Origin of the sequence: Pseudoduganella ginsengisoli, from assembly GCF_009720865.1 — a bacterium.
Classification (GTDB): domain Bacteria; phylum Pseudomonadota; class Gammaproteobacteria; order Burkholderiales; family Burkholderiaceae_D; genus Rugamonas; species Rugamonas ginsengisoli.
Genome location: NZ_WNLA01000005.1, coordinates 56,243 through 112,860 on the forward strand (window position 1 = coordinate 56,243; position 56,618 = coordinate 112,860).

General features: G+C 60.8%; 55 protein-coding genes (2 of these 55 running past the window's edge). 27 read left to right on the forward strand and 28 right to left on the reverse strand.

Going from position 1 to position 56,618, the window contains the following annotated elements; translation table 11 throughout:
• The 3 genes in view from GM668_RS10375 to GM668_RS10385 are tightly spaced (at most 23 nt apart) and all read right to left on the reverse strand, a layout consistent with a single transcriptional unit that may run on beyond the window.
• On the reverse strand, window positions 1-259 hold the 5' end (the start) of the coding sequence (locus GM668_RS10375; RefSeq protein WP_211923374.1) for a branched-chain amino acid ABC transporter permease. It extends 638 nt beyond the left edge of the window; only the first 259 of its 897 coding nucleotides appear in the window; it begins with the start codon at window positions 257-259; its stop codon lies off the left edge, out of view.
• A gap of 23 nt (window positions 260-282) precedes the next feature.
• Entirely contained in the window at window positions 283-1,095 is an 813-nt protein-coding gene (locus GM668_RS10380; protein ID WP_155438884.1) for an ABC transporter ATP-binding protein, read from the reverse strand.
• 13 nt (window positions 1,096-1,108) lie between these two features.
• Window positions 1,109-3,067, reverse strand: a complete 1,959-nt coding sequence (locus GM668_RS10385) for an AMP-dependent synthetase/ligase (protein WP_211923372.1) — start codon at window positions 3,065-3,067, stop codon at window positions 1,109-1,111.
• Between the two features lie 179 nt (window positions 3,068-3,246).
• Between GM668_RS10385 and GM668_RS10390 the strand changes: the two genes are divergently transcribed.
• From GM668_RS10390 to GM668_RS10425, 8 genes are all read left to right on the forward strand, one after another.
• On the forward strand, window positions 3,247-3,951 hold the full coding sequence (locus GM668_RS10390; protein WP_155438886.1) for a Crp/Fnr family transcriptional regulator: 705 nt from the start codon (window positions 3,247-3,249) through the stop codon (window positions 3,949-3,951).
• A gap of 105 nt (window positions 3,952-4,056) precedes the next feature.
• The gene (locus GM668_RS10395; RefSeq protein ID WP_155438887.1) at window positions 4,057-4,329 is read left to right on the forward strand and encodes a hypothetical protein; all 273 of its coding nucleotides are present in this window, start codon (window positions 4,057-4,059) and stop codon (window positions 4,327-4,329) included.
• A 72-nt stretch (window positions 4,330-4,401) separates the two neighbouring features.
• Window positions 4,402-6,216 (forward strand): aminopeptidase P family protein, encoded by a 1,815-nt coding sequence (locus GM668_RS10400; protein ID WP_155438888.1) that lies wholly within the window; start codon window positions 4,402-4,404, stop codon window positions 6,214-6,216.
• Window positions 6,213-6,482 (forward strand): hypothetical protein, encoded by a 270-nt coding sequence (locus tag GM668_RS10405; protein WP_155438889.1) that lies wholly within the window; start codon window positions 6,213-6,215, stop codon window positions 6,480-6,482. Before GM668_RS10400 ends, GM668_RS10405 begins: the two co-directional genes overlap by 4 nt.
• A 51-nt stretch (window positions 6,483-6,533) precedes the next feature.
• Window positions 6,534-7,277 carry an MgtC/SapB family protein gene (locus GM668_RS10410; RefSeq protein ID WP_155438890.1) on the forward strand — a complete coding sequence of 248 codons (744 nt, stop codon included), beginning with the start codon at window positions 6,534-6,536 and terminating at the stop codon, window positions 7,275-7,277.
• A gap of 57 nt (window positions 7,278-7,334) precedes the next feature.
• Window positions 7,335-7,922 carry a DUF924 family protein gene (locus GM668_RS10415; RefSeq protein WP_155438891.1) on the forward strand — a complete coding sequence of 196 codons (588 nt, stop codon included), beginning with the start codon at window positions 7,335-7,337 and terminating at the stop codon, window positions 7,920-7,922.
• The gene (locus tag GM668_RS10420) at window positions 7,922-8,743 is read left to right on the forward strand and encodes a Rossmann-like and DUF2520 domain-containing protein (RefSeq protein ID WP_155438892.1); all 822 of its coding nucleotides are present in this window, start codon (window positions 7,922-7,924) and stop codon (window positions 8,741-8,743) included. Before GM668_RS10415 ends, GM668_RS10420 begins: the two co-directional genes overlap by 1 nt.
• 159 nt (window positions 8,744-8,902) lie before the next feature.
• Entirely contained in the window at window positions 8,903-9,265 is a 363-nt protein-coding gene (locus GM668_RS10425; RefSeq protein ID WP_155438893.1) for a hypothetical protein, read from the forward strand.
• 55 nt (window positions 9,266-9,320) lie between these two features.
• Here the strand turns inward: GM668_RS10425 and GM668_RS10430 are convergent, their stop codons facing one another.
• Window positions 9,321-9,917 (reverse strand): putative pterin-binding protein, encoded by a 597-nt coding sequence (locus GM668_RS10430; protein WP_155438894.1) that lies wholly within the window; start codon window positions 9,915-9,917, stop codon window positions 9,321-9,323.
• A 20-nt stretch (window positions 9,918-9,937) separates the two neighbouring features.
• Here GM668_RS10430 and GM668_RS10435 point away from each other — a divergent pair, with 20 nt between their 5' ends.
• Window positions 9,938-10,546, forward strand: coding sequence for an alpha-ketoglutarate-dependent dioxygenase AlkB family protein (locus GM668_RS10435; protein ID WP_155438895.1), 609 nt, complete (start codon window positions 9,938-9,940; stop codon window positions 10,544-10,546).
• 196 nt (window positions 10,547-10,742) lie between these two features.
• Window positions 10,743-11,336, forward strand: coding sequence for an outer membrane beta-barrel protein (locus GM668_RS10440; RefSeq protein ID WP_155438896.1), 594 nt, complete (start codon window positions 10,743-10,745; stop codon window positions 11,334-11,336).
• 122 nt (window positions 11,337-11,458) lie between these two features.
• Here GM668_RS10440 and GM668_RS10445 read toward each other — a convergent pair whose 3' ends face one another.
• From GM668_RS10445 to rarD, 3 genes are all read right to left on the reverse strand, one after another.
• Window positions 11,459-11,923, reverse strand: coding sequence for a DUF6265 family protein (locus tag GM668_RS10445; protein WP_155438897.1), 465 nt, complete (start codon window positions 11,921-11,923; stop codon window positions 11,459-11,461).
• 51 nt (window positions 11,924-11,974) lie between these two features.
• Window positions 11,975-13,642 carry an energy-dependent translational throttle protein EttA gene (gene ettA / locus GM668_RS10450; RefSeq protein WP_155438898.1) on the reverse strand — a complete coding sequence of 556 codons (1,668 nt, stop codon included), beginning with the start codon at window positions 13,640-13,642 and terminating at the stop codon, window positions 11,975-11,977.
• 90 nt (window positions 13,643-13,732) lie between these two features.
• A complete protein-coding gene (gene rarD / locus GM668_RS10455; RefSeq protein ID WP_155438899.1) occupies window positions 13,733-14,602 on the reverse strand; it encodes an EamA family transporter RarD in 870 nt (289 codons plus the stop codon).
• A 183-nt stretch (window positions 14,603-14,785) separates the two neighbouring features.
• On the opposite strand from rarD, the gene GM668_RS10460 reads away from it, so the two are divergent.
• Window positions 14,786-16,663 (forward strand): potassium transporter Kup, encoded by a 1,878-nt coding sequence (locus GM668_RS10460; protein WP_155438900.1) that lies wholly within the window; start codon window positions 14,786-14,788, stop codon window positions 16,661-16,663.
• 107 nt (window positions 16,664-16,770) lie between these two features.
• Complete coding sequence (locus tag GM668_RS31155) at window positions 16,771-17,646, forward strand: FKBP-type peptidyl-prolyl cis-trans isomerase (RefSeq protein WP_170305584.1); 876 nt, start codon at window positions 16,771-16,773, stop codon at window positions 17,644-17,646.
• 60 nt (window positions 17,647-17,706) lie between these two features.
• On the opposite strand, the gene GM668_RS10470 is transcribed toward GM668_RS31155, so the two are convergent.
• From GM668_RS10470 to GM668_RS10485, 4 genes are read right to left on the reverse strand one after another with little or no spacing between them, the layout of a single operon-like run.
• Complete coding sequence (locus GM668_RS10470; RefSeq protein WP_155438902.1) at window positions 17,707-20,088, reverse strand: FtsX-like permease family protein; 2,382 nt, start codon at window positions 20,086-20,088, stop codon at window positions 17,707-17,709.
• Between the two features lie 47 nt (window positions 20,089-20,135).
• On the reverse strand, window positions 20,136-22,532 hold the full coding sequence (locus GM668_RS10475) for an ABC transporter permease (RefSeq protein WP_155438903.1): 2,397 nt from the start codon (window positions 22,530-22,532) through the stop codon (window positions 20,136-20,138).
• Complete coding sequence (locus GM668_RS10480) at window positions 22,529-23,209, reverse strand: ABC transporter ATP-binding protein (RefSeq protein ID WP_155438904.1); 681 nt, start codon at window positions 23,207-23,209, stop codon at window positions 22,529-22,531. Before GM668_RS10480 ends, GM668_RS10475 begins: the two co-directional genes overlap by 4 nt.
• A 28-nt stretch (window positions 23,210-23,237) precedes the next feature.
• The gene (locus GM668_RS10485) at window positions 23,238-24,521 is read right to left on the reverse strand and encodes an efflux RND transporter periplasmic adaptor subunit (RefSeq protein ID WP_229499156.1); all 1,284 of its coding nucleotides are present in this window, start codon (window positions 24,519-24,521) and stop codon (window positions 23,238-23,240) included.
• Between the two features lie 148 nt (window positions 24,522-24,669).
• Here GM668_RS10485 and GM668_RS10490 point away from each other — a divergent pair, with 148 nt between their 5' ends.
• Complete coding sequence (locus tag GM668_RS10490; protein ID WP_155438905.1) at window positions 24,670-26,118, forward strand: sigma-54-dependent transcriptional regulator; 1,449 nt, start codon at window positions 24,670-24,672, stop codon at window positions 26,116-26,118.
• A complete protein-coding gene (locus tag GM668_RS10495) occupies window positions 26,108-27,334 on the forward strand; it encodes a sensor histidine kinase (protein ID WP_155438906.1) in 1,227 nt (408 codons plus the stop codon). Before GM668_RS10490 ends, GM668_RS10495 begins: the two co-directional genes overlap by 11 nt.
• Here GM668_RS10495 and GM668_RS10500 read toward each other — a convergent pair.
• The 12 genes from GM668_RS10500 to GM668_RS10555 all read right to left on the reverse strand — a co-directional run bounded on the left by GM668_RS10500 (window position 27,331) and on the right by GM668_RS10555 (window position 40,037).
• On the reverse strand, window positions 27,331-27,783 hold the full coding sequence (locus tag GM668_RS10500; RefSeq protein ID WP_155438907.1) for a GNAT family N-acetyltransferase: 453 nt from the start codon (window positions 27,781-27,783) through the stop codon (window positions 27,331-27,333). The two genes, GM668_RS10495 and GM668_RS10500, sit on opposite strands and share 4 nt — an antisense overlap.
• Window positions 27,784-27,870: 87 nt before the next feature.
• On the reverse strand, window positions 27,871-28,296 hold the full coding sequence (locus GM668_RS10505) for an organic hydroperoxide resistance protein (protein ID WP_155438908.1): 426 nt from the start codon (window positions 28,294-28,296) through the stop codon (window positions 27,871-27,873).
• 463 nt (window positions 28,297-28,759) lie between these two features.
• Complete coding sequence (locus GM668_RS10510; RefSeq protein ID WP_155438909.1) at window positions 28,760-30,397, reverse strand: TonB family protein; 1,638 nt, start codon at window positions 30,395-30,397, stop codon at window positions 28,760-28,762.
• A gap of 21 nt (window positions 30,398-30,418) precedes the next feature.
• A complete protein-coding gene (locus tag GM668_RS10515; protein ID WP_155438910.1) occupies window positions 30,419-31,789 on the reverse strand; it encodes a serine hydrolase in 1,371 nt (456 codons plus the stop codon).
• 51 nt (window positions 31,790-31,840) lie between these two features.
• Complete coding sequence (locus GM668_RS10520; RefSeq protein ID WP_155438911.1) at window positions 31,841-32,320, reverse strand: RidA family protein; 480 nt, start codon at window positions 32,318-32,320, stop codon at window positions 31,841-31,843.
• 50 nt (window positions 32,321-32,370) lie between these two features.
• Entirely contained in the window at window positions 32,371-33,414 is a 1,044-nt protein-coding gene (locus GM668_RS10525) for a histone deacetylase family protein (RefSeq protein WP_155438912.1), read from the reverse strand.
• A gap of 9 nt (window positions 33,415-33,423) precedes the next feature.
• Entirely contained in the window at window positions 33,424-35,028 is a 1,605-nt protein-coding gene (gene gshA, locus GM668_RS10530; RefSeq protein ID WP_155438913.1) for a glutamate--cysteine ligase, read from the reverse strand.
• A gap of 123 nt (window positions 35,029-35,151) precedes the next feature.
• Window positions 35,152-35,970 (reverse strand): peptide chain release factor N(5)-glutamine methyltransferase, encoded by an 819-nt coding sequence (prmC, locus tag GM668_RS10535; protein ID WP_155438914.1) that lies wholly within the window; start codon window positions 35,968-35,970, stop codon window positions 35,152-35,154.
• A 2-nt stretch (window positions 35,971-35,972) separates the two neighbouring features.
• The gene (locus GM668_RS10540) at window positions 35,973-36,440 is read right to left on the reverse strand and encodes a disulfide bond formation protein B (protein WP_155438915.1); all 468 of its coding nucleotides are present in this window, start codon (window positions 36,438-36,440) and stop codon (window positions 35,973-35,975) included.
• A 326-nt stretch (window positions 36,441-36,766) separates the two neighbouring features.
• Entirely contained in the window at window positions 36,767-37,843 is a 1,077-nt protein-coding gene (gene prfA / locus GM668_RS10545; protein ID WP_155438916.1) for a peptide chain release factor 1, read from the reverse strand.
• Window positions 37,844-37,925: 82 nt separating this feature from the next.
• Window positions 37,926-39,200 (reverse strand): glutamyl-tRNA reductase, encoded by a 1,275-nt coding sequence (hemA, locus tag GM668_RS10550; protein ID WP_155438917.1) that lies wholly within the window; start codon window positions 39,198-39,200, stop codon window positions 37,926-37,928.
• Between the two features lie 147 nt (window positions 39,201-39,347).
• Window positions 39,348-40,037, reverse strand: coding sequence for a response regulator transcription factor (locus GM668_RS10555; protein ID WP_155438918.1), 690 nt, complete (start codon window positions 40,035-40,037; stop codon window positions 39,348-39,350).
• 228 nt (window positions 40,038-40,265) lie between these two features.
• Between GM668_RS10555 and GM668_RS10560 the strand changes: the two genes are divergently transcribed.
• A complete protein-coding gene (locus GM668_RS10560) occupies window positions 40,266-40,769 on the forward strand; it encodes a hypothetical protein (protein WP_155438919.1) in 504 nt (167 codons plus the stop codon).
• A gap of 132 nt (window positions 40,770-40,901) precedes the next feature.
• On the opposite strand, the gene minE is transcribed toward GM668_RS10560, so the two are convergent.
• Genes minE through minC form a run of 3 tightly spaced genes read right to left on the reverse strand, consistent with a single transcriptional unit; the run spans window position 40,902 to window position 42,768 of the window.
• Window positions 40,902-41,153: a cell division topological specificity factor MinE gene (gene minE, locus GM668_RS10565; protein WP_154371159.1), complete on the reverse strand. Its 252-nt coding sequence runs from the start codon at window positions 41,151-41,153 to the stop codon at window positions 40,902-40,904.
• Between the two features lies 1 nt (window position 41,154).
• Window positions 41,155-41,970, reverse strand: a complete 816-nt coding sequence (gene minD, locus GM668_RS10570) for a septum site-determining protein MinD (RefSeq protein WP_170305585.1) — start codon at window positions 41,968-41,970, stop codon at window positions 41,155-41,157.
• Window positions 41,971-42,006: 36 nt separating this feature from the next.
• Window positions 42,007-42,768 carry a septum site-determining protein MinC gene (gene minC, locus GM668_RS10575; RefSeq protein WP_155438920.1) on the reverse strand — a complete coding sequence of 254 codons (762 nt, stop codon included), beginning with the start codon at window positions 42,766-42,768 and terminating at the stop codon, window positions 42,007-42,009.
• 294 nt (window positions 42,769-43,062) lie between these two features.
• On the opposite strand from minC, the gene GM668_RS10580 reads away from it, so the two are divergent.
• The 8 genes from GM668_RS10580 to GM668_RS10615 all read left to right on the forward strand — a co-directional run bounded on the left by GM668_RS10580 (window position 43,063) and on the right by GM668_RS10615 (window position 49,895).
• A complete protein-coding gene (locus GM668_RS10580) occupies window positions 43,063-43,968 on the forward strand; it encodes a LysR family transcriptional regulator (RefSeq protein ID WP_155438921.1) in 906 nt (301 codons plus the stop codon).
• Between the two features lie 124 nt (window positions 43,969-44,092).
• Entirely contained in the window at window positions 44,093-44,449 is a 357-nt protein-coding gene (locus GM668_RS10585; protein WP_155438922.1) for a phasin family protein, read from the forward strand.
• 57 nt (window positions 44,450-44,506) lie between these two features.
• Window positions 44,507-45,685 carry an acetyl-CoA C-acetyltransferase gene (locus GM668_RS10590; protein ID WP_155438923.1) on the forward strand — a complete coding sequence of 393 codons (1,179 nt, stop codon included), beginning with the start codon at window positions 44,507-44,509 and terminating at the stop codon, window positions 45,683-45,685.
• A 60-nt stretch (window positions 45,686-45,745) separates the two neighbouring features.
• Window positions 45,746-46,486, forward strand: coding sequence for a beta-ketoacyl-ACP reductase (locus GM668_RS10595; protein WP_155438924.1), 741 nt, complete (start codon window positions 45,746-45,748; stop codon window positions 46,484-46,486).
• Between the two features lie 74 nt (window positions 46,487-46,560).
• The gene (locus GM668_RS10600; protein WP_155438925.1) at window positions 46,561-47,898 is read left to right on the forward strand and encodes an amino acid deaminase; all 1,338 of its coding nucleotides are present in this window, start codon (window positions 46,561-46,563) and stop codon (window positions 47,896-47,898) included.
• 48 nt (window positions 47,899-47,946) lie between these two features.
• On the forward strand, window positions 47,947-48,903 hold the full coding sequence (gene pip / locus GM668_RS10605; protein ID WP_155438926.1) for a prolyl aminopeptidase: 957 nt from the start codon (window positions 47,947-47,949) through the stop codon (window positions 48,901-48,903).
• Between the two features lie 77 nt (window positions 48,904-48,980).
• Window positions 48,981-49,427 (forward strand): DUF2721 domain-containing protein, encoded by a 447-nt coding sequence (locus GM668_RS10610; RefSeq protein WP_155438927.1) that lies wholly within the window; start codon window positions 48,981-48,983, stop codon window positions 49,425-49,427.
• Window positions 49,428-49,442: 15 nt separating this feature from the next.
• The gene (locus GM668_RS10615; protein ID WP_155438928.1) at window positions 49,443-49,895 is read left to right on the forward strand and encodes a hypothetical protein; all 453 of its coding nucleotides are present in this window, start codon (window positions 49,443-49,445) and stop codon (window positions 49,893-49,895) included.
• A gap of 38 nt (window positions 49,896-49,933) precedes the next feature.
• Here GM668_RS10615 and GM668_RS10620 read toward each other — a convergent pair whose 3' ends face one another.
• Window positions 49,934-50,500, reverse strand: coding sequence for an SRPBCC family protein (locus GM668_RS10620; protein ID WP_155438929.1), 567 nt, complete (start codon window positions 50,498-50,500; stop codon window positions 49,934-49,936).
• A 301-nt stretch (window positions 50,501-50,801) separates the two neighbouring features.
• On the opposite strand from GM668_RS10620, the gene GM668_RS10625 reads away from it, so the two are divergent.
• Window positions 50,802-52,841: an NADPH-dependent 2,4-dienoyl-CoA reductase gene (locus tag GM668_RS10625; RefSeq protein ID WP_155438930.1), complete on the forward strand. Its 2,040-nt coding sequence runs from the start codon at window positions 50,802-50,804 to the stop codon at window positions 52,839-52,841.
• On the opposite strand, the gene cqsA is transcribed toward GM668_RS10625, so the two are convergent.
• Window positions 52,842-54,104, reverse strand: coding sequence for an alpha-hydroxyketone-type quorum-sensing autoinducer synthase (gene cqsA / locus GM668_RS10630; protein ID WP_155438931.1), 1,263 nt, complete (start codon window positions 54,102-54,104; stop codon window positions 52,842-52,844).
• Between the two features lie 136 nt (window positions 54,105-54,240).
• Between cqsA and GM668_RS10635 the strand changes: the two genes are divergently transcribed.
• The 3 genes in view from GM668_RS10635 to GM668_RS10645 are tightly spaced (each overlapping or abutting the next) and all read left to right on the forward strand, a layout consistent with a single transcriptional unit that may run on beyond the window.
• Window positions 54,241-55,518 (forward strand): sensor histidine kinase, encoded by a 1,278-nt coding sequence (locus tag GM668_RS10635; protein ID WP_229499158.1) that lies wholly within the window; start codon window positions 54,241-54,243, stop codon window positions 55,516-55,518.
• Window positions 55,518-56,516, forward strand: a complete 999-nt coding sequence (locus GM668_RS10640) for a response regulator (RefSeq protein WP_155438932.1) — start codon at window positions 55,518-55,520, stop codon at window positions 56,514-56,516. Before GM668_RS10635 ends, GM668_RS10640 begins: the two co-directional genes overlap by 1 nt.
• Window positions 56,510-56,618 carry the start of a helix-turn-helix transcriptional regulator gene (locus GM668_RS10645; RefSeq protein WP_155438933.1) on the forward strand. Its footprint extends 599 nt past the window's final position, so only the first 109 of its 708 coding nucleotides appear in the window; it begins with the start codon at window positions 56,510-56,512; its stop codon lies off the right edge, out of view. Before GM668_RS10640 ends, GM668_RS10645 begins: the two co-directional genes overlap by 7 nt.

Genomic DNA, 56,618 nt, shown 5'->3' on the forward strand with positions numbered 1-56,618 from the left:
GGGGCCGCAGCACGACCCGTTCGATGCACAGGCCCAGGATGACCATCGCAACAATGGTGCCGGGAATCGCCAGCCACAGCGACAGGCCGAATTTGTCCATGATGCCGACGCACGTGAGCGCGGCAAAGAACACCATCGCGCCCTGCGCAAAGTTAAAGACGCCGGACGCCTTATAGATCAGCACAAAGCCGATCGCCACCAGCGCATACATGACGCCGGACAGCAGGCCGCCAATCAGCACTTCAAAGAAAAAGCTCAGGTTCATGTTTATCCACATCCCCATTAATGGCCACCCAGGTACGCCTTGATGACGTCTTCGTTGCTGCGCACTTCGTCCGGCGTGCCGTCGCCGATTTTTTTGCCGTAATCGAGTACCACGACGCGGTCGGAAATATCCATGACGACGCCCATGTCGTGTTCGATCAGCACAATGGTGGTGCCGAACTGGTCGTTCACGTCGAGGATGAAGCGGCACATGTCCTGTTTTTCTTCCACGTTCATGCCGGCCATCGGTTCATCGAGCAGCAGGATTTCCGGTTCCGCCGCCAGTGCGCGGCCCAGTTCCACGCGTTTTTGCAAGCCGTAAGGCAGGCGGCCCACCGGGGTTTTACGGATTGCCTGGATTTCCAGGAAGTCGATGATTTCTTCGCACTTTTTGCGGTGCTCGATTTCTTCGCGGCGGGCAGGGCCCCAATACAGCGCCTGCATCAGGAAATTCGACTTCATCTTCAGGTTGCGGCCCGTCATGATGTTGTCGAGTACCGTCATGCCCTTGAACAGCGCGATGTTCTGGAACGTGCGGGCAATGCCGGATTTCGCGGCCTGGTAGCAATCCATGTTCTTGCGGTGCTCGCCCCGGTAAATGATTTCACCTTCCTGCGGGCGGTACACGCCATTGATCACGTTCAGCATCGAGCTTTTACCGGCGCCATTCGGGCCGATGATGGCGCGGATTTCATGCTGGCGCACGTTGAACGAAATATTGGTCAGCGCTTTCACGCCGCCAAACGACAGCGAGATATTGCGCAAGTCGAGGATTTCCGGGCCGATGCGGCGCGCTGCATTGAACAGCGCATCAGGTTCATTCATTTGCATGCTGTTCTCCTGGTCACGCAGCCGCCTGCACGGCAGGCAGTTTTTTGCAATCCCGGATCACGAGGTCGGCCGACACCTTGCCGGTGCGGCCATCCTCGAACTTGACCTGGGTTTCGATAAATTGCGATCCCTTGCCGGTATACAGCGCATCGATCAGCACCGCATATTTTTCAGCGACGAACTTGCGGCGCACTTTGCGGGTGCGGGTCAGCTCATCGTCATCCGGATCGAGTTCCTTGTGCAGCACGAGGAAGCGGGAAATCTGCGTGTTGCCCATCGAAGGCTCGGCCGCCAGGCCGGCATTGACCTGCTCGACGCATTCCTGCATCAATTCATACGTGGCCGGATGCGACGCCAGGTCCGTATAGCCGGAATACGCAATGCCGCGGCGTTCGGCCCAGTTGCCCACGGCGCCCATGTCGATATTGATGAAGGCGCACACCTGGTCGCGGCCATGGCCAAAGGCCACGGCTTCCTTAATGTATGGGAAGAACTTGAGTTTATTTTCAATGTAGTTGGGCGCGAACATCGTGCCGCAATTCATGCGCCCCACGTCGGCAGCGCGGTCGATGATTTTCAAGTGGCCTTCGCTGTCGAACATGCCGGCATCGCCCGTGTGGAAATAGCCATGCTGGTCGATGGCTTCCGCCGTCGCGTCCGGACGCTTGTAATAGCCATCCATCAACGTGGCGGATTTCACCAGCACTTCGCCATTGTCAGCCAGTTTGACTTCGACGCCCGGGGCAGGCAAGCCCACGCTGTCGAACTTGATTTTGCCGTCCGGCTGCAGGCATACATAGGCGCACGTTTCCGTGGAACCGTACAACTGCTTGAGGTTGACGCCGATCGAGCGGTAAAAGCGGAACAAGTCAGGACCGATGGCGGCGCCTGCCGTGTAGGCGACACGGATGCGCGACATGCCCAGCACATTTTTCAGCGGGCCGTAAATCAGCACGTTGCCCAGTGCATACTTGAACCGGTCGCCGAAGGCCACGGGTTTGCCGTCCAGGATATCGGCGCCCACGCGCCTGGCCACGTCCATGAAATAGTCAAACAAGCCTTTTTTCAACTTGCCCGCGTCGTCCATGCGGATCGTCACATTGGTCAGCAAATTTTCAAATACGCGCGGCGGCGCGAAATAGCACGTTGGGCCGATTTCGCGCATGTCCGTCATGACGGTTTCGCCGGATTCCGGGCAATTGACGGTGAAGCCTGCCACCATTGCCTGGGCTAGCGAAAACAGGCAATCGCCGACCCACGCCATCGGCAAATACGACAGGATGTCTTCATTGTCGGTCAATTGGTCGAAGCCCACGCTGCCGGCGCCGGCCGACATCAGCGCGTGGTGCGTCTGGCACACGCCTTTGGGTTTGCCCGTGGTGCCGGACGTATACAGGATGACGGCGTTATCGCTGCTGCGGCCTTCCTCCACCTGCGCTTCAAAAAAGCCGGGATGGGCTTTGTCGTACGCGCGGCCCAGTTCCTGGACTTGGGCGAACGATTGCAATTCCTTGTGCGTGTAATGGCGCATGCCGCGCTCATCGTCATATAACACGTGCGCAATGCGCGGGCACTGTTCCTTTAATTCCAGGAGCTTGTCGACCTGTTCCTGGTCTTCCACTACGGCAAATGCGATTTCCGCGTTATCCAGCACGAACGCCATGTCGGCGGCCGGTGCATCCTGGTACAGCGGCACAGGCACGCCGCCCAGGCATTGGGCCGCCAGCATGGACCAGTACAGCCGGGGCCGGTTATCGCCAATGATGGCAAGGTTCATGCCGCGCTGGAAGCCCAGCGCTGCCAGTCCGCACGCCAATGCGCGGACTTCATCATTGACCTGGGCCCAGTTCCACGTTTGCCAGATACCGAGATATTTTTCACGGTATGCAGGCTTGTGGGGCCGCTCCTTCCCATGCTGCAATAAGCGGCGTGGGAATGTATCCATTGCTGTGTGCACTTTCGTCTCCTTCATAGCCCCGGTTGGATGAAGCTGCGATAATTATGTTCAAGCTATGGCGTGCAGGACCTTCAGGTCGGGCAACCACATCTCTTATAAGTGCTTTTTAAGTGTGATGAATATTAGCCTGCGTTTCCCTGCAGAGTTGTCTTTTTGACGACAATCAAACCACTTTTTGACGTTGCCTTGCAACAATGACTACTAAGCAACCAACCCAGCAGCCGACTTTGATTGAATCCCTCCACGCGGCCACGTGGGCGCCTGTGCTGACGCCGGAGCAAATGGCCCGTGTCGAAGCGGATTGCTATGAAGTATTCGTGCCGAAGGGCGGGTTCGTCTGCCACAAGGGCGAGGTAGTGGACCACTGGGTCGGTATCGTCAGCGGCATGGTCAAGATGAATAACTTTTCGCCGAACGGGAAAAGCGTGACGTTTACTGGCGTGCCGCAGGGCAGCTGGTTTGGCGAAGGGTCGCTGCTAAAGAATGAATTGCGAAAATACGACGCCATGGCGTTGCGTGACAGCCGCATTGCACGCATGCCCGCCGATACTTTTAATTGGCTGCTGGAAACTAGCCTGCCGTTTACGCGGTTTTTGCTCATGCAGCTCAACGAGCGGCTCGGACAGTTTATCGGCATGGTGGAAAACGAGCGCCTGCTCGATGTCGATACGCGCGTGGCGCGCTGCCTGGCTGGACTGTTCAATACGCAGTTGTATCCGGGAACGGAACACCTGGTGCAAATTTCGCAGGAAGAAGTGGGGCTGTTGTCGGGTGCGTCGCGGCAGCGGGCCAACCAGGCGCTGCAAGTGCTGGAAAAACAGGGCTTGCTGCGCCTCGACTATGGCGGTATCCGGATTCTCGATCTCGACGGGTTGCGCAATTTTGAAGCGCACACGTGACACCGGCAGGCTCAATTCCAACCTGAAAATCTGTGTTAGTGCGCTAACACTGACAGGCGTATAGTTGGATTAAGCTGTGGCATGGCACTCACCGGAGGAGCAAACATGGATACCTTGGCACGCCAAGTAGGCGAAACCCTGGTCGCACGCGGTACGGCAGCGGCCATATCACGATGGGGCATTTGGAGAGTCGCAGGCTGGCTTGGCGCGGCCGCGCTGCTGGCTTATTACTTCGGCTCACGCTACCGCGCACAGCACGCGACGCCGCTGCTGGCCGCGCCGGAAGCCGGCAAGGGAACGACACCGCCGCCCGACCAGGAACGGCGCCGCGTGCCGGATTTTGAACACCACCAGGACGAGTCGCGCACGTTGCATTGAGCGGCAAGATACTATCCCGGCTGGACATGGCGCAGGGTATGATAGAGCCAAGTAGACAGCACTGCCTCGCTCATGCCCCAACCAGACCTTACCGCCATCGCCGGCCGTCTCGCAGCAGTGCGGGAAGCCATGGCGCGCCAACGGATCGACGCCTTGCTGGTGCCATCCGCCGACCCGCACTTGTCCGAATATTTGCCGCCCCGCTGGCAAGGCCGCGAATGGCTGTCCGGCTTCACCGGGTCCGTCGGCACGCTGATCATCACAGCGCAATTTGCCGGTGTGTGGACCGATGCCCGCTACTGGACCCAGGCTGAAAATGAATTAGCAGGGACCGGCATCGCGCTGATGAAAATCCCATCCGGCGGCAGTACCTTGTACGTGGACTGGCTGGCCGACCATATGACGCAGGGCCAGGTCGTGGCCGCCGATGGCGCCGTACTGGGCCTGGCAATTGCCCGCATGCTGGAGCAGAAGCTGGCCGAGCGCGATATCGTGCTGCATACGGAAACGGATTTGCTGGACGACGTGTGGCAAGGCCGTCCCGGCTTGCCGCCCGAACCCGTCTATGAATTGCTGGCGCCGTATGCTGCGGTGCCGCGCGCTGAAAAGCTGGCTGCGCTGCGCAGTGCGATGGCCTCGCATGGCGCCGAATACCACGTGATTTCCACCTTGGACGATATCGCGTGGCTGTTCAATTTGCGCGGCGCCGACGTCCACTTCAATCCTGTGTTCGTCGCCCATGCGCTGATTGCGCCGCAACGCAGCACGGTGTATGTGGCGGAGCACAAAATCCCGCCCGGCCTGGTGACGGCATTGGCTGCCGCCGGCGTCGATGTCGCGCCGTACCACGCTTTTGCTGAGGCACTGGCTGCCTTGCCGGACCAGGCGACTGTCTTGCTGGATCCGCGCCGCGTCACGTATGGCACGCGCCAGTCGCTGCCTGCTGCGGTCAACGTGGTGGAAGCCATCAATCCCACCACCCTGGCCAAGTCGCAAAAAACCGCCGAAGAAGCGCAGCACGTGCGGGCCACGATGGAGCAGGATGGCGCCGCCCTGTGTGAATTCTTGTGCTGGCTCGATGCGCAACTGGCGCATCATGCACGCGAACCGCTGACTGAGTTTGCGTTGGGCGAACGCCTGACGCAAACACGCGCCAGGCGGCCCCATTTCGTCAGCCCCAGCTTTGGCACCATTGCCGGCTTCAATGCCAACGGCGCCATCATGCATTACCGCGCCAAGGCTGGCAGCTGCGCGCTGGTGGCGGGCGATGGCTTGCTGCTGATTGACTCGGGCGGCCAGTATTTGGGCGGCACCACGGACGTCACGCGGGTGGTGCCGGTGGGCGCCGTGTCCGAAGAGCAGCGGCGCGATTTCACGCTGGTGTTGAAGGGCATGATTGCGTTGTCGCGGGCCCGCTTCCCGCATGGCGTGAAGTCGCCCATGCTCGATGCCATTGCCCGTGCGCCGCTGTGGGCGGAAGGCATCGATTTCGGCCACGGCACGGGCCACGGCGTGGGCTTCTTCATGAATGTGCACGAAGGCCCGCAGTCGATTTCGCCCTCGGCCATGCCGGAAGCGCAGACTGCCATGTTGCCGGGCATGATCACGTCGATTGAACCGGGCGTGTACCGGCCCGGCCAGTGGGGCATCCGCATTGAAAACCTCGTCTTGAATGTGCCGGCCGGTGAAACGGAATTCGGCGCATTCCTGCAATTTGAAACCCTGACCCTGTGCCCGATCGATACGCGCTGCATTGAAGCAGGCTTGCTGCGCGACGATGAACGCCAGTGGCTCAATGATTACCACGCGGTGGTGCGCACACGCCTGGCGCCGCTGCTGGACGGCGACGCGCTGGCCTGGCTGCACACCCGCACGGAGGCGATATGAGCAGTGCCCGATCCACCAAAGCCAGCAATGCGCTCGACCGTTTGAAAGAACGCAGCGGCAACCGTTTGTATTCCATGTCGCGCACCGGCAGCGGCCATTTCTTTTTGACGGAAGGACCGGGCAAGCCGCCGCTTTGCCCGCCCATGGAACTCGATGATTTCGTTGCCTTCGTCAATGCCCAAGGCCCGCAAAAGCCGCAGCGCATCAGCAAGCTCGATAAGGAATTTGAAAAGCAGTTGACGAAGAAACCTGCCGCTGGCAAGTAACAGCGCCGCCCGGCGGTCACCGCGCAGTTACATAACAATAAGGAGTGCGCCATGCCCACCTATCACATCCTGTCCGGTTACTGGTCGCTCAGCGAATTGGCGACCAATATGCTGATCTTGCTGAACATAGTCGGGGCGCTGCTGCTGGGTTTAGCCGTAGGGTATGAGCGTTCGTACCACGGGCGAGCGGCGGGGATGCGCACATATGGCCTGGTCAGCATGGCGGCATGTGCACTGACGGTGATTTGCGGCTATCCGCACATGTGGTTTGGCGGCGGCATGATGCAGCTGGCCGGCACCGACCCCACCCGCGTGATACAGGGCATCGTCACAGGGATTGGCTTTCTTGGCGCGGGCGTGATCATGCGCGAAGGTTTTAATATCAGCGGCTTGACGACGGCGGCATCGATCTGGGCGTCGGCTGCCATGGGCATCATGATCGGCCTGGGTTTTTACCTGGGCGCGATCGGCTTGGGCTTCCTGTGCGCGATGTCGATGATTTTCCTGTCCAAGGTGGAAGCGTGGCTGCCGTCCCGCCATGCGGTGGCGATGACGATGCGCTTCAAGGAAGGCTTTATGCCGGACGTAAAGGATTTGCGCGCCATTGCGCTGAAGCGCGGTTATGAAGTGGCGGGCGGATCGATGATGATCAGCAGCGACCACGGGGCGCAGGAGTGGCGTTTCGTTGCCATTGCGCTCAGCAAGCGCTCCGGCGCAACGATGGCGGAACTGGCCAAGGAAATGTCGCAGTTCGAGGGGCTGGACGGGTTCCAGTTATCTCACGCACGTAACTAATTCGATAACCTGGGTGCCGGGCCATCAGGCTGGGCATCCACATGTCAGGAAACTTTTATGGAATTAACCAACGCACAGGATGTGCTGGATTTCTGGTTCTTGCCGATTGGCGTCAAGGGCCACAATACGCAGCGGCCGGAGTGGTTCCGCAAGGATGACCAGTTCGACCGCCAGATCGCAGAGCAATTCGGCCATGTGGTGGAAGCGGCATTGTCGGGCAGCCTGCGCCACTGGGACGATGAAGGCACGCAGGGCACGCTGGCCCGCATCATCGTGCTGGACCAATTCACCCGCAATATCTACCGCGGCACGGCCAAGGCGTTTGCCGGTGATCCGCTGGCGCTGGAAGCAGCGCTGGCGCTCGATAACAGCGGCGCCAATCAAACCTTGCCGCCCGTGCAGCGGATTTTTGCGCTGCTGCCGTTCGAGCATTCGGAATCGTTGTCGATGCAACAGCGTTCACTGGATTTGTTCGACATGCTGCGTTCCACGTCGGCCGGTTTTGAAAGCACATATGACTATGCGCGCCGCCATTACGACGTGATCCGCCGCTTTGGCCGCTTCCCGCACCGCAATGCGGTCCTGGGACGCGAATCAACGGCGGAAGAGCGCGAATTCCTGCAGCAGCCGGGTTCCAGTTTCTGATGCATCGCCTGAGCATCATTGGCGGCGGCCACGTGGGCCGCGTATTCGGAAAATTGTGGGCGGGTGCGGTCTTTGACTTGCACGATGTGCTGGCCCGTTCGCTGCCGTCCGCACAGCAAGCCGTGTCATTCATCGGCGCGGGTACGGCGGCGGATGCTTATGCCGCACTGCGCGATGTTGATATCTATATGCTATCCGTCGGCGACGACCAGATCGTGCCTGCTTGTGCAGCGCTGGCCGCCAGCGTGCCGTTAAAAGACGCCATTGTCTTTCATTGCAGCGGCGCGCTGGCGTCGGACCGTTTGCAGGCGGCGCGCAGCGCAGGCGCTTATGTGGCCAGTGTGCATCCGATCCGCAGTTTTGCCGACCCGGCCAGCGTGGCTGCTGCTTTTAGTGGCACATTTTGCGGCATCGAAGGCGATGCGCAAGCCATTGCCGTGCTGGAACCGGCATTGGTTGCCATCGGCGCCCGTCCCGTGGCCATCGACGCAGCCGCAAAAACCGTTTATCACGCGGCAGCGGTATTTGCCAGTAACTATTTGACCACGGTGCTCGACGCCGCGTTGCGCGCTTATCAGGCGGCAGGCATTCCGGAACCGGTGGCGCGTGAACTGGCGCAGCCGCTGGCGTCGGAAACACTGGCCAATGTTTTCCGGCTGGGCGCCGCGCCGGCCTTGAGCGGTCCGATTGCCCGTGGCGACATGGCGACTGTGGCGCGCCAGCAGCAGGCGGTGACGGCGTGGGATGCGCCGACGGGAGCGCTATATGATGCCTTGGTGGCGCCCACTGTGGCGCTGGCGCGCCGAAAGCACAACAGTTAAATCGTCCCTGGGTGCATGTTGCTTGTGCGCACCGCCGAATTTCTTGTAAATCCTCGGCGAAAGCAATAAGCTTAATTGTTGGAATTTTTTTGGATCAGAAAAACAAGTCAGGAAGCGCGCCCGGGGTGGCGTTGCCCAGCAGAGGATAGAGGATAGAACATGTTATTTCTGAAAAGCACTTCGGTCACCAAGGCGCCTGGTATCTATGATGTGGATATCGCTGCCAAGCCGCCTGGCAAGACATTTGGTGTGTATATCGCCACAGACCCGGACAATCCGCCAACGGCCGTGATTGCTGCGCTGAAGGCTGCCGGTTTTGAAAATACCCACAGCTCCGGCTACACGCACAAAGACCGGGGCAAGGTACTGGATTTGCACTTCCACAAAGATGGCACCGACCTGTTCAAAGGCTGGAAGCCGGAAGAGAATGCCGCCAACATGGCGATCATTACAAAAGTGTTTGGCGACGTTGGCATCACCATCACGCCGCGCGTCATGTCGCTGGCTGAAGCGTACGCCTGACCGGTCCCGTCTGTCTGACGTCCTCCCTGATCCGGACGTCAGACTGCAGTGCTTCTCACACCAGCACTGACTGCACTTCCACGTGATACAAACCCCACGGGCATGAACCGAAACGTTCCGCCACGGGTTTCTTTGCCATGTCCGGCACGTTATCCGCATCGTAGACCGCCCACAGGGGACCCAGTCCGCCCAGCGCAATCGGCGCGCCTTCCAGGTGCGTGGCGATGATGTAGCGCTGCGCGCGGGCTTGCGCCACGGTAATGGATGCGGCATAACCATCCACGGCGCGCAACGCGAGGGTGCTGTTCTCCGTCAAGGTGGCGCCGGCGGCTTTCAAGACATCGACCAGCAGCGGGCCTTTCAGCGTGTGCGGTTTGTTGTCGTATTCCAGGGTTGGCTTGATGGTGATGGCGGGCAGCGCTGCCAGCATTGCGAAGTCAAATACGTAAGCTTTGGTGAAATTGACTTTGTGCTTGACCAGCATCTGGTCGAAGCCGCTGGGGTCCAGCGGGCCCCGGTTGGGTTTGCTGATGGGGCCGGTCACCGTCAGCAAGACGGGACCGCTGGTTTTTACGGGCGCCGCGTGGGCAGAGTTTAGGACGGGAAGGGCGCCGGCCGCAGCCAGGGCGCCGAAGAATTGGCGTTTTTTCATGCCTGTTATGATACCGGCCTATGGACTTGTTTGCCGATCAAAACACGACGCTGGAAGCGATTCCCATCGACGATGGCGAACTGTATTTCTTGCCCCGGCTGCCGCTGGCGCAAGATGCGGTTACCGTCATGCAGCGCCTGATCGATGAAACAGCGTGGCGCGCGGAATCCATCACGCTGTATGGCAAAACCATGCTGCAACCCCGTCTCAGTGCATGGCATGGCGATCCGGATGCCCGCTACACGTATTCGGGCACGACATTTGAACCGCAGCCATTCACGCCGCTGCAACTGGACATCAAACAGGCGGTGGAAGCGGCGACCGGCCTGGCCTTCAACAGCGTATTGCTCAACTATTACCGCAATGAGCAAGACAGCATGGGTTTCCACAGCGATGACGAACGGGAACTGGGCCGCAATCCCGCCATTGCATCCGTGAGCTTTGGCGATCCGCGCACATTTATCCTCAAACACAAGACTATGCCCAAGACCGTGAAGATCGCGCTGGGCAATGGCAGCCTGCTGTTAATGGCTGGCGCGCTGCAGCACCATTGGCGGCATGGCATCAACAAGGAAAAGACGCAGCGCGGCGCGCGCATCAGCCTGACCTTCCGCAAGATTGTTATCTAGCAGGCATCTTAAGCCTATCTTAAGCGAAAATCCGCCATCTTGTGGCGATCCCCTTCGTTTCAATAGCGATTACAACTCGTGACAATTCTTACGGAATTCCTAACGACGTAGGCAAATTCTCAATGCTATCTTGCCTACATCGCGATTCCGTGAAATTGCGATCCCAAGCAAACTTAACCTGCGAAAGATCGAACAAATGAAAAAAATCCTGACCGCCCTGATTGTTTCCGCTACCGCCTTTGGTGGTGTTTCCGCTGCTTATGCTGCTGACGAAGTGGGTCCTTACGCCGGTGTTGGCGTGGTTTCCAGCAAGCACAAGTACAGCCTGTCGAACGACACCAGCAATGGTGACCGCAGCAGCACGGAATGGTCCGGCAAGATTTTTGGCGGCTACCAGTTAAACAAGAATCTTGCCGTGGAAGGTGGCTATACGGACTTCGGCAGCTCTGACTACAACTACACGGTAGGCGGCGCCAACGGCCACGTCGACAGCAAGTCGCATGCGTTCTACCTGGCCGGCAAGGGCAGTGTACCGATTAACCAGCAACTGTCCGTGTTCGGCAAACTGGGTGTCGCGTACAACAAGAATGAAGTGCACGGCACGGGCCTGGCAACGCCATACGTGACGGGCGACAATAACCGCACGAACCTGTATGCGTCGGTCGGCGGAGAATATGCGCTGAATGAAAAAGTGTCGCTGTCGCTTGAATATGAGCACTACGGCAAAAACGGCATCGACCAGGGCCGCAAGAAAGGCGCCGTCTCGCTGGGCGCGCGCTACAACTTCTAACGCAGCAATATTGCAAATTCATTTGGTGCCTGGCACCAAAGGGATTTGCAACATAAAAAATGGCGCCTTCGTGGCGCCATTGTTGCTTTTACGCTCGGTGCCTGGCACCAAATTGCCGGCAGTTATGTTCCTGGGCACGCAGTCTTTTGCAGCGGAAAATCAATGCCCTTGGCTTTCCCCTTCATGGTCCCTTCGATACGCGCATGCAACTGGTCGCCATCGCGCTTGTAGATAATCCGCTGGGGGAAGTCATGCTGCGGATTTTCAAACACCACATGCTGGCCTTCCAGGCTGGCCAATTTAAAAGCCGCTTCTGGCTGGTTGTGCGGTTTCGCCACATAGGCCAATTTGCCGTCCACATCGCGGATATGCAGCGCTTCCCACCCAACCGTCTTGCCGTTTTTCACGGTGCGGCTCATGCCCATCAACGTACCGCCGGCCGGCGCCATCCACTGCTCGCCGGAACCCGCTTCGCCACCGGCAGCGGCCCAGCAGCCAGACATCCAGCCCAGTTTATCCGCCGTCACATCCTGCGCCATGGCGGCGCCGCACGCCACCATCGATACCACCGCAATCATTGCACGCATGTTTTCTCCAATAAAAAATGGGACCGTGTACCGGTCCCATTTTACTGAGCATTACGTCGTCAGTGGCTTGTAGCGGATACGCTTCGGTTTCGCCCCTTCTTCACCCAAACGCTTCTTCTTGTCCGCTTCGTATTCCTGGTAGTTACCAGCGAAGAACGTGACTTGCGAATCGCCTTCAAACGCGAGGATGTGCGTTGCGATACGGTCCAGGAACCAGCGGTCGTGGGAGATCACCATCACGGAACCAGCGAATTCCAGCAGCGCATCTTCCAGCGCACGCAGGGTTTCCACGTCCAGGTCATTCGATGGTTCGTCCAACAGCAGGACATTGCCGCCCATCAGCAGGGTTTTCGCCAGGTGCAGGCGGCCGCGCTCACCACCGGACAGGTTGCCGACGATCTTTTGCTGGTCCGAACCCTTGAAGTTGAAGCGGCCCACATAGGCGCGCGACGGCATTTCAAAGCGGCCCACGGACAGGATGTCAGCGCCACCGGAAACTGCTTCAAACACGGTCTTGTCGTTGTCCAGCTTGTCGCGGCTCTGGTCCACCAGAGAAATCTTCGCGGTTTTACCGATCACGACTTCGCCGCTGTCCGGCTGCTCGATACCGGCAATCATCTTGAACAGCGTCGACTTACCGGCGCCGTTCGGGCCGATGATGCCGACGATGGCGCCAGGCGGGATGATGAACGACAGGTTGTCGATCAGCAGGCGGTCGCCAAACGATTTCGACACATTCTTGAATTCAATGACGTCATTGCCCAGACGCTCAGCCACAGGAATAAAGATTTCCTGCGTTTCGTTGCGTTTCTGGTATTCGTATTCGCTCAGCTCATTGAAGCGGGCCATACGGGCTTTCGACTTGGCCTGGCGTGCCTTTGGATTCTGGCGCGACCATTCCAATTCTTTTTGCAGCGCTTTCTGGCGTGCCGATTCCGTGGCTTCTTCCTGCTTCAGGCGTTCCTGCTTCTGGTCCAGCCAGGACGAGTAATTGCCTTTCCATGGAATGCCGTGGCCACGGTCCAGTTCCAGGATCCATTCCGCCGCGTTGTCCAGGAAGTAGCGGTCGTGGGTGATGCCGACCACGGTGCCCGGGAAGCGCACGAGGAATTGTTCCAGCCACTCGACGGATTCCGCATCCAGGTGGTTGGTGGGTTCGTCGAGCAGCAGCATGTCTGGCTTGGACAGCAACAGTTTGCACAGCGCCACGCGGCGCTTTTCACCACCGGACAGCACGCCGATTTTTTGTTCCCATGGCGGCAGGCGCAGCGCGTCGGCCGCCATTTCCAGTTGCAGGTTCAAGTTGCCGCCGTCGGCTGCGGCAATGATGGATTCCAGGCGTTCCTGTTCCTTGGCCAGCGCGTCGAAGTCCGCATCCGGCTCGGCATAAGCGGCGTAGACGGCTTCCAGTTGCGCTTGTGCGCTGAAGGCTTCACCCAGGCCGGATTCCACTTCCTGGCGCACGGTTTTTTCCGGATCCAGTTGCGGTTCTTGCGGCAGGTAGCCAATGTTCAGGCCAGGCATCGGGCGCGCTTCGCCCTGGATGTCCGTATCAATGCCGGCCATAATTTTCAGCAAGGTCGATTTACCGGAGCCGTTCAGGCCCAGCACGCCGATTTTCGCGCCCGGGAAAAAGGACAGCGAGATATCTTTAAGGATCTGGCGCTTGGGCGGGACAATTTTGCCCACGCGGTTCATGGTATAGACGTAATTTGCCATTAGGAAAGTCTCGTGAAAGTATTACTAAAGAAGGTCAACAGCATACGACAAACGGGACTGAAAATGTAGGGCGGCTTTGTAAAACCGGCCCTACCTCCGACGCGCGATCCACCAGCCCTCCAGCATATATACCACCAGCGCCGACCAGATCACGATAAAGCCTGCCAGCCGCTCCGGCGAAAACGCTTCGCCAAAGAACCACAGGCCCAGCAGCATTTGCATGGTGGGCGACAGGTATTGCAGCATGCCCAGCACAGACATCGGGATGCGGCGCGCACCGGCCGCAAACAGCAGCAGTGGAATGGCGGTGATCGGACCGGCCGCCGCCAGCAGCCAGCGCGTGCTGGCCGGCGAATTGACGAACGTGTTTTCACCGTGCAGCGACAGCCAGCCCACATACGCCACCGCCAGCGGGAACAGGATGATGGTCTCGAACGACAAGCCTTCCAGCGCCGCCAGCGCGGCTGTCTTGCGCAGCAAGCCATAGCCGCCAAACGTCAGCCCCAGTATCAGCGCAATGTATGGCGGCTTGCCCGCCTGCCATGTCAGCCACGCGACACCCACCGCGGCAAGGCCGACTGCCACCCACTGTCCGCGGCGCAGCTTTTCTTTTAAAAACACGAGGCCGAATAAGACATTGATGAGAGGATTGATGAAATAACCGAGGCTGGCATCGATGACGTGGCCATTTTTCACGGCCCAGATATAGAAAAACCAGTTGGCCGTCAGGAGCAGTGCGCTGGCAATGAAACTTGCCACGACTTTTGGCTTTTTCAGCACGTCCGGCAGCCAGCGCCACTGGCTGCGGGCTGTCAGGACGATACCGAGGAATACCAGCGACCACAGCATGCGGTGCGCAAGGATTTCCATGGGCGGCACGGGGCCGATGGCGTGGAAATACAGGGGAAACAAGCCCCAGCAAAAGAAAGCAAGGGCGGCGTACAGAATGCCTGGATTCATGAGTCAGACCTTTAAGCGCAACGGATGGCTGCGCGGAAACTTCGGGCGGTCTGCCATTATCCCGGAAATCGTATAACACCGCTGAGAGCGGTAAAATCCGTTATTCAAACGGTAAAACGGGACTTGCAAATTGACTATAGTTAACCTATTGTGCAACGCACCAAAACAACTTCAGGTGCAATCTTGACCGCGGAACATAAGAAGAGCAGCTTAGTCGCGCTGACCCTGGCTGCCGTCGGCATCGTCTATGGCGACATTGGCACCAGTCCCCTGTATACGCTGAAAACCATTTTCGACCCGGAACACGGGCTCGTTCTCAATCCCGCCAATTTGACCGGCGTTGTGTCCCTGATTTTCTGGGGCTTGACGATGATCGTGTCACTCAAATACGTCACCTTGGTGCTGCGCGCGGATAACCGCGGCGAGGGCGGCGTGATGGCGCTGATGGCGCTGGCGCTCAATTCCGTCAGCAAGCGCTCCGGTTGGCATGGCCCGCTGCTGCTATTGGGCGTGTTTGGCGCCACGATGTTTTATGGCGACAGCGTGGTGACGCCGGCGATTTCCGTGCTGTCCGCCATCGAAGGGCTGGAAGTGGTGACGCCGGCCTTTAAACCCTATGTTGTGCCGCTGACGATCATCGTGCTGGTGTCGCTGTATGCGCTGCAGCAGCATGGCACGGCTGGTATCGGACGCTGGTTCGGTCCTGTCATGGTGGTCTGGTTTGCTTCACTGGCTGTCATGGGCGTCCTCAATATCATGAAGGCGCCGCAAATCCTGTCGGCACTGAATCCGTGGCATGCGCTGGTCTTCATGCTGAACAATAAATATGCGGGCTTCGTGGCGCTGGGCGCCGTCGTGCTGGCATTTACCGGCGCCGAAGCGCTATACGCGGACATGGGCCACTTCGGCAAGAAACCGATCCGCATGGCGTGGTTCCTCGTGACGTTCCCCGCGCTGGCGCTGAATTATCTGGGCCAGGGGGCGCTGCTGATCGCCACGCCGGCAGCGATTTCCAATCCTTTCTTCCAGCAACTGGGCAGCTGGAGCGTGATTCCGCTGGTCGTGTTGTCTACCATGGCCACTGTGATTGCATCGCAGGCGACGATTTCCGGCACGTTCTCGATGACGCGCCAGGCCATTGCACTGGGCTTGCTGCCCCGTATGCGCGTGCTGCACACGTCGGCCACGGAAATGGGCCAGGTCTATATCCCCGCCGTTAACTGGCTGCAGCTGGGCGTGGTGCTGATCGCCGTGCTGGGCTTTGGTTCATCGGAAAACCTGGCGGCTGCCTATGGCATCGCCGTGACGGCCACCATGCTGTCGACCACGATCCTGACGTTCTTCGTGACCCGCTACCGCTGGCACTTGCCGCTGCTGGTGTGTTTCAGCGCCACCGGCTTCTTCATCTTCATCGACATCATGCTGTTCTCGGCTTCCACCTTGAAGCTGCTGCACGGCGGCTGGTTCCCGCTGCTGCTGGGTTCCGTGCTGTTGACGATCATGCTGACGTGGCGCACGGGCCGCGAACTGGTATTCCAGAACCTGGAAAAGCACGCGATTCCGCTCGATGCATTCCTGGAATCGCTGTTCATGGCGCCGCCCACCCGCGTGTATGGCACGGCGATTTTCCTGCGCGGCGAAAGCGACGGCGTGCCGCACGCGCTGCTGCACAACCTGTCGCACAACAAGGTGCTGCATGAACGGGTGGTGTTCATCACGGTCTACATCGTGGAAGAACCATGGGTGCCCGCTGCCGAGCAAGTCAAGATCACGGAACTGGGCCACCAGTGCTACCAGGTCAATGTGCATTACGGTTTCAAGGATGAACCAGACATTCCGAATGTGCTGAAACTGTGCGGCGCGCACGGGCTGGAATTCGACATGATGGAAACGTCGTTCTTCATCGCCCGCCAGACGGTGATTTCCACGCCGGGTTCCGGCATGGTGTCGTGGCGCGAGCATTTGTTTGTCGCCATGTCGCGCAATGCCCGTGCGGCGGCCGACTATTACCAGATTCCGCCGAACCGGGTCATTGAACTGGGTACCCAGGTGGAAATCTGATCTTCAAATTTGTAACGGCAGCCTACATCCGGCGAAGGGCAGGCGGCAGTCTGCTACACTGCTGCCCTGGCCGGATCGGCATGTCTACTATTGCAAAAAAGGGTGTTATGAAATCGATGTTCTTGAAATTCGTACCGCTGTTCTGCGCGCTGACGCTGACGGCGTGCGGCGGCGGCGCCAAGAAAACCACGACGGTGGAAATCCCTGCCCAACCGGCCCCTCCTTACAAGACCAACCTCATAGAAGGCAAGGGCGACACCGTGGTGGCAGGCGACCTGGCCACCGTCAACTACACGGGTTACCTGTACGACAGCACCAAGCCAAATTCCCGTGGCACCGAGTTTGAAAAGGGGACCCGCAGCTTCGCTCCTGGCACCGGCGCCGTGCTGCCAGGTACCAATTATTCGCTGTTGGGCTGGGACCAGGAAGTGCCGGGCATGAGAGTGGGAGGCAAAGCCAATCTGGTCCTGCCATATAACCTCGCGTACGGCGTGCATGAATACACCAGCCCGACCGGCATCAAAGTGCCGGTCTATACGCCGGTCGTGTTTGAAGTGGAAGTGGTATCGGTGAAGAAGGCGTCGCCATCGGCCGCAGTGACGATCGCCGACATCACGGTGGGTACCGGCGCAGCTGTCGAGTACAGCAAGACGTACGCCGCCAAATATACGGGCTGGCTGTATGACTCCAGCAAAGCGGGTTGCAGCGCTACCCAACTGGATGCCGCCAAGGATTGCAAGGGTGCGCAATTCGATACCAACACCAGCGGCACCTTTACCTTTTCGTTGAATGGCGGCCTGATCAAGGGTTGGGACCGGGGCGTCCTGGGCATGAAAGTCGGTGGCAAGCGCACTGTGGTTATTCCGCCAGAACTGGGCTATGGCAGCACGCCGCAGACCAAGACGGAAAATGGCGTCACCACCACCACGATTCCGGCCAACTCCACCCTGGTGTTTGAGATCGAGCTGGTGAGCGTGAAGTAAATCCAGCTTGCTGAGAAAAATCCCCGCTTGCGTGTGCAGCGGGGATTTTTTTCGCCTGGGCTATCCGCGCAATGCTGCAGCAGGCGATAGCCGTAACGCAGCAATCGTATGGCGCGCGGTAGCCATCAGCGCCACCAGCACCGCCAGCATCAGCGCACCCGCCAGCGGCCACCACCCCATCGGCGCCTGTTCCACGTAGGCTGCCAGGTAGTGCTGCATGGCCAGCGCCGCCAACGGCAGGCCCAGCACGGCGCCAGCGCCGATCAAGACTGCGAACTCGCGCGCCACCAGGCGTGCAATGGCTGCCTTGCCGGCGCCATGCAGCTTGCGCAGTACGATTTCCTTGCGGCTGCGCTGAACGCTATAAGCCGACAGCACGTAAATGCCGCATGCCGCCAGCATGACAGCGATCAGGCTGGCCGACGCCATCATGCGGGCCAGCCGCGCATCTTCCTCATATGCCAGGCCGAACATGCTGGCGGCGCTGCGCAATTCCAGGTCCTGGTCGGGGAAATAGCGCTGCCACAGCGGCAGGATGGCCTGGCTGACGGCGGCCATATCGCCGTCCGCACGCAGGCTGGCAACGGCGCCGCCGCGCGCCGTGTATGCCAGTGGCTGTGCGTGCTGGCGCAGGCTTTGATAGCGCACTTCCGGCGCAATGCCCACGATCGTGAACTCGCCAAGCCGCTGCCCGACCGCGTCTTGCGGCGCAGTGAAACCCAGCGCCAGTGCTGCCGCCACGTTCAGCACGACGTTGCGGCTGTCCGGCGGATCCTGTTCTTTGTCGAACAGGCGGCCATACAGCGGCTTCAAGCCATAGACGGCGAAAAATTCCGGGCTGACGGTGCGCAGTTCCACGCGCACCGATGCGCCATGGCGGTCGCGCATCACGCCGGTCATCATGTTGTCGTCGCGCCCCACGGCTTCGGACATGGTGTTCACGCCACGGATACCAGGCAGGCGCGCTACCGCATCGAGGAAGTCTTTTGCGGCAGGTTGGCCGCTACCGGTGGGCAGATCCAGCACCAGCAAGCCATCAGGATCGAAGCCACGGTCCGCGTGGCTGGCGTAACTGGTTTGCCATGCGATGGCCAGCGTGGTTGCCGCCAGCGCCATGGCGGCGCCGAATTGCAGTACCGTCAGCGCGCGGCGCAGCCACAGGCCCGTTGCCGTTTCGCTGTCGCCCCGTCCCGCCAATGCGGCAGCGGCGCGTACGCGCAGGGCGATCCAGGCCGGATAGACGCCAGCGCACAGTCCCACCAGTACACCCAGCGCCAGGGCTGCCGCGCAATTGGCGGGCGACAGCAGGCCGTCCAGCTTGCGGTCCACCAGCGCGGCAAACGCAGGGAGGCAAAGCCACACCAGCACCAGGCCGGCCACAGTTGCCAGCAGCGCCACCAGCGACGATTCAGCCAGGAATTGCATCACCAGCCGCGCCGGGCTGGCGCCCAGCAGCTTGCGCATGGCGATTTCGCGCTGGCGCCGCAATGTGCGCACGGTAGCCAGGTTGACATAGTTGGCGGCTGCCAGCAGCAGGATCAGTACCGCCACCGCCGCCAGCGCCAAGACGCTGTTGCGGTTGCCATAGCGGCTGCCGTAGCGGCCGGCCGCCAGTTCGGCGTCGAAGTACACGTCCGGCAGTGCGGCTAGCGCAATATCGGTCACATTGCGGCCATTGAGGTTTTGTCCCAGCGGGCCATTGCGCACTGCGATTTCGCTCGGGTGGCTGTTGACGAACGATTGCAGCTGCTGCGCCAGCCTGCCCGGATCGGCGCCTGGTTTCAGGCGCAGGTAAATGGAACCACGGCGGCGCAGGTTGGTGCTGTAATCGGCGCGGTCCGGCCAGGCGCTGCTGGCCGTTCCCGCAAGGGCCTGGTAAGGCATCGTGCTGTTGGCGGGAGCATCCGCCACCACGGCCAATACTTGCAGCGCCGTGTCGTTGAGCATGACGCTGCGGCCCAGCACGGTCTCGCCGCCGAGCATTTTGCGCGCCAGTTCCTGCGTCAGCGCCAGGCCATCCGGCCGGGTTAGCGCGGCCTTTAAATCGCCTTGCAGCGCGCGCAAGCCCAGCATCCCGATGGCAGCGGGATCGGCCACACCGAGTTGCGCCTTGTAGCGCTGGCGGTCTACCTTCAATTGCACGTCCAGCTCGCGCAGGATGGTGGCCTGCTCCACCATGCCGGTCGCCAGCGCCGCGTCGCGCAGCGGCAGCCCGGCATGAATCGCCCATTCAGGACGGGGAAACACGTTGATGCGCTGCTTGACGGCATACACCCGCGCCGCATCCGGCACGTGGCTGTTGTAGCTGAGGCAGTAGCGCACAAAGCCCAGCAGCAGGAAGCAGGTGGCCAGCCCCACGGCCAGCCCGGCAATGGAGACGAGGGAATAGGCGCGCTCTTGCCACAGCATGCGCCAGCCGATACGAAAATCACGCAATGTCATGATGGATTCCAAGGTGAGGATGCCCGGCCTGAAGGCCCGGCCCCCTTTTATGTACGTAACGCCAGCGCCGGCGGCAGGCGCAGCGCGGCCAGTGTGTGGCGGATAGTGGCGGCCAGCGACACGGCTGCGACAGCGCCCAGCGCCGCCAGCAAGGTCCAGCCGCCAATTGGCGCGCGCTCGGCAAATGGGGCCAGATAAGTCTGGATCGCCAGCGCGGCAGCCGGAAGGCCCAGCAGCGCCGCACAACCCAGCATCCACGCGAACTCCCTGCCCAGCAGGCGGGCAATGGCGCCGCCACGCGCGCCATGCAGCTTGCGCAGCACGATTTCACGGGCGCGGCGCTGCACGGTGTAAGCGGACAGCACATAGATGCCGAACGCCGACAGCAGCAGCGCCGTGGCGCTGGCCACTGCCAGCAGTCCGGCCAGGCGTGCATCGTCTGCATAGTTTTCCGTGTAATAGCTGCCGGCGCGGCGGATGTCCGGCAAATTGTCCGGGAAGTATTGCCGCCACAGCGCGTCTGCCGCGCGTTCCAGGTCCGCCATATCGCCACGGTAGCGTACAGTGAGGACGGAGGCGTTCAGGCTGTTGCGGTAAATGACCGGCGTGGCCTGCTCGCGCAGCGACTGGTAGCGCAAGTCCGGCACGATGCCCACCACCACTGGCTGCACGGCGCCTTTGCCTTTCATGACTTGCACTGTCTGTCCCACCGCCTCTTGTGGCGTGGCATAGCCCAGCGCTTTGGCAGCGGCTGCGTTCAGCACCACGGAGCCATCGTTGGTTTCCTGTTCGCGCTGCGGATCGAACAGGCGTCCGGCCAGCGCCTGCACGCCATAGACGTGGAAAAAGTTGGGCGAGACCATGCGCTCCTGCATGGCGGCGGAATGGCCATCGGGGCGCTGTACCGGATTGTTCAGGCCAAGATAAAAGCGTCCGGCCGGCGCCGGCGAAATGGCGACGCCCTCCACACCTGACACGCGCTGCAGCGCGTCGCGCAACTGGCGCGCCGCCTGGCCCTCCCACATCTGCGTGGGCAAGTCCAGTACCAGCAGCGGACGCGGATCAAAGCCTGGTTCCGCCGCGCTGGCATAGCGCGTCTGCCACGCGACCGCCAGGGTGGTGGCGGTCAGGCCCATGGCGGCCGTCATTTGCAGTACGGTGACCGTGCGGCGCAGCCACGCGGTACTGTGGGTTTCCTGGCCGCCGCGTCCTTCCAGCGCATGGGCAGGGCGCACGTGCAGTGCGACCCAGGCCGGATACAGGCCCGCCAGCACACCGGTGGCGGCGCCGATGGCCAACGCCGCCAGCACGGTCCCGATACCGGCTGCAGCAGCCAGCGGGCGGTTCAGCAGCTGCGAACAGGCAGGCAGCAGCAGCCACGCCAGCAGCAGGCCGGCCGTCGTCGCCAGCAGCGCCACCAGCATGGATTCCGCCAGCAGCAGGCCGGCCACACGGGCGCGCCCTGCGCCGAGCAGCTTGCGCAGCGCGATTTCAGGACGGCGGCGCATGACACGCACAGTCGCCAGGTTCACGTAGTTGATGGTAGCCAGCAGCAAGATCAACCCTGCAATGGCGCCGACGCCCATCACCAGCGCCGGATTGCCATGGCGGCCCTGCACATCCTTGCTGGCGAGGTCCCGGTCGAAATACCAGCCGCGCAGCGGTGTCAGGCCCAGGTGCATGGCGCCTGCTTTGCTTTGGGCGAGGCGGGGCGCCTGGTCCAGCGCATGCTGCAGCGCCTGCAGCATGGCTTGCGGCGTGGCGCCGGGCGCCAGCCGCACGTACAGCAGCGTGACGATGCCGCCCCAGTTGCGTTCCCATGACTTGCGCTGTTCGTCTTGTATCAGGCGGCTGCCGAGACCGAACAGGGCCTGGTATTTCAGGCTGGAGGCGGCAGGGGGATCGGGCACGACGGCCGCCACGTTAAAACTGATGTTTTCCAAGGTGAGTGGTTTGCCGATCGCGCTGCCGGTGTTGCCGAACAGCCGGCGCGCCACGCTTTCCGTCAGTGCGACAGCATCCGGCCGCTCCAGCGCGGCCTGCAAGTCGCCTTGCACGGCGTACAAGCCCAGTACCTTGGGCATGCCGGTACTGAAAACGTTGATGTCCAGTTCCGTGAGGCTGGCGCCCTGGCGCAATGTCACGCCGCCAGTCAGGGCCACGGCGGCGGCTTCCGCCAGGCCGCTGCGTTCGGCCACGCCCAGCAGGCCGAATGGCGAGCGCTCATACCAGCCGCCGACGGATGGCGACTCGATCCGGGTTTTCGCCACGTACACGCGGTCCGCTTGCGGCACATGGCTCTCGTAGCTGTAGCTGAAGCGCACATACGCCAGCAGCAGGAAGCAGGCGGCCAGGCCCGCAGCCAAGCCGATGATGGTGACGGCTGAATAGGCGCGCTCCTGCAGCAGCAGGCGCCAGCCGATGCGAAAGTCGCGCAGCATCATGCGGCGCGCAGCGCATCGACCATGATGCGGCCATCGAGCAGGTTGATGGTGCGCGATGCCTGTGCCGCATGGGCCGGCGAGTGCGTCACCATGACGACCGTGGTGCCTTCGGCGTTGATGGTGCGCAGCAGGCGCATGACTTCATCGCCGTGCGCCGTATCCAGGTTACCGGTCGGTTCGTCGGCCAGCAGCACGGCCGGCCCTGCCACCAGCGCGCGGGCAATGGCCACGCGCTGCTGCTGGCCGCCGGACAGCTGGGACGGGCGGTGTCCTGCGCGATGCAGCACGCCCAGCTTGTTCAGCATGGCCGTCACCTTGGCTTCGCGCTCGCGCGACGGCATGCCGGTATATTCCAGCGCCAGTTCCACGTTCTCAAAGACGCTCAATTCTTCGATCAGGTTGAAGCTCTGGAAAATGAAACCAATGCGGCCGCGCCGCAATGCATTGAGTTTGGCTTCGCTCCACCCCGCCACGTTGGTGCCATCGAACCAGTATTCGCCGCTGCTGGGCACGTCGAGCAGGCCGAGGAGGCTGAGCAGCGTGGACTTGCCGCAGCCGGACGGACCGGTGATGGCGACATATTCGCCGGCGTCGATTTCCAGGTCGATGCGGTCCAGCGCCGTAGTCTGGACTTCGCCTGCCTGATGGATTTTGCTGACACAAGAGAGCTTGAGCATGAAGGATTCCTTTTGTTTGGTGGAGAGCTTACTTGGAAATTTGCAGCTTGAGTGCTTTGCCGTAGGCGGTGTAGCTGGATACGATGACGGTTTCGCCCCGTGCCAGCCCGCCCAGCACTTCGATCTGGCTGTTGTTGCGGCGGCCGGTGCGGATGTCGCGCCGTTCGGCGGTGGCGCCGCCTGGCGACAGTACGAAGACCCAGGCGCCGCCGCTGTCATTGATGTAGGCGCCGTTGGGCAGCAGCAGCGCGGGCGCCGGTTCGCCCAGCGCGATGCGCGCGTCCAGGCTCTGGCCGGGGCTGAGCTGTTCCGGCGCCGCGCCGGTGAAGACCAGTTCCACAGTGAAGCGGCCGTCCTTGATTTGCGGGTACACAGTGGCCACGTCGACTGCATAGCTGTGGCCATCGTGCTGTACCACGCCGTGACGCCCGGCCGCCACGCGCTTCAGGTAAAACTCGTCGACTTCCGCTGTCAGCTTGAAGTGGTCGGGATCGTCGATGCGGCCCACGTGCTTGCCATTGGTGATCGATTCGCCCACCTGTAAATGGAAATCCGTCAAACGGCCGGCAGTGGGAGCGCGCACGGCCAATGCGTCGACCGTGGCGCTGACCAGTTTCAGGCCCGATTTCAAGCCATCGAGCGCGTTTTGCAGCTGGGTCAGCGCATGTTCGCGCACGCGGCCTTCCGTACTGTCGCTTTGCCGCGCCTGTGCCAGCGCGCGCTGCTGGCGCTCCAGCTTGTCCTGCGATTCTTCCAGCGCGGCGGCCGACACATAGCCTTGTGCAGCCAGGCGCGCATTGCGCTCGTGCTGCTTGCGCGTTTGCTCGAGCTGGAAAACAAGGTCGTCGATGCGGCGTTCACGGTCGCTGCGGCTGGCTTCCTGCGCCACGCGCAAGTTGGACAGGTTGGAAATCTGTTGCGCGTGTTCGGCCTGCCGCGCCAGCAATTCCAGGTTGCGCTGCGGGTTGGCGATACGGAACAGCAGTTGTCCCTGCTGCACACGGTCGCCGTCGCGCGCAAACACTTCTTCGATGCGGCCCGATTCCACTGAATCGAGCATCACGGAGCGCAGCGGTACGGTGCTGGCGCGCACCACGATGTCGTCGCGGTAAACGCCCTGTTCGACAGTGGCGGTGCGCAGGTCGCCGGCCGGGACTTGCAGGCCGCGCGGCATCCAGTGCCACAGTGCAGCGGCGGCCGCCGCGATGGCGGCCACGGTGGCGCAAGCCACGATGATTTTCTTGCCGCGCCGTTTGGGCACGATGGTATCCATGGCGGCGCCGGTGGCGGGTTTGGGCTGGAATGAGTTCATGCAGGCTGTATTGCAAGCGCTGTGCCACCCCGTTTTTACGGAATATTTGCCTGCTGTTGTCCGCATCCGGACAGCAGCGGGTGTCCGCTTCCGGACAGTGTGAAAAAGCCTGTCCGTGGGCGCAAAAGGTGCTGCTAGAATGCGCTCCATGCCTGATTCCACTGCACATATCCTGATCCTGGACGACGACGCCGACGTGGCCTGCGCCGCGCAATTGCTGCTGCGCCGCCGCTACGGCAAAGTCGCCGCGCTGAACGACCCGGCCCAGTTGCCGCGCTACCTGCAGCAGGGGGCGCCGGACGTGGTGCTGCTGGATTTGAATTTCACGCCGGGCCGTATTGATGGCGGCGAAGGGCTGGCGCTGCTGGACTTGCTGCGCGTGCAGCCGCAGCCGCCCTTTGTCATCGCATTGACCGCCTATGCCGACGTGCCGCTGGCGGTGGAAGCGCTCAAGCGCGGCGCGTGCGACTTCATCACCAAGCCGTGGGATAACGCACGCCTGGTGGCGGCCGTGGATGCAGCGCTGGCGCGGCGTACCGCGCCGCGTACCGCAGCAGCAGGCGCCACTGCCGCGCTGATGGGCGACTCGCCTGCCATACGCGCAGTGAAAACCATGATTGCCAGCGTGGGGCCGACCGATGCCAACGTCATGGTGCTGGGCGAAAACGGCGTGGGCAAGGAACTGGTGGCGCGCGCCATCCATGCGGCTTCGCGCCGTGCGGACGGTACGTGTCTGGCGGTGGATATGGGGGCGTTGCCTGAGTCGACTTTTGAAAGCGAGCTGTTTGGCCATCGCAAGGGATCGTTCACCGATGCGAAAGCCGACCGCGCCGGACGTTTCCAGGCCGCCAGCGGCGGCACGCTGTTCCTCGATGAAATCGGCAATATGCCGCTGGCTGCACAAGCCAAGCTGTTGACAGTGCTGGAGCGGCGCGAAGTGACGCCGATTGGCGCGGACAAGCCGGAAGCCATCGACGTGCGCATCGTCAGCGCCACCAACCTCGATGAAATCAAGCTGTTCGATCCGGCCGTGTTCCGTCCGGACTTGCTGTTCCGCCTGAATACCATCGTGATCCGCGTGCCGCCGCTGCGCGAGCGGCGCGACGATATTCCAGGCTTGCTGCGCCATTACCTTGGCTGGTATGAGCGGCAGTACCAGCGCCCTGCGCGCGAGCTTGACGTGGCTGCGCAGGCGTGGCTGGTGCAATATGCGTGGCCGGGCAACGTGCGCGCGCTGCGCCACGCGTGCGAACGCGCGGTGATCCTGGGGACCAGTGCGCAGTATGTGCTGGCCGATTTCGGCTTGCCGGGCCTGGACGCCAGCGCCGGCCAGGCTAATCCGGCGGATTTGCCGCCATCGGCCGGCGCGGTTCATGAGGTTGATGCGGCCAATGCGGCAGGCCCGGTGGGGACGGGCAGCGCGGCCACGGCGCCGCCGCTGCGTATTGCGGGCGACGATTTGACGCTGAGTGCACTGGAACGCGATGCGATTGCTGCTGCGCTGGCTGCAGCCAATGGCAATATCAGCCAGGCGGCGCGTACGCTGGGCCTCAGCCGTGCCGCGCTATACCGCAAGCTGGGCAAGCATGGCATCTGACCGCCGCCGAGGCGTACTGGCAGCCGCCTGCGTGGCGGCGCTGATGGCATTGTCCGCTGCGGCAGCTTTGTTCATTCATTCTCCGCGCCTGCTGACGCTGTATGTTCTCGTGGCCATCCCCTGCGCTTGGACGCTGCGCCAATGCTGGAGGCCGCGCAGTGAACCCCAAAGCATGGCGCCTGCCGCGGAATTGACGCCGGACCGGCGCGCGTTGCTGGACGCTGCGCAAACCATGGAGGCGCGGCTGGAAAATGCGCCGATTGCACTGTTCCGCATCGCGCACGCGGTGGGTGGCGGCGAAGTCACGCCGCTCAACGCCAGCGCACGGCGCTTGCTGGCGCCGGGACGCGCCAGCGATCCGCATGAAATCGGGCGCTTGCTGGCGGCACAGGCCAGCGGCAGCCGCGCACTGGTCAGCTATGAAACAGAACGCGGTACGGAGCGCGCATTGGCAGCGGTCTCCGAGTTGACGGTGCAGGGCGATGCGCAGCGGCTGGCCGCACTGATGCCCGTGGAAAGCCAGCTGGAAGCCGAAGCGCTCAATGCATGGCGCCAGCTGGTGCAAGTGCTGACGCATGAAATCATGAATTCACTGACACCGGTGGCGTCGCTGTCCCGTACCGCGTGCGACTTGCTGGCGGAAGTGCAGGCTGAATTGCCGCCAGACGTCAATGCGGACCTGGGTACGGCGCTGGACGCCATTGCGCGCCGCGCCGCCAGCCTGGTGGAATTCGTGGCCAGCTACCGCAGCCTGTCCACCGTGCCGGCCGCGCAGCCGGAGCCGGTGGCGGTGCGCGATTTGTTTGCGCGCCTGTCGATGCTGATGGCGCCGCAGTGGCTGGCGCGCGGCGGCTGCGCGGAATTCACGGTGGAGCCGCAATCGCTGGAAGTCATGGCCGACCCCGGCCAGCTGGAGCAGGCGCTGATCAATTTACTGAAAAATGCCGCGGAAGCCACTGCCGACACACCGCAGCCGCATTTGCAGGTCAGCGCGCGCCTGAGCCGGGGCGGCCGCCTGCGCATCGAAGTGGCGGATAACGGCCATGGCGTGCCGGATGAAATGGCGGCGCATATTTTCACGCCATTCTTTTCATCGAAAAAGCAGGGACGCGGTATCGGCCTGGCGATGGTGCGGCACCTGGTGCACGCCAATGGCGGCATGGTGCGCTATGCCAGGCCGGTAGGGCAGGGCGCCCGCTTTGTGATGACGTTTTAACGCACCATTTCCACGTGCATGATGCCGTCTTCATCATACGGTTCGCTGACCGTCTTGAAGCCGAAGCTGCCGTAAAACTGTTCCAGGTATTGCTGCGCGCCGATGCGGCATGCATGGCCTGGATACAGTTCTTCCGCATAGGCGATGCCCTGTGCCAGCAGCTGGCGGCCAATGCCGGTACCGCGCGCAGCCTGCGTGGACAGCACGCGGCCCAGCGACATTTCCGTGTACTTCACGCCCGGCGCAATCACGCGCAGGCACGCGGCCAGTTCGCGCTTGCCGTCTTTCACCACCCACGCTGTCACGTGGTGCGCATCCTGGTCGTAATTGTCGATGTCCGGATACAGGCAATTCTGTTCCAGGACGAATACTTGCTGGCGGTGATACAGCACCTGGTACAGGTCCGCCACTGCCATGTCTTTAAACGCTTGCCGCTGCCATTCAATCATTCGGAACTCCTGTTGGTCTAACCTTGATTGTACGTGCAGAAAAGCAAAAAGGCGCCGAAGCGCCTTGTTGATGCGGTGAGCCGTGTATTAAACGACCGTCAGCGTCACGTCGATGTTGCCGCGGGTGGCGTTCGAGTACGGGCAAACGATGTGGGCAGCTTGCACCAGTTTCTCGGCGGTTTCGCGGTCCAGGCCAGGCAGCGAGATTTTCATTTCCACTTGAATGCCGAAGCCGTTAGGGATAGGGCCGATGCCGACTGCCGCATCGATCGATACGTCTGCCGGAACGGCGATCTTGTCACGGCCGCCCACGAATTTCATGGCGCCGATGAAGCAGGCGGAGTAGCCCGCTGCGAACAGTTGTTCCGGGTTGGTGCCTGGCAGGCCGTTGCCGCCCAGTTCTTTCGGGGTGGTCAGTTTGGCATCCAGCGCGCCGTCCGACGAAACAGCGCGGCCTTCGCGGCCACCGGTGGATTTAGCGTGGGCGGTGTACAGAACTTGTTCCAGTGCCATGATTGATGCTCCTTTTCAATAGTTAGCGATTACATCGTGTACTACTTGGTTGGCGCTGCACATTGTACTGCGCAGCGGGTATGTGCACACTATAGATCGTGCGCTATTTAATTGCAAGCGATTTTTTTAATAGTTGGGATAAATAGGAAGTGATAAAATAGACAATTTATTTCCTCTTGGGAATGTGTTGATGAGTTACCTGGTGGATGATTATGTTGACAATGAACAGACCATGGGCACGCTGGCGATCAATGGATCCGTCAAGGGCCAACTGTAACGCCCCTTTTGATGAACTTTACGTATCAAACGACTTGGCCGTCGTGATCGCTGCATAACCGCCAGGGCGGTCACTTTTTCCTGAGACGAGCAAAGCCACTCGTCTCAGAATACCTGCGTAAGCCATGGATCCTACAGGGGCGCCTGAGTTAACGATTCTGGGGGCCTACACTTGCTTCAGCATGGATTACAGCGTGAATGGATCCGTCTTCCGGCTTGCCCTGCGGTCCGCCTTGTCTCGCCACACCTTTGCCTGGGCCGGATCCGGCGCCATACCCCAGTCGCCTTGCTCATATGCGGCTGCCAGGCGGCGCATGGCGGTTTCGTTGTCCAGGGCGGCGGCGCGTTCGTACAGCGCGCGGGCTGCTGCCTGATCTTTTTCGACTGCGCGGCCTGCTTCATGAAGCGCCGCCATCCGCGCCATGCCATCGGCGTTGTTGTGGGTGATGGCCGTTTGGTACAGCTCGACAGCTTTCGCCAAGTCCTCTTTCACGCCACGGCCCTCTTCAAACATGCTGCCCAGTGCCGCTGCGGCGTTGCCGCTGCCTTGCGCGACCGCCAGCTCATACCATTCGCGCGCGCTCGGGTAATCCTGCGCCACGCCGCGTCCGATTTCGTACGAGTAGCCCAAACTATTTTGCCCGCTGCGATGGCCCTGTTCCCCCAGCTTGCGCTGCCAATAAATGGACTCGGCCAGATCAACCGGCATGCGTGCACCGTGCGCGAGCGCCAGCGACAGGCGGAATTGCGATGGCTGGTCACCACCTTCGGCTGCCTTGCGCAGATAGGCGATACCCTGTGCATCGTCGGCGGGAACGCCGATGCCCAGAAAATACATCAGGGCCAGATCGCCTTCCGCAGCGTGGTTGTTGCTGCCGGCAGCCAGGCGCAGCCAGCGCAATGCTTCGGCTGGATTCTTTTCCATGCCATTGCCGTGCAAAGCCAGGCGGCCGAGGTTGGCCTGGGCCCAGTGACTCCCACTGGCGGCGGCTTTACGATACCAGGAGGCTGCCAGCGCATAGTCGCGTGGCACGCCGAGGGCATAGTGGTAGATGACGCCGAGGCTGTTTTCCGCCACGTGGTCGCCCTGCTCCGCCGCCTTTTGGTACCACGTGATTGCCAGCCCGGCGTTGCGCTCCACGCCGTTGCCGGTATCGTAGAGCCAGCCCAGCTCCCGTTGCGCAGGAGCGAAACCGGCTTCAGCCGAAGCATGGAACCAGGTCCATGCTTCGCCGGGATCGCCCGGGGCGCCCTGGCCCAAGAACAGGCGGCGGCCCAGTTCGAATTGTGCTGCCGCCGGGCTTTGCGCATAGGCTTGTCGCATCTGTGCCGGCGTGGCCGCTTCATGCGGTGTGTCTTTAGCATAGACTTGCGCGATGGCAAGCAGCGCATCCCGGTTGCCGGCCAGCGCCGCGTCACGATACTGGGCAGCCAGCTGCTGCGTCAGCTGCGCCGGCGTGGGCGTATCTGTATCTATTTCCAGCGTCCACTGGTACTGTATCTTGGCCCAGACACGCGCTGGGACGCCATCGACCCGCCCCGGCTTGAACTGGCAGCTGATAAGGCCCGTGCGCGCCGCTTCGTCCAGCAGCGCATGCCCACTGGATTTGCGGACTTCGTTTGCTACCACCGAACCATCCACGTCAATCAGAAGGGCCACACTGACAGTGCCGGTCAGTTCCTGGCGAAGCGCTTCTTTTGGCCATGCCGGCTTGCACTTCTGGAGGGCGTCCTGGTTGAGCGTGGGGCGCTCATTTCCGGCAGGGGCAGCCAGCGCGCCAGTGCTGGCGCAAAAGGCCAATGCGGCCAGAGAGATTTTCAGCATGACGTATCCTGATCTTTCAAATTAATTGGCCACGCGCACCGCCGCCTGCTCGCTGCCGGCCTGCACCAGCGTCACCCCGGTGACCTTGCCGTCCGTGCCACGCTGGAATTCAAACGTCGTCAGCGAACCTTCGACAAAGAAGCGGTCCGGCGCATACGGTTTGAGCGTCATGGCAGGGCGGCCCGGACGCTCGTAACTGAGGCCGGCGCCTTTGCGGGTGAAGGTGCGTAGTGCGTTGTCCGGCATTTTGTAAGTACCGGCCAGCGCATCGAGCGCCTCCGGCGCCAAGGCCACGGCTTTTTGCTCGGGGAAGGGATTGCCGATGGCGATCGCAGCCGCCGTAAAGGCAATGCGGTCGGAGTCGAGCACGTCGCGGTTGCCGTTGCTCAGGACGGCGACGAACAGTTTATCATCCGGCAGGCGCAGCGTTTCCGCGTTAAAGCCTGGAATGTCTCCGCCGTGCCAGATCATTTTATGGCCGCGCAAACTGCTGATGAACCAGCCATAGCCATAGTTGCACTTGGCTTCCTTCGGCAATGTACAGGGCGTCATTGCCTGCTGCCAGCTTTCCGCTTTCAACAGCTTGCCGGACACAATGGCATCGTTCCAGCGCGCCAGGTCATCCACAGTGGAGACCAGCGCGCCCGCTGCATACGGCAGCGTCATGCTGATTTTTTCCGCGGTTGAATAGCCGCTGAAAAACCCTGCGCGGTAACCTTCGACGCGGTGTTTGCCACTGCGCTCATGGCCTTCGTATGCCGTGTCCTGCATGCCCAGCGGCTCAAAAATATGCTGTGCAATGAAATCCGCATAGCGCTGGCCGGAAGCTTTTTCAATGATGGCGCCCAGCAGGAAATAGCCGGAGTTACTGTAAGACCAGCGTTCTCCCGGCGCGAAGTCCAGAGGCTCGTTTTTAAAGAAGTCGATGAATTGCGCGACACCGGTATCTTTGTCTGCATTCGGCCAGAATCGCGGCATGGCGGTGTAGTTGCGGATACCAGCTTTGTGCTGCAACAGCTGTTCGATGGTGATGCGATGGCCGTTAACCGGGTAATCTGGCAAAAAGCGCGTGATGTCATCTTGCAGCGACAATTTGCCTTGTTCCGCCAACATCAGGATCGCGACGGCCGTGAATTGCTTGGTAACGGAGCCCAGGCGCAATTGCATGTCGGGCTGCATCGGTGTTTTCTTATCGACGTCAGCCCGGCCATATGCCTTGCGGAACACAGGCTGGCCATCGCGCGTCACAATCACGGTGGCGCCCGGCGCATCAGCTTTGAACATTGGCGCCAGCGCGGCGTCGATTTGTTCTTGCAGTGGCGGAGCATCCGCGAAGGCGACAGTGGCATGCAACAAGGCTAGGGTAGACAGGCAGGCGGTAGTCAGCTTCAAAACGGGCTCCTTTAATAAGTTGCCCAGATTATAATATTTCCGCCCGGAATATCAACGTGCCCGCCGCTTTTCGCTCTCCGGCACCGGCGCATACGCCAGGCATTCAATTTCCACTTCCCCGCCCAGCGCCAGTGCATTGACGCCAAATGCGCTGCGCGCCGGCAGGCGGTCCGGCTTGAAATACGTCGTGTAGATTTTGTTGAAGTCGCCCCACTTGTTCATGTCCACCATCATCACCGTGCATTTGACGATGCTGTCCATCGGCAGGTTCATGCCTTTGAGGATGACGGCAATATTGTCCATGGCCTTGCGCGATTGCGCTTCGAAGCCGCCCGGCACCAGGCCATTCGCATCGGTCCCCATCTGGCCGGACACGTGCACGTAATCGCCTGCCCGCACGGCCTGCGTGAACGGACGGGCAGGATTGCTGGTGGCGTTGTAGTACTCAAGGGGAGGTGTGCCTGAAGCAGCCAGGCCGGGGACAGAGAGCGCCATCGCGCCCAGCAGTTTTCGATATTGCCTGCGTTTCATGGAGACTCCGGTTATGCGGTGATTTGATGTTACTGTCCCCCGGCAGCGGATCACAAGGCTGTATCAAACCCTTCCAGCACATTTACAACATTGACGCCCAATTCCTTGACCGCATACCCCCCTTCGAAAATGAAAGCAGTGGGCAAACCGAGGTAAGACAGGCGTTCGCCGATGCGCAGGTAATCGGCGCTTTGCAGGCCGAAGTGCGACAGCGGATCGCCGGCAAACGTATCGACGCCCAGCGATACGATCAGCGCTTCGGGCTGGAACATTTGCAGGCGCAGGCACGCGGTTTCCAGCGCGGCAAACCATGCCTGCGTGCTGGCGCCATGCGGCAGCGGCAAGTTCACGTTGTAGCCCAGGCCCGCGCCATGGCCCGTTTCATCCGCGTGGCCCAGGTAAAACGGGTATTCGCTGCGCGGATCGGCATGGATCGACACGAACAGCACGTCGCTGCGGTCATAGAAGATGCTTTGCGTGCCATTGCCGTGGTGGTAGTCGATGTCGAGGATGGCAATCTTGCGGGCGCCATCATCGAGCATGTGCTGTGCGGCCAGCGCCGCGTTATTCAGGAAGCAGTAGCCGCCATAAAAATCCGCGCCCGCATGGTGGCCCGGTGGACGCGTCAGCGCAAACGTGGCCCGTTCGCCGAGGCGCAGCGCGTGCGCAGCATTGACGGCGCAATCGGCGCCTGTCTTGGCGGCAGTCCACGTGCCGGACGTAATGGGGGTGCCGCTGTCCATCGAATACAGGCCCAGCTTCGCGCAAAAATTATCGGGTTCGATATCGGCGCGCAATGTGCGCACGGGCCAGACGGCGGGAAACGCGTCCTTATTCGCATTGGCGGGATCGAGCGCGACCCAGTCGGACCATGCATTGCGCAAGAAGGACAGATAGCGCGGCGTGTGGACACGCTCCAGCGTCATCGGCGGCACGCTGTGCGGCGTGACGATTTGTCCCAGGCCGCGGCGGCCCAGCTCCGCCAGCACCTGGTCGACCCGCTCCGGTTTTTCAAAGCACGGCACCAGCTCGCCACGGAAAAATTCGTGGCGGCCACGGTGCTGGCTGTGCAGCTCATTGTAGAAGGTCAGCATGGCGCCCTATCAACAGGGAACGTCGGCAAAGTCCTTGCACAGGTTACTGGCGCGGTAAGCCGCCACGAAGTCGTCGAAGTTGCCGGTTTGCGTACGTTCCAGTTCTTCTTGTTCCGCCAGCGAACTGGCGGCCAGGCTGCTGAAATACGCCTGTTCCTCCGCAGTGGGAGGACGGCTGCGGAAGGTGGCCGCGTGACGTTCGCTTTGGCGCAAGCCGAACGCCGTGTATGAACCATTCAACGCGCGGATTTCACGCAGCACGCGGGCCGATGGCGTTTGTTCCGGATCGGCCAGCTTCGGCAGCTGCGCATTCAGCGCGTCGACGTATTCCGTGCCGCCGCGCTGGCGGTCCAGCAATTCCGCCACGGGCCGGATACGCTCCACCAATGCGCGGCCCCAATCGGCCAGCGGCGTTTCCACGCCATCGCGCAGCAAGGTCAGGCCGGGACGGCGGCCTTCCTTCACCGTGCGCGCGAAATTGCCCGTGTGGAGGCGGCCTTCTTCTTCTGAAATCTTCGCGCTTTCTTCCAGTGCGCAGAACAGCAGGAAGGCGTCGAGGAAGCGGCCCGTTTGCAGGCTGATGCCGACCGGTTCGAACGGGTCGACGTCCATGCAGCGCACTTCAATGTATTGCACGCCGCGCGAGCACAGCGCCTGCAACGGACGCTCGCCGCTGCGGATCACGCGTTTCGGGCGGATCGTCGCGTAATACTCGTTTTCAATCTGGATCACGTTGGTCGACAGCTGCACCCATTCGCCATCGCGTTTGGTGCCGATTTCCGCGTACGGCGCGTAGGGCTGGTTGACGGCTTTGGTCAAGGTGGCGACGTAGCTGTCGAGGCAGTTTTCGTGCGGGCTCAGGCCAGACTGTGCATCGTTCTGGTAACCGAGGTCGCTCATGCGCAGGCTGGTCGCATAGGGCAGGAACAGCGTATCGTCGGACAGGCGTTCCAGCTTGTGCGCTCGGCCGCGCAGGAAGTTGGCCGACAGGGCCGGCGACGCGCCGAACAAATACATCAGCAGCCAGCTGTAGCGGCGGAAATTGCGGATGGTGGCGAAATAGCTTTCCGACTGGTAGGCTTTGGCCGACAGCTTTTGCTGCGGGTTTTCATGCTGGTCCAGCACGCGCCACAGGTTTTCATCCAGCGAAAAGTTGTAGTGGATACCGGCAATGCATTGCATGGCTTTGCCATAGCGCAGCGCCAGGCCGCGGCGGTACACGTGCTTCAGCATGCCGATATTCGACGTGCCATACCACGCGATGGCAATCTTTTCTTCCGGCGGCAATTCGCACGGCATCGACTGGCTCCACAGCATTTCCGTGCCCAGCTTGCTGTAGGCAAAGCGGTGGATGCCATCCAGCTTGTCCAGGGTGGTGGCGATGTCGTGTTCTGCCGGGGTAATGAATTCCAGCAGGGTTTCCGCGTAATCCGTCGTGATTTCCGGGTGAGTCAGCGCCGAGCCGAGCGCCACAGGATGCGGGGTGTCCGCCATGTGGCCTGTCGGGTCGATCCGCAGGGTTTCTCGTTCAATGCCGCGCAGGCCGCCAGCCAGCACGGACCGATATTGTGCATCGGCCAGCAGGGTCAGGCGGCGTGTCAAAAGATTGGACAATTTGATCTTCCTTTCTGGTGCAGCAAAAAAATATTGGTGCGAGATTAACCGAAAACGGACGACCGTGTTGGAAGTGCTCAAAATTGGCCGGACTAGCCAGTGTAACAGCCCTGCATGGCGTGATTATGACTGGGGTTTGCGGCCGCCGCTGACCCGTTCGATCCCTGCCAGATCCCGCCAGCTCTGCACTTCAGTGTACCCCTGAGCGGACAGCAGGGCGCGCACCGCTTCGGCCTGGTCGTAGCCGTGTTCCATCAACAGCCAGCTGTCGGGTTCCAAGTGTTCCGGGGCGCCGGCAATGATGGTGCGCAGGCAGGTCAGGCCGTCGGCATGGTCGGTCAGCGCGCCTTGCGGCTCGAAGCGCAAATCGCCTTCGGACAGGTGGCGGTCGCCGGCCACGATATACGGCGGGTTTGAGACGATCAAGCCATAGCGTTCGCCCTGGACAGCGCTGTACCAGTCACTGAGCAGGAATTGCACGCTGGCCTGGTTCAGCGCGGCATTGCTGCGCGCCACGTCCAGCGCATCCGGGCTGACATCAAGCGCCGTGACGGCGGCATCGGGGCGGCTGTGCGCGATGGCGATGGCAATGGCGCCGCTGCCGGTGCCCATGTCCAGCACCTTGCTGCGCGGGGGCAGGCGTTCCAGCGCCAGTTCCACCAACAATTCCGTATCAGGGCGGGGGATCAGCACGGCGGGGCTGACGTTGAACGGCAAGCCGTAAAACTCGCGCTGGCCGACGATATAGGCAATGGGTTCGCCATGGAGGCGGCGCTGTACGAGGCTGCTATAACGCTGGATTTCCTCATCGGTCAGCACGCGTTCCGACTGCGTGATCAAGCCCACGCGCGTCAAGCCCAGTGCGTGGCACAGCAGGATGCGGTTATCCAGCGGGTCGAGCTGCTGCTGGACTTGCAGCTGGGCGACGGTGGGGTTCGCCATGTTTACGTCTTGCGGCTGCGCAGCAAGGTCCAGGCCAGGGCAACCGTGAACAGGCCGAACCACAGGAATGACCACTGCGGAATATCCATGCCCAGGACCATGTCGGCATGTTCGCACGCGCCATACGATTCAAACAGGAAGGGCATGAGGTGCGCGGTCGGCAGCTTGTTGAGGAAGTTTTCTACCGGGTCGATGCCGCAGCCAAAGCTTGGGTGGGCAATGATGTACAGGTGCTGTCCCGCGGCAAACAGGCCGCCCACCGCGGCCAGCAGGGCGACAGCGCCGGGAATTTTGATGGAATTCGTGAAATAGCCGATCAGGGCGGCAATGCCGACAGCCAGGAAGGCATAACGCTGGATCACGCAGCGTGGGCACGGCGCCAGGTTGGCCACGTGCTGCAAATACATGGCAACGCCAATCAGCCCGAAGCAGGCCAGTGCGATGGACAGGAGCAAGGTGCGTGGTTTCATCGTTGTCTTTGATCCGGGTTAAAGGCGCGATTCTCGCACAAACGCCCCACGGCGGCCTTATTTCATTCTTAAAGTGGGGTCAGACGTGCATTGATGCATACACCCGGTGGGGTCAGACGTGCATTCGTGCATACTCGCCATAGGAGAACGCGCGCTTTTGGCTGGCCATGTTGGAAACGCTGCGGCCACTTGCGCAGCGCCCGCGCAATTCGCCACCCGCAGAAGCGCGTGCCCGCGCGGGTTGCGGGACCGGGCGACAGCCGATCTGCATCATTGCACGCCTGACCCCACGGGGGAAACGCACGAATGCACGTCTGACCCCATGGTTAGTCGCCCAGGGCGGCCAGCATTTCGGCCTGGTGCTCGGCGGCCAGCGCGTTGGTCAATTCCGTCAGGTCGCCATCCATGATGAAGTCCAGCTTGTACAACGTCAGGTTGATGCGGTGGTCCGTCATGCGGCCTTGCGGGAAGTTGTAGGTGCGGATGCGCTCGCTGCGGTCGCCGGAACCGATCAGGCTCTTGCGGGTGGCCGCTTCCTTCGATTGCTGTTCGCGCAGCTGCACGTCCTTGATGCGCGCCGCCAGTACCTTCATGGCCTGCGCCTTGTTCTTGTGCTGCGAGCGGTCATCCTGGCATTCCACCACGATCCCCGTCGGCAAGTGCGTCAGGCGCACAGCGGAATCGGTTTTATTGATGTGCTGGCCGCCGGCGCCGGATGCGCGGAACGTATCGATGCGCAAATCGGCTGGATTGATGTGGACGTCTTCCACTTCATCGGCTTCCGGCATCACCGCCACCGTGCACGCCGACGTGTGGATGCGGCCCTGCGTTTCCGTGGCCGGTACGCGCTGCACGCGGTGGCCGCCGGATTCAAATTTCAGCTTCGAATACACGCCGTTGCCCACCAGCCGCACGATGACTTCGCGGTAGCCGCCCAGGTCCGACGGCGATTCCGACACCATTTCCACCTGCCACCGGTTGCGCTCCGCAAAGCGCGTGTACATGCGCAGCAAATCGCCGGCAAACAGCGCCGATTCATCGCCACCGGTACCGGCGCGGATTTCCAGGAAGATGTTGCGCTCGTCGTTGGCGTCTTTCGGCAGCAGCATCTTTTGCAATTCCAGCTCCAGGTCCGCCAGCCTGGCCTTGCCCGCTTCGATTTCTTCTTGCGCGAAATCCTTCATGTCCGGATCGGCCAGCATGCCCTGCGCTTCCGCGATATCGGCCAGCACACCCTGGTACGACTGGTACAGCGCCACCAGCGGCCCCAGTTCCGCGTGTTCGCGGGTCATTTTGCGGTAGCTGTCCATATTGGCGGTGGCGCCTTCGGACATCAGCAATTCATCCAGTTCGGTCAGTCGGTTGGCCAGTTGATCCAGCTTGGCCAGCATCGATGGTTTCATAGTCGCTCAGAAGTGTTGGGAGAGTGCGCCAGGCCGGCGCGGAAATACAGAGGAGCGCAGCGAAGCTGCGGCAAGACAAAAGCTAACGGCGTTTGCTGAACAATTGCGGCAGCAGCGCCGCCAGCTGGGCGCGCTCGTCGCCCTGCGCACGGTGCAGCGCCTGCTGCGGGCCATGCATGAATTTCGCGGTCAGACCCTTCGACAACGCTTCCAGCACCGTGTCGATATCTTCACCCTTGGCCAGCATCTTGCGGGCCCGCTCCAGTTCCAGCAGGCGCAATGCTTCGCCGCTTTCCTGCAAGCCTTGAATGACCGGCACCACTGCGCGGTCATCGATCCAGTGCATGAACGATTGCACACGCGTTTCAATAATGGCTTCCGCCTGCGCCACGGCAGCCTGGCGGTTTTCCAGGCCGGTTTGCACGACTTTGCCCAAATCATCGACCGTGTACAGGAATACGTCATTCAAGCGGCCCACTTCCGGCTCGATATCGCGCGGCACGGCCAAATCCACCATGAACATCGGCTTGTGGCGGCGTGCCTTGACGGCGCGCTCCACCATGCCCAGGCCGATCAGCGGCAGCGACGACGCCGTGCAGGAAATCACGATGTCATACTGGTGCAGCTTGTCCTGCAATTCGGCCAGCCGCATGGCTTTCGCGGAAAAACGGTGCGCCAACTGCTCGCCCCGCTCCATGGTGCGGTTGGCAATGGTGATGGACTTCGGATTTTGCGCGGCAAAGTGCGTCGCGCACAGTTCGATCATTTCACCGGCGCCGATGAACAGTACGTGCTGCTCGGAAATTTTGTCGAAAATGCGCTGCGACAGGCGCACGGCGGCGGCAGCCATCGACACACTGTGCGCGCCAATTTCCGTGGTGCTGCGCACTTCCTTGGCAACGGAAAAACTGCGCTGGAACAGCTGGTGCAGGTAAGTGCCCAGGCCGCCGGCTTCTTCCGCCGTGCGGATGGCATCCTTGATCTGGCCCAGAATCTGGGTTTCTCCCAGCACCATGGAATCGAGGCCGGATGCCACGCGGAATGTGTGGCGCACGGCGTCGTGTTGCGGCAGCATGTACAAATGCGGCCGCAATTCGCTGTAATTCAACTGGTGGAAATCGGCCAGGAAGTGTGCGCCGGCGTCGAGCGGGTTGTCGCCCTGGCTGGCGCCGTACAATTCCGTGCGGTTGCAAGTCGATAAAATGGCGGCTTCGTCATTGCCGCGCGTGGCGCTGCGGGCAAACCATGCTTGCGCTGCCCGCACCGCTTCACCCAGCTGATCCGGCGCGAACGCCAGCCGCTCGCGCAGCGAAACAGGCGCGGTGGTGTGGTTGAGGCCGACGGCAAGCAGTTGCATCACGGAACGGTATATTGGAATGACGGAAATGTACGCCAGTGGCCATTATACCGTGATGTGCCGGGCGGCACCGGCCGCAGGGGGTAATGATAGCTATAACTGTGCGGCTGTCCGGCTACAGCAGCAGCCGGAGCGGGGGGAGGCAGATTATGCGCCCAGCTTTTCCAGGCGGTACCCGTAGCTGTACACGGGTACCAGGCGGAAGCCGTTTTCCGGCTTCAATTGCAGTTTGTTGCGGACGCGCGATACGTGGGTATCCATGGTGCGCGATGGCACTGCAGTTTCGCGGATCCATACGGCTTCATGAATGTAAGCGCGCGACAGCGGGCGGCCCAGGTTACGGAAGAACAGCAGGGCCAGCGAGAATTCTTTATGCGTGACGTCCAGCACGGCGCCATCCATCAACAGGCGGCCGGGGCGGGTTTCAAACGTGTATTGCCCAAATTGCAATTGCTCGGCGCCGTTTTGCGTCGGATAAGCGCGGCGCAGCAATGCTTGCACGCGCGCCAGCATTTCGCTGCGGCGCAGCGGCTTGATCATGTAGTCGTCGGCGCCGGCAGCCAAGCCGGCTACGATATCATCTTCACCAGAACTGGTCGTAAGGAACAGCACAGGGGCTTTTTCCGGCATGCGTTCCCGGGCGCGCTTGACGACTTCCGCTCCGGTCATATCGGACACTTGCCACTCCATGATTAACATGTCGTAATTGTCCTTGCGCATGTGGGCCAGCAAGTCTTTGCCAGTCTGGAAACCATGGCACAAGTGGCCCGCCGAGGTCAGTACCTGGCAGATCAAATCAGCTTGGCTACGGTCATTGTCTAGTACAACGATTCTCATGATGTCGCGGTTCCGTATCTGCCTGCATGATACCGGATGCGCCAGGCTGATCGGAAAAAGTTAAAAAATGGTTACAAGAATACGAGTGTTTTCTGCTAATTCTGTTAATTTTTTCCGAAGAGAATTAGATGATAGCCTATATACAAACGTCGCATCATCACACGGTACACGGACAAAGTGGGCTTCACAATGGCCTTTAGTACAATTGCAGATAGGAAAAAAGTAACCATGTTTGCAAAAAAATCGCAGGAATGGACACTGGTTCCCTCGTCTGAAAAGGAAATTGCCGATGTGCGGGACCGCTGCCGCCGTCTTGTTCAAAGGCGCGCTGCCGTGTCGGCAGGCATTGCCGCCGTGCCCCTGCCGGGACTCGATGTGGTGACGGATTTGCGCTTGTTCGCGACCCTGATCGAAGACATCAATCGTGAATTCGGCTTGACACCTGAGCAGGTCGGCAGGCTGCAGCCAGAATTAAAGATCCGCGCGTATGAAGCCGCCGTCAGCGTGGGCGGCGCCATGGTGGGACGCTATATCACGCGGGAAATCATTTTGAAATTACTGCAGCGCAGTGCGGGTAAGGCCGTGGCCAAGCAGGCTACGCGCTTCGTGCCGTTTGCGGGCCAAGCGGCCTCGGCAGCGATTGGATTCTTTGCATTCAGGCAAATCGGCTACCAGCACGTCGAAGCTTGCGCCTCGGTGGCAAGGGCGCTGATGGCTGTTCCTGCAAAGTAATCGGTATTCCGGGGAAAATGAGCGGCTACCAGCATGTGGAAGCTTGCGCCTCGGTGGCAAGGGCGCTGATGCCCAAATAAAAAATGGCCGCTGAGCAGCGGCCATTTGTCATTCGATAACACGGTTGCCGGATCAGGTATCCGGCAGCACCACGTTGACATCCAACACTTCCAGGTTGCCTTGGCGGTCCAGCGAGATCTTGATGTCGTCCGCTTCCACTTTCGTGTACTTGGAGATCACCTCGATCAGCTCTTTGTGCAGGGCCGGCAGGAAATCCGGACCGGCGCGGCCATTGCGCTCGCGCGCAATGATGATTTGCAGCCGTTCCTTGGCGGCGCTGGCCGTCTTCGGCTTGGAGGGGAACAGGAAAGACAGCAGTGCCATGTCACTTGCCCCCGAAGATGCGCTGCAGGAAGCCTGGTTTCTCGTAATTGATGAAACGCAGAGGCATTTCCTGGCCCAGGAAACGCGACACCACGTCTTCGTACGCTTCCGCCACGTCGGTGCCCTTGAAGTGAATCGCCGGGTTGCCCTGGTTGGATGCGTGCAGCACGGATTCCGATTCCGGAATGATGCCGATCAGCGGAATGCGCAGGATTTCCTGCACGTCGCCATACGACAGCATTTCATCGGCTTCCACGCGCTTAGGCGAGTAGCGGGTGATCAGCAAATGTTCTTTGACCGGCTCGCCGCCCGATTGCGCGCGGCGCGATTTGGCCTGGATGATGCCGAGGATGCGGTCCGAGTCACGTACCGAAGACACTTCCGGATTGGTCACGACAATGGCTTCATCGGCAAACGTCAGCGCCATCAGCGCGCCGTGCTCGATACCGGCGGGCGAATCGCAAATGATGTATTCGAAGCCCATGTTGATCATTTCATGCAGCACGGCTTCCACGCCATCTTCCGTCAGCGCATCTTTGTCGCGCGTTTGCGAAGCCGGCAGGATGAACAGGTTTTCGCAGTGCTTGTCCTTGATCAGCGCCTGGTTCAGCGTCGCTTCTTTGTTAATGACGTTGATCAAGTCATAGACGACACGGCGCTCGCAACCCATGATCAAGTCCAGGTTACGCAAACCGACGTCGAAGTCGATCACAGCAGTTTTGTGGCCACGCATGGCCAGGCCGGTCGAAAAGCTGGCGCTGGTAGTCGTCTTGCCGACACCGCCCTTACCGGACGTTACAACGATAATTCTTGCCACAAATAATCCTTTTAAGTGAGCAGCTCAGAGAGCAACTTAAGCGCGGGTTGGAGTTGAATTGACTGACAGTATATCCAGCCGGTCGCCAGCAAGGCTGACTTGGGTCGGCTTGCGCGCATGCTCAGCCGGGAATCCATCTTCAAAAGTACGGTAAACCCCTGCAATCGACACCAGTTCCGGCGCCATCGACAGCGCAAAAATACGGGCGCTGGCGTTGCCGGACGCACCCGCCAGGGCGCGGCCATTTAACGTGTTGTACACGTGAATGCTGCCGTCCGCGATGATTTCAGCGCCGTTGTTGACGACGGCCGTCACAATCAAGTCGCCGCCGCGCGCATAAATGCGCTGGCCGGCGCGGACCGGGGTGTCAATGATCAGGGTGCCGGCCGAGCCGACTGCCGGGGCCGGCGCAGGCGCCGCCGCGGGAGCCGGCGCCGGTGCGGCGGCCGGTGCCGCTGCCGCCGTATGTTCTTCCGTCTTGCCCGTATCCAGCGACAAACCCTGCGCCAGGATTTCATCCACCATATCCGGCGATGCATGGCGCACAGCCACCGGATTGAGGCGGTATTTCTTCAGCAGGGCAATGGTGCTGGCCCAGTCTATGCGTTCACAGCCGGGCGTCAGCGAACCCACGTCGATCACTGCCAAGTCGCCTTCGAAAAAGTCTGGCACGCCGCCCGTCATTTCGTTCAACGCGGCATCGAGCGCGATGCCGTCGGACGTGTACAAGATGGCGGAAACTGCGACGACGGTGGAAATCTTGATTTCGATGGGCTTGTGGAACGGGCTCTTGGACATAAAACGGTCAGTTAAGGGTATTGCTTGGGCCCATCGGCCGGGTTTGCCTGCCGCGGAACGGCATAAGCCGTAGCATTTTACTGTGGTTAAGAAAGAAATGGGAGTGCCGTCTTATTAATCAGACACAGCACCGGCAGCCCGGGAAGGCTGATGTAGCAAGGGTTTTGCTGTTTAGAAATTCCTGGGGCGTGCCGGGATAAAGTTTTATGCAGATCGGCATGTTGTCATTTAGATTAAATATTCGTGTTGTAAAGTTGCGGCAAGATTTTTCAGGGATGCTTGAATCCTCTTCATATGCTGGAAATACGCCACTTACGTACGCTCAGTGCCTTGCGCTCCGCCGGCAGCCTGGTGCGCGCCGCGCAATTGCTCAACCTGACGCAGTCCGCGCTGTCGCATCAGATCAAATTGCTGGAAGATCGCTACGGCAGCCCGCTGTTTGAGCGCAAATCCGTGCCGATCGGCTTTACCGCGACGGGCGAGCGCCTGCTGCGCCTGGCCGATACGCTGTTGCCGGAAATCGAACAGGCGGAACGCGACGTGGCCCGCCTGTCGCAAGGCGACCAAGGGCAATTGCGCGTGGCCCTGGAGTGCCATACGTGCTTCGACTGGCTGATGCCAGTGATGAATGAATTCCGCAAGCGGTGGCCGGAAGTGGAAATCGACCTGGTCTCCGGTTTCCACAGCGAGCCTGCCGAATTGCTGCGTTCGGGCCAGGCGGATTTGGTGATTGGTTCCGAATACAGCGCCGGGTATGCGGCGTTCCCGCTGTTTCGCTTTGAAATGCTGGTCGTGATGGCGCACAAGCACCGGCTGGCTGCTCAGCGCCGCTTGCACGCCAGTGACTTCACGGATGAAACCATCATTACTTATCCGGTACCGGAACAGCGGGTGGAATTGATCCGAGAAGTCTTGCGTCCGGCAGGCATACGCTATGAGCGCCGCATGGCGGAACTCACCGTTGCCATAATGCAATTGGTGGCCAGCAAGCGCGGTATTGCCGTCCTACCAAATTGGGCGATTAAAAATTATGTTGATTATGACTACGTAGTATCACGGCCTGTCAATGAAAGCGGACTGTGGTCAGATCTGTACGTTTCGGTGCCAGATACGCTCCGTTCGAAGGCATATGTGCTTGATTTCATTAATGTGATACGGGAGCAGTGTGCCGGGGCGCTCGACGGTATCAAACTCTTATAGTGACAATTCGTGACAATTCAACCACAATGAAATTGGTAGCATTGCTCTAGATCAAAGGCGTTGACAGAAGTGATGCATATCATAACGTTTTTGGTTTGCAGGTCCGCTTTCTGACAAGGAATCCATGTTTAACCCAGAACAGTATTCGCAAGCGCAGTCCTTGATTGAAGCTCACATCCGCAGTTTTGATACCTGTGCCAAAGCCGTGCTTCAAAGTAGCGCCGGCCTGGTCGACCTCCAGCTGGACTCCGTCAAGAACCTCTTCGTCATTGCCTCGGACGCATCAAATCAATTGCTATCGCTGAAAGACCCGCAAGACTGGCTGAGCCTGTCGGCGGTGCAGTCGCAACAGGCGCTCGACCGCGTGCAAGCCTATGGCAGGCAAGCGGCCGGCATCGCCCGGGATGCACACACGCTGATGACCGAAGCAGCCGTACCGCTGCAAGGGTTATTCAATCGTGCGCCACATGCTCCCCGATAGAATTAGTAAGTTGAAATTTTTTCATCGGCCATTCGGCCATGTTCACTGGAGAAACAAATGGAAGATGTAGTCATCGTAGCAGCAGGCCGTACGGCCGTAGGCAAGTTCGGCGGCAGCCTGGCCAAGATCCCTGCAGCGGAACTGGGCGCCCATGTTATCAAGGGCTTGCTGGCGAAAACCAATATCGACCCGAACCTGATCAGCGAAGCCATCCTGGGCCAAGTGCTGACCGCTGGCGTGGGCCAGAACCCAGCGCGCCAGGCAGTGATCAAAGCCGGTCTGCCAACCAGTGTTCCAGCCTACACCATTAACAAAGTGTGCGGCAGCGGCCTGAAAGCCACCCACCTGGCCACCCAGGCCATCAAGTGCGGCGACGCCAGCATCATCATCGCCGGCGGCCAGGAAAACATGAGCGCTTCGCCGCACGTGCTGAACGGTTCGCGCGACGGTTTCCGCATGGGCGACGTCAAGATGACCGACACCATGATCGTGGACGGCCTGTGGGACGTGTACAACCAGTACCACATGGGCATCACGGCGGAAAACGTGGCCAAGAAATATGAAATCTCCCGTGCCGAACAAGATGAATTCGCCCTGCAGTCGCAGCTGAAAGCCGAAGCCGCGCAAAAGGAAGGCAAGTTCAAGGACGAGATCATTCCACTGGAAATCGCCAGCAAGAAGAGCACCGTGGTGTTCGATTCGGATGAATACATCAAGCCAGGTTCGACCCTGGAAGCGCTGTCCGGCCTGCGCCCGGCGTTCAACAAGGAAGGCACCGTGACTGCGGGTAACGCATCCGGCATCAATGATGGCGCCGCTGCCGTCATCATGATGACCGCGACCCAGGCGAAAGAACTGGGCTTGCCAGTGCTGGCCAAAGTCAAGGCGTACGCCTCGTCCGGCCTGGACCCGGCATTCATGGGCATGGGCCCGGTATCGGCCGCCAAACTGTGCCTGAAAAAAGCCGGCTGGACGCCGCAAGACCTGGACCTGATGGAAATCAATGAAGCGTTCGCGGCACAAGCTATCGCCGTGAACAAAGAAATGGGCTGGGATACGAGCAAGATCAACGTGAACGGTGGCGCCATCGCGATCGGTCACCCAATCGGTGCATCCGGTGCACGTATTCTGGTCACGCTGCTGCACGAAATGGTGCGCCGTGATGCCAAGAAGGGCTTGGCATCGCTGTGCATCGGCGGTGGCATGGGTGTTGCTCTTGCTGTCGAGCGCGCTTAATTTTTGCAATTGGTAGTACTGTTCACGTCTTATTGATTGAAAAAAAGAGGGGATAAAAAAATGGCACGAGTTGCATTGGTAACGGGTGGTATGGGTGGTTTGGGCGAAGCAATTTGCATCAAACTGGCAGCCCTCGGCTATAAAGTAGTAACCACGTATTCCCCCAACAACACGAAAGCGGAAGCCTGGCTGGCCACGATGAAAGATCAGGGCTATGACTTCAAGGCGTATCCGTGCGACGTGGCTGACTATGAGTCGGCACAGGCTTGCGTGGCCAAGGTACAAAGCGAAGTGGGTCCGGTCGAAGTGCTGGTCAACAATGCCGGTATCACCCGCGACATGACCTTCAAGAAGATGGACAAGGTCAATTGGGACGCCGTCATGCGCACCAACCTGGATTCCGTATTCAACATGACCAAGCCGGTTGCGGATGGCATGGTGGATCGCGGCTGGGGCCGTATCATCAACATTTCCTCCGTCAACGGCCAGAAAGGCGCGTTCGGCCAGACCAACTACTCGGCTGCGAAAGCCGGCGTACACGGTTTCACGAAAGCGCTGGCGCTGGAAGTGGCGCGCAAAGGCGTCACCGTCAACACCATTTCGCCAGGTTACATCGGCACCAAGATGGTGATGGAGATCCCTCAGGAAGTGCTGGATTCGAAGATCATCCCGCAAATCCCGATGGCTCGCCTGGGCAAACCGGAAGAAGTCGCGGGCCTGGTGGCTTACCTGTCGTCGGACGAAGCTGCATTCGTCACCGGCGCCAACATCGCCATCAACGGCGGCCAGCACATGTCGTAAGACTGCTGAACTGAGCTCAACATGAAGCACCGCGAGCATCATGCTCGCGGTGCTTTTTTTCTTCTGGAGGGGATATGGACCGTTTATTGCCCGATGGCGGGCTGGCGCTGGCCAGCCTGGGAGAACAGGTATTGCAGCCGGGCGTCAAAGGCTTGCCGTTGACGGAGCCGATGCGCCAGGGGGCAATCGGCGTACAGCGCTGGAATGTGCTGCGCGGCGACACCAGCTACCCGGTCGCGCTGCTAAAGGAATCCGCGCTGCTGCACAATCTCGACTGGATGCACAGCTTTTGCGCGCGCCATGGCGCCGTGCTGGCGCCCCATGGCAAGACCACCATGTGTCCGCAATTGTTTGGCGCGCAAATTGCCAACGGCGCGTGGGGCATGACCTTGGCCACGGCGGCGCAAGTGCAGGTCGCGTACCGCTTCGGCGTGCGCCGCGTACTGCTGGCCAACCAGCTGGTGGCGCCGTCGGACATCCACGCCATGGTGGCGCTGATGAAATCCGATCCCCGTTTTGAATTCATGGCGCTGGCCGATTCCGAGGCGGGCGTGCACCGCCTGTCACAAGCCGTGGTGGCGTCCAGGCTGGAGCGCCCGCTGCCGCTGCTGGTGGAACTGGGCCTGCAAGGCAAGCGCGCCGGCTGCCGCACGCCAGAACAGGCGATGGCCGTAGCGCGCGCCATCAAGAAAGCGCCGGGTGTGCAGCTGGCGGGCATCGAAGGCTATGAAGGGCTGTTGCACAGCCATGACCGGCATCACGCGGTGGAAGCCGTGCAAGCGTTTGTCGCGCAACTGGTGGCGCTGGTGCGCGAGGCGGACAAGGAAAAACTGTTTGGCGGCGAACAGATCGTGCTGTCGGCCGGCGGCTCCGCGTATTTCGATCTGGTGGCGCGCGGCTTTGCGGGCGTCAAGGGCTTGTCGCGTCCGGTGCTGCCGGTACTGCGCAGCGGCTGCTATCTGACCAACGATCACGGTTTTTATCAGGATTTAACGCAGGATGTTGACCAGCGCGAACACGTATCGAGTGGGCTGCGCCCGGCGCTGGAAGTGTGGAGCATGGTGCTGTCGCGGCCGGAACCGGACCTGGCGATCCTGTCGATGGGCAAGCGCGATGCGTCGTATGACATGGAATTGCCGCTGCCCCTGTATGTGCACCGCCCCGGCGAACCGGGCGCTTTCGGCGCGGAAGAGGCAGTGGACTTGTCGCCCGGCTGCCGCATCGACAAGATGAATGACCAGCACGCGTATCTGCGCTTGCCGGAAGGCGATCCGCTGTGCACATCGCTGCAGGTGGGCGACTTGATCGGCTGCGGCATATCGCACCCGTGCACGACGTTCGATAAATGGCCGCTGTTGCTGGTAGTGGACGACGCCTACACAGTGCGTTATGCCGTCAATACCTTCTTCTGACGGGTATGCCGGGCATCCATTAAAATCACGGAAACAACAAGGATCCCCATGGCAGAACTGAATACCACGCTGTTTCCCCCGATCTCCCCGCTGCGGCACGGAATGCTGGCAGTTGACGATCTCCACACCATCTACTGGGAAGAGGTGGGCAACCCGAACGGCATTCCCGTGCTGTTCCTGCATGGCGGCCCCGGCGCGGGCCTGTCACCCGCGCACCGGCGTTTCTTCGATCCGCTGCATTACCGCGTGATCTTGTTCGACCAGCGCGGCGCGGGCAAATCCATGCCGCTGGGCGAGTGCCGCAACAACACGACGCCATTGCTGATCGAAGATATCGAGCGCTTGCGCACCATGTTTGGCATTGAACAGTGGCTGGTGTTTGGCGGTTCATGGGGTTCCACCCTGGCGCTGGCGTATGGCCAGGCGCACCCGGAACGCTGCCTGGGCTTTGTGTTGCGGGGCATCTTCCTGTGCACCCGGCGTGAAATCGACTTCTTCCTCAATGGTTCCGAATGGTTCCACCCGGACGTGTATGACGAATTCGTTGCGGGCATTCCTGTGGACGAGCGGGGCGATTTGCTGGCCGCCTACCACCAGCGGATCATGAGCCATGACCCGGAAGTGTACTGGCCGGCCGTGCGCGCGTGGAGCCGCTTTGAAGGGCGCCGCGTGTTCCTGCTGCCGCAGCCGGAAGAACCGCCGTCGGATTCGCTGGACCTGGGCGTGGGCCGCCTGGAATCGCATTACATGGCCAACCTGGGCTTCTTTACCGATAACCAGTTGCTGGACAATGTCAGCCGCATTGCCCACTTGCCGGCCGTGATCGTGCAGGGCCGCTATGACGTGATTTGCCCGCCAGTGTCCGCGTGGCGCCTGCACCAGGCTTGGAAAGGCTCCGTCATGAAAATGATTCCAGATGCGGGCCACGGCGCCATGGAAACCGGTATTACGCGGGCATTGGTGACGGCGACTGAACAATTCCGCAAGCAGCGCCGCTTCGACTGACGCATCCGGGAAAGCGGCAGGCGGTGGTGCGCCGTCTGTTACACTTATGCCCGGACCCGTACCAGAATTAGCTTCAGATGAATATACAAGTCGGCGATATCGGCCATATCATCCAGCTGGCGATCGCGCCGGTATTCCTGTTGGCCGGCGTGTGCACCAAACTGATGGTGCTGACCAACCGCCTGGCCCGCATTATCGACCGCTCGCGCGTGCTGGAAGACCGGCTCGACGTTGGCTACAACGAAAGTTCCCTGAACGAACTCGATGTGCTGTACCGAAGATCGCACTTGATCAATATTGCGATTGCGTCATCGACGTCGTGCGGGTTATTGGTCTGCCTGGTGATTGGCATGCTGTTCATTGGCGATACCACCGACGTTACGCTGGATAAATACATTGCCGGCTTGTTTGTGCTGGCAATGGTGGCGTTGATTGCCAGTTTTGTTTACCTGCTGCGGGAAATCTTCATTGCTTCCGCCGCGATGCGCGCGCACCGGCACGTGCGTCACCCATTAAAGAAATAAGAGTACCATCGTCCCATGCACGACTATCAACGCCCCCCAACCCTGTACCGTTATGGCATCCGCGGCGACCTGGAACAGGCCCTGTCGCAGGGTGAATTCATCCTGCGCCCGACCGCGCAATGCCTGACCCTGAGCTTTTCCCAGGTGTGGGACCGCAACCTGTTTGACTTGTTTTCCGCTGACGCCTGCCTGATCATCCATAACACGGAAGAATTCGGCGAGCGTATCCACCGCGCCGTACAGCGCACCTTGCCCAGCTGGGCGGGTATTGATGGCGCCATCGAATACGGCACCCGCGCGGCGCTGGGCGCAGCCTTCACGAAGACGCCGGCTGAAGCGCAGGAGCGCGAATGGCAATTCGCGTGGCGCGCGATGCAGGCGAATTTGAGCTTGAATCCCGTGATGATCAAGATCGGCAGCATCGAACAGTTTGCCGAGCTGCGCGACCGCGATACGTACCTCGCTTAAATCATGGGTGCCGGGCCTTCAGGCCGGGCATCCACACTTTAGGCCCCGCCCTTGTCGATGCGGGCCAGCACGGCCCCCATCATGCGCTCGATATCACTGCGGATGAGATTGGTGCCTAAAATCCCGGGCACGTAGAAATTCGGCACCAGCTTGCCGGAATAGACCACGCGCGTCCCGCCGTCGGCCAGCGGCTGCAATTCCCAGCGCGATTCATAGTGCTTCATATCGCCTGAAATCAGCGCGATGTCGATAGCGGCCATCGGCTGTTCTATGGCGCGCACGATCAGGTGGATGGATTTCGACATGAACAGGAAGTGCGCCGTGCCGAACTGTTCGATGATGACTTCATTGCCATTGCGCGACAATACCCGGCATGACTGCATGTCGGGCACGAATTCATTCATTTTTTCATAATTGGTGAGCGTTTTCCACACGGCCGCCAGCGGCGCCTGTACGGCGCCATTGGCATTGACTTCATACAAATGCAGGTTGTCCTGTTGGATGCGGTTAACCGCGACTTCCAGTTTCGGTGGTTCGGTTTTTGCAGGCTGGGCGTGTGCGTGGATGCACAGGCTAAACAGCAGCAGGACTAACAATCGCTTCATTTTTCCAGCGTACGGTAAAGAGTGGCAGAATACAAGCGTAGTTCATGCTCGTGCCCCAAATTGCAGACTCGTTGACTAAATCCGGCGAGCATCGACCCGATACGGCGTTGCAAATGCTCGCAAGGCGCTGCCTTGCTGTGCTTTGCGCCTTGTCTCGGGCCGACTTCGCCAGATTTATATGTCAACGATCTAGCAATTTGGGACACGAGTGTTACAGAGCGATGGCAAGGATTTTAGAAACACGGGTCTAATGATTTCCGCTGTAATCCCGGTCTTTACGTCTCCATTCTAAGAATTCAACATGACGACCGCACGCTACTCCCACCTGCTGGCTCCCCTCGACCTTGGCTTCACGACCTTGCGCAACCGCGTCATCATGGGGTCGATGCATACGGGCCTGGAAGACCGCTTTTTCAATTATGGCAAGCTGGCGGCGTTTTACCGCGAACGGGCCAAAGGCGGCGTCGGCCTGATTGTAACGGGCGGTATTTCGCCCAACCGCCAGGGCTGGCTGCTGCCGCTGGGCGGCACGATGAATTCCGCAGGCGATATTTACAACCACAGCAAAGTCACCCGCGCCGTGCACGAAGAGGGCGGCAAAATCCTGATGCAAATCCTGCATTCGGGCCGCTATGGCTACCATCCCTTCGTCGTTTCGGCGTCCGGCCACAAATCGCCGATTTCCCCATTCAAGCCTGGTCCGCTGACGGAAGCGGGCATCGAATCCACCATCAAGGATTACGTTCGCTGCGCGAAGCTGGCGCAAAAAGCCGGTTATGACGGCATCGAAGTGATGGGCAGCGAAGGCTATCTGCTGAACCAGTTCCTGTGCGCGCGCACCAATACGCGCACCGACCGCTGGGGCGGCGCCATTGAAAACCGCATGCGCCTGCCGGTGGAAATCGTGCGCCGCATCCGCGCTGCCGTGGGCCGCGAATTTATCATCATGTACCGCCATTCGCTGCTGGACCTGGTGGAAGGGGGCAATACGTGGGAAGACGTCGTCACGGTGGCGAAAGCGCTGCAGCAGGCCGGGGTGACGATCCTGAACACGGGCATCGGCTGGCATGAGGCGCGCGTGCCGACCATCGTCACGTCCGTGCCCCGTGCAGCCTTTGCCAGCGTGGCCGGTCGCTTGCGAAAGGAAGTCACGGTCCCCGTGGTGGCGTCGAACCGCATCAATATGCCCGATGAAGCGGAAGCCATCATTGCCCGCGGCGATGCGGACATGGTGTCGATGGCGCGGCCCTTCCTGGCCGACCCGGACTTTGTCGTGAAAGCCGCTACCGGCCGCGTGGATGAAATCAATACGTGCATCGGCTGCAACCAGGCGTGCCTCGACCACACGTTCCAGAACAAGCGGGCCAGCTGCCTCGTGAATCCCCGCGCCTGCCATGAAACAGAACTGCAATACGTGCGCAAGCCGAAGGCGCGCAAGGTGGCCGTCGTCGGGGCCGGGCCTGCTGGCCTGTCGGCCGCCACGGTGGCGGCGGAATGCGGCCACCACGTGACGTTGTTTGACGCCAGCGACAAAGTGGGCGGCCAGTTCAAGGTGGCCATGCAAATCCCCGGCAAGGAAGAATTCGCTGAAACCCTGCGCTACTTTGCGCGCAAGCTGGAATTGACGGGCGTCGACGTGCGCCTGAATACGCGCGTGACGCGCGAGCAGTTGCTGGCCGGCGGCTATGACGAAGTCATCGTCGCCACCGGCATCAAGGTGCGCATGCCGCCGATTCCCGGGATTGAAAACGCAAAGGTGCTGTCGTACCTCGACGTGCTGCTGCACAAAAAGCCGGTCGGCAAGCGCGTGGCCATCATAGGCGCGGGCGGCATTGGTTTCGACGTGGGTGAATACCTGCTGCATGACCCGCGCCATCCTTTGCCGCTGCCGGTCGACCATTGGACGCGTGAATGGGGCGTGGATTTGAAGGCCACCACGGGCGGGGGGCTGGTCCATGCCCACGTGGCGGAGCCCGTGCGCCAGCTGTACCTGTTGCAGCGCAAGACCACCAAGCTGGGCGCCGGCCTGGGCAAGACGTCGGGCTGGGTGCACCGCGCGGTATTGGCGCGCAATGGCGTCGTCATGCTGGGTGGTGTGCAGTACGACAAAATCGATGACCACGGTTTGCATATCACTGTCGATGGCGAACAGCGTTTGCTTGCCGTGGATAACATCGTGATTTGCGCGGGGCAGGATAGCCTGGCCGAGCTGATGCCGCCGGAAGGGCAGGCGCAGCAAGGCAGCCCACGGTTCCACAAGATCGGAGGCGCCGCGCTGGCGGCGGAGCTGGACGCCAAGCGCGCGATCAAGGAAGGTGCGGAGCTGGCTGCCAGCTTGTGATCAGTTGCGGCGTGCGCGCTTGCTGGATGACCACGTGGGCACATCCAGTTCATCGTAAATCTCCGCGCACACGGACAGGATCTTGTCGATCTCCACCTGCGTCAGCCCGGAATTGAGCGTCAGCCGCACCAGCGAGCGGTTGCGCGCCGTCGCGGGTGCGCAGAACACGGCGCCAAATACTCCCCGTGCTTCCAGCGCCTTGCGCAACGCCAGCGTGCGCGGTTCCGGCCCCGGTTCCAGCGCAATAATCTGTTCACTGCCATCGCTGACGTTGTAGCCGATGTCCGTCAGGCCCGCACGGATTTGCTGCGCATTCGCGCGCAAGGCTGCACGGCGGTCATCGGCGTGGCGGATCAACGCCAGCGCCGCTTCAAACCACGCCAGTTCATGGCTCAGCAGGCATGAACTGAAAATCGCTGGACGCGACGCGGACAGGAAATAGCCTTTGAATTTGGTCGAGCACGTAATCAGGCCGGCCCGTCCCGCAAACGCCTTGGCCAGCGACGCCGTGCGGAAATGCACGCGGTCCGACAAGCCCAGTTGCGCCACCAGCCCCGCCCCTTGCGGCCCGTGCGTCCCCAGCGAGTGCGATTCATCTGCGACCACGATGCTGCCGGACGATTCGGCCAGCGCCACCACGGCTTCCAACGGACACAGGCTGCCATTGGTGCTGTACACGGTGTCCACGACGATAACGCCGGGCCCGTGCTTGTCCAGCTGGCGCTGCAAGTGCCCCATGTCGTTGTGCAGGAACGGCACGGCTTTGGCCTGGCCGGACGTGACGCCTTCCCACAGCGATGCGTGCGCCATCATGTCCAGATACACGGGCACACCGGGACCAGCGATGCTTTGCAGCAGGCCGACGTTGGCAGCCCAGCCGGATTGCGTCAGCAAGCCATCTTCCGAACCCATGAAGCGGGCAAACTGCTGTTCGAGACGGTGCTGGCGGCTGCCTTCCTGCAGGAATACGGACGACATCAGCAAATCCGCGCCGCCCAGGCGCAGGCAATCAGCCTGCGCCTGCAGCAGCTGGTGTTCGCCCGCGATACACAGGTAATCGTTGCTGGCGACATAAATCGCGTCGGGGCCGGGCGGCAGCCACGTGTGCATATGCTCGCCGCCCAGCAGCTTGCCGACCCGCTCGACGTAATGTTCATCCATGCGTGCATTGACGAAGTCGGGAAGACGGTGCTCGGCGGCGGGCAAGGTGGACAGCACGCCGGAAGAGGCAGTGGAAGGGAAGGCAATGAAAGTGTCAGTCATACAGGCTCCTGTGGAAGAAAGGGAAAGGGGACGGCACTCGGTGGTATCCTCCGTGCGCGTTCGCATTCATCGTACGCATGGATTGGGTGATGTCAAATAGGTAATTAGTGTGTCCAGAACAAAATACTTTTCAGCGTTGAGACGGGGTTGGGCGCAGGCCGCTGCCGGCTGGCAGCGTGAACAGGCACATCCGCACGATGCCGTCATCAAACGCATTGCGCAAATGTCGTGGATTGCGCTGGTGGGCATGCCGCTGTATTACGTGGTGTGGCATGACTGGTTTCCGCAGCCGTATGAAAACTTGTGGCTGCGCCTGGCCGGCATGGCCGTCTGCCTGCCCGGTATCTGCGCAGTGCGTTTCGCCCGCCAGCGCTGGTTCCCCGCCTATCAAGTGGCGGGGCTGACGTATATCCTGCCGTTCTTCTTCACGTATATGTACCTGATGAACGGGGCCAATAGCGTGTGGAGTGAATCGCTGCTGATTGCCGTCATCTTGCTGTTCCATTTTGATTTCGCGCTGGCGCTGCTGTCGTATGTGATCGGCACGTCACTGGCGTACGCACTTTATTACGTACTGCATGCGGACGGCACATTGGTGCAGCTGCTGATGCAGGGACAGTGGCCGATTTACCTGTTTGCCATTGTTGCCGTGTCATTGGCCAAAGTGGGGCGGGGCATGCTGGAAGCGGAGCGGCTGGCTGGCATGGCGGCGGCCATGGGTACGGTTTCGCACGAATTGCGCACGCCCTTGCTGTCGATCGACGCCAATTCACGGGGCATGAAGCGCTTGCTGCAGCAGGCGCCCGGCATGCAGGAACGCGACCGGGTGGCCATGGAAAAAGCGCTGGCGCGGGTGGAAATCGAAGTGCGGCACATGAATAACGCCATTGACTTGCTGTTATTGAGTTCCACTGCCAGCCAGCGTACTTCCCGCCAGCGCGAAGTGCTGTCGATGCAAACAATGGTAAAGTCCATGCTGGAACGCTATCCCTTTGCCAATCCGGGGCAGGCGGAACTGGTCGCTGTCACGGTGCGGGCTGATTTCCAATTCCTGGGGCAGAGTGATTTGTGTTCGATGGTCTTGCTGAACCTGCTGCGCAACGCATTGGCGGCGCTGCAGCGGGCCGGCAAGGGGCGTATCCGCATCATTATCGATGGTACGCGCGCCCAGCCGCGTTTGCTGTTTATCGATACGGGTAGCGGCATCGATCCGGCCCGCCAGCCGCATATCTTCCGGCGCTTTTACACGTACCCGCAAGGCAGCGGTTCCGGTATCGGCCTGAGTTTTTGCCAGGAAGTGCTCGATGCATGGAACGTGACGATCCGTTGCATTTCGCGGTTGCAGCGGTATACCATCTTCGCCCTGGATTTTCCGCGCCCGGTATTTGACGTAACTGATTTTGAACCTGTTTGATGGACCTGACTTTGCCGATTTACCAGCACCCGACGCTGGTGACACTGATAGATGACAGCCAGACTTTCCTGGAAAGCCTGTCATTCCAATTGCCGCACCAGCTGGCGCGGCGCGCTTTCCATGACGCGGAAGCGGCGCTGGCGTGGGTGCGCGATGCGCACCGCACCAGCAGCCCGTTCAATATCACGGTCGGCTATGACGAAGAGGTACTGTCGTTCGAGCGGCGCGTGGTGGCGTTCAATGTCGACCAGATTTACCGCATGGTGATGAACCGCCACCGCTTCCAGTTGCCGGCCGTGCTGGTGGTGGATTACGGGATGCCGCAAATGAATGGCGTGGCGTTTTGCGAATCCGTCAATGCCCTGCCATGCAAGAAAATCCTGTTCACGGGTGAAGCGGATGAGCGGGTGGCCATTGATGCATTCAACAGTGGCTTGATTGACCGCTTTATCAAGAAGAGTGACCACGGGGCGCTGGACCGGCTGGAATATGAAGTGCGTACGCTGGAACACGCGTACTTCTGCGCGCAGTCGCACACCATGCGCGATTTGCTGGCGCGGCACTCGTTCACGTTCCTGTCCGATCCCGCCATGGCGACGCTGGTGGATCAATTGCGCCGCCAGTATGGCTTTGTCGAGTATTACCTGTTCCCGAATCCATCCGGCATCCTGTTCTTCGACATCAATGGCAAGCCGACATTGATGGTGGTGGAGACGGAAGCGGGCATGCTGGCGCAGATGGAAGTGGCGCAAGACAATGGCGCACCGCGTGAACTGGTCGAAGGCTTGCAGGATATGCGCTTGCTGCCATTCTTTTCCGACACGGGCATGTACACGGACGCCATCGAACAGGATTGGCTGTCGTATTGTCTGCCGGCGCGGCATTGCGCCGGCAAGCAGGATTATTACTGGGCCTTGTTCGACTTGCCGGCGCATATGCTGCCGGGGCCTGTGTATTCGTATGCGGACTTCTTGCGCGATCAGGGGGCTGTATGCTGATCGACGCCGCAGACATGCTGGGCCAGCAAGCTCTGGCCCGGTTCTTCACGCCGCTGTTGCAGCCGGTCAGCTGGGAAGCGTGGCGGCTGGGGGCGCAGCGCG

Bases quoted from the DNA above. Each gene is read 5' to 3' on its own strand.
- GM668_RS10615 (WP_155438928.1), top strand. From the start codon at position 49,443: ATGCACGACTATCAACGCCCCCCAACCCTGTACCGTTATGGCATCCGC.
- GM668_RS10440 (WP_155438896.1), top strand. From the start codon at position 10,743: ATGAAAAAAATCCTGACCGCCCTGATTGTTTCCGCTACCGCCTTTGGT.
- GM668_RS10400 (WP_155438888.1), top strand. From the start codon at position 4,402: ATGCCCCAACCAGACCTTACCGCCATCGCCGGCCGTCTCGCAGCAGTG.
- prfA (WP_155438916.1), bottom strand. From the start codon at position 37,843: ATGAAACCATCGATGCTGGCCAAGCTGGATCAACTGGCCAACCGACTG.
- GM668_RS10520 (WP_155438911.1), bottom strand. From the start codon at position 32,320: ATGAAACGCAGGCAATATCGAAAACTGCTGGGCGCGATGGCGCTCTCT.
- GM668_RS10480 (WP_155438904.1), bottom strand. From the start codon at position 23,209: ATGCTCAAGCTCTCTTGTGTCAGCAAAATCCATCAGGCAGGCGAAGTC.
- GM668_RS10445 (WP_155438897.1), bottom strand. From the start codon at position 11,923: ATGCGTGCAATGATTGCGGTGGTATCGATGGTGGCGTGCGGCGCCGCC.
- GM668_RS10470 (WP_155438902.1), bottom strand. From the start codon at position 20,088: ATGACATTGCGTGATTTTCGTATCGGCTGGCGCATGCTGTGGCAAGAG.
- GM668_RS10525 (WP_155438912.1), bottom strand. From the start codon at position 33,414: ATGCTGACCTTCTACAATGAGCTGCACAGCCAGCACCGTGGCCGCCAC.
- GM668_RS10510 (WP_155438909.1), bottom strand. From the start codon at position 30,397: ATGCTGAAAATCTCTCTGGCCGCATTGGCCTTTTGCGCCAGCACTGGC.
- GM668_RS10390 (WP_155438886.1), top strand. From the start codon at position 3,247: ATGACTACTAAGCAACCAACCCAGCAGCCGACTTTGATTGAATCCCTC.
- GM668_RS10380 (WP_155438884.1), bottom strand. From the start codon at position 1,095: ATGCAAATGAATGAACCTGATGCGCTGTTCAATGCAGCGCGCCGCATC.
- GM668_RS10410 (WP_155438890.1), top strand. From the start codon at position 6,534: ATGCCCACCTATCACATCCTGTCCGGTTACTGGTCGCTCAGCGAATTG.
- GM668_RS10590 (WP_155438923.1), top strand. From the start codon at position 44,507: ATGGAAGATGTAGTCATCGTAGCAGCAGGCCGTACGGCCGTAGGCAAG.
- GM668_RS10490 (WP_155438905.1), top strand. From the start codon at position 24,670: ATGCCTGATTCCACTGCACATATCCTGATCCTGGACGACGACGCCGAC.
- GM668_RS10385 (WP_211923372.1), bottom strand. From the start codon at position 3,067: ATGAAGGAGACGAAAGTGCACACAGCAATGGATACATTCCCACGCCGC.
- GM668_RS10430 (WP_155438894.1), bottom strand. From the start codon at position 9,917: ATGAAAAAACGCCAATTCTTCGGCGCCCTGGCTGCGGCCGGCGCCCTT.
- prmC (WP_155438914.1), bottom strand. From the start codon at position 35,970: ATGGCGAACCCCACCGTCGCCCAGCTGCAAGTCCAGCAGCAGCTCGAC.
- GM668_RS10585 (WP_155438922.1), top strand. From the start codon at position 44,093: ATGTTTAACCCAGAACAGTATTCGCAAGCGCAGTCCTTGATTGAAGCT.
- GM668_RS10435 (WP_155438895.1), top strand. From the start codon at position 9,938: ATGGACTTGTTTGCCGATCAAAACACGACGCTGGAAGCGATTCCCATC.
- GM668_RS10580 (WP_155438921.1), top strand. From the start codon at position 43,063: ATGCTGGAAATACGCCACTTACGTACGCTCAGTGCCTTGCGCTCCGCC.
- GM668_RS10600 (WP_155438925.1), top strand. From the start codon at position 46,561: ATGGACCGTTTATTGCCCGATGGCGGGCTGGCGCTGGCCAGCCTGGGA.
- GM668_RS10595 (WP_155438924.1), top strand. From the start codon at position 45,746: ATGGCACGAGTTGCATTGGTAACGGGTGGTATGGGTGGTTTGGGCGAA.
- GM668_RS10420 (WP_155438892.1), top strand. From the start codon at position 7,922: ATGCATCGCCTGAGCATCATTGGCGGCGGCCACGTGGGCCGCGTATTC.
- GM668_RS31155 (WP_170305584.1), top strand. From the start codon at position 16,771: ATGAAATCGATGTTCTTGAAATTCGTACCGCTGTTCTGCGCGCTGACG.
- GM668_RS10560 (WP_155438919.1), top strand. From the start codon at position 40,266: ATGTTTGCAAAAAAATCGCAGGAATGGACACTGGTTCCCTCGTCTGAA.
- ettA (WP_155438898.1), bottom strand. From the start codon at position 13,642: ATGGCAAATTACGTCTATACCATGAACCGCGTGGGCAAAATTGTCCCG.
- GM668_RS10395 (WP_155438887.1), top strand. From the start codon at position 4,057: ATGGATACCTTGGCACGCCAAGTAGGCGAAACCCTGGTCGCACGCGGT.
- GM668_RS10415 (WP_155438891.1), top strand. From the start codon at position 7,335: ATGGAATTAACCAACGCACAGGATGTGCTGGATTTCTGGTTCTTGCCG.
- GM668_RS10425 (WP_155438893.1), top strand. From the start codon at position 8,903: ATGTTATTTCTGAAAAGCACTTCGGTCACCAAGGCGCCTGGTATCTAT.
- GM668_RS10495 (WP_155438906.1), top strand. From the start codon at position 26,108: ATGGCATCTGACCGCCGCCGAGGCGTACTGGCAGCCGCCTGCGTGGCG.
- GM668_RS10620 (WP_155438929.1), bottom strand. From the start codon at position 50,500: ATGAAGCGATTGTTAGTCCTGCTGCTGTTTAGCCTGTGCATCCACGCA.
- GM668_RS10505 (WP_155438908.1), bottom strand. From the start codon at position 28,296: ATGGCACTGGAACAAGTTCTGTACACCGCCCACGCTAAATCCACCGGT.
- GM668_RS10640 (WP_155438932.1), top strand. From the start codon at position 55,518: ATGGACCTGACTTTGCCGATTTACCAGCACCCGACGCTGGTGACACTG.
- GM668_RS10540 (WP_155438915.1), bottom strand. From the start codon at position 36,440: ATGAAACCACGCACCTTGCTCCTGTCCATCGCACTGGCCTGCTTCGGG.
- hemA (WP_155438917.1), bottom strand. From the start codon at position 39,200: ATGCAACTGCTTGCCGTCGGCCTCAACCACACCACCGCGCCTGTTTCG.
- GM668_RS10405 (WP_155438889.1), top strand. From the start codon at position 6,213: ATGAGCAGTGCCCGATCCACCAAAGCCAGCAATGCGCTCGACCGTTTG.
- pip (WP_155438926.1), top strand. From the start codon at position 47,947: ATGGCAGAACTGAATACCACGCTGTTTCCCCCGATCTCCCCGCTGCGG.
- GM668_RS10500 (WP_155438907.1), bottom strand. From the start codon at position 27,783: ATGATTGAATGGCAGCGGCAAGCGTTTAAAGACATGGCAGTGGCGGAC.
- GM668_RS10625 (WP_155438930.1), top strand. From the start codon at position 50,802: ATGACGACCGCACGCTACTCCCACCTGCTGGCTCCCCTCGACCTTGGC.
- minC (WP_155438920.1), bottom strand. From the start codon at position 42,768: ATGTCCAAGAGCCCGTTCCACAAGCCCATCGAAATCAAGATTTCCACC.
- GM668_RS10485 (WP_229499156.1), bottom strand. From the start codon at position 24,521: ATGAACTCATTCCAGCCCAAACCCGCCACCGGCGCCGCCATGGATACC.
- rarD (WP_155438899.1), bottom strand. From the start codon at position 14,602: ATGAATCCAGGCATTCTGTACGCCGCCCTTGCTTTCTTTTGCTGGGGC.
- GM668_RS10475 (WP_155438903.1), bottom strand. From the start codon at position 22,532: ATGATGCTGCGCGACTTTCGCATCGGCTGGCGCCTGCTGCTGCAGGAG.
- cqsA (WP_155438931.1), bottom strand. From the start codon at position 54,104: ATGACTGACACTTTCATTGCCTTCCCTTCCACTGCCTCTTCCGGCGTG.
- minE (WP_154371159.1), bottom strand. From the start codon at position 41,153: ATGGCACTGCTGTCTTTCCTGTTCCCCTCCAAGCCGAAGACGGCCAGC.
- GM668_RS10555 (WP_155438918.1), bottom strand. From the start codon at position 40,037: ATGAGAATCGTTGTACTAGACAATGACCGTAGCCAAGCTGATTTGATC.
- GM668_RS10610 (WP_155438927.1), top strand. From the start codon at position 48,981: ATGAATATACAAGTCGGCGATATCGGCCATATCATCCAGCTGGCGATC.